Raw genomic sequence first — 57,671 nt, forward strand, 5'->3', positions numbered from 1 at the left:
ATGAGTACCAAATAACGCGAAGGAATAGAAAGATCCGTACTTAAACGCGCGCCTTTAGTTCCCAACATATCTTTCATGACCTGAACTGTCAGAATTTGCCCAGGCTGTAATAATTCAAAAACATTGGGAATCGGCTGATTACGTGGCCAAACCATATCATTGATGTGTAAAAAAGCGGTGCGGGACAGACCAATATCGACAAAAGCGGCCTGCATCCCTGGCAAAACGCGAACGACTTTGCCTTTATAAATATTTCCTACCAAACCCCGTTTTACAGTACGTTCAACATATAACTCGTTGACTGTACCGTTTTGAATTAACGCCACACGACACTCCATCGGTGTGACATTAATCAGTAACTCGTCAGACATAATAAGACTCAAAACATTATAAAAATTTTTGTTTCACCATTAATTTAAAACCTTAATGGCTTTGAATAACTCGACTGTCTCATGTAACGGCAAACCAACTACATTGGTATAACTGCCTTCAATACGGGGAATATAACGCGAAGCCAGCCCTTGTATAGCATAAGCTCCCGCTTTCCCTTCGGGTTCCCCTGTCGCCCAATACGCTTCCATGTCTTTTAGGCTCAGCACTTGAAATTCGACTTGGGTACGCACCACTATACTTGAAATTTGTGCTGATGTGCGTACACATACCCCAGAAAATACATCATGTTTTCTGCCCGATATTTTTGCCCACATTTCAAAGGCATGTGCTTTAGATTCGGGTTTCCCTAAAATTTCACCATCGACACTTAAACTGGTGTCTGCGGCAATAATAACGGCATCTGGAAAATGTTGTTGTACTGCTGCTGCTTTTTCACACGCTAAACGGTGAACATAATCTGCTGCAATTTCACCCTCAAGCACATTTTCATCAATCTCAGGGCTATAAATTGAAAAGTCTAGGCCGAGCTGCTGAAGCAGCTCACGACGTCTCGGAGAACTAGAGGCAAGGACTAAACGCGCCATTTTTTCAGCACAAAATAAACCAATGGCCACACCAGAACACTGGTGAGTAATGGTTGCCAATGTCGGGCAAAAGAGAACTGAATGCCCCCCATAATTTGTGCCACCCACATCATAAACAGGTAAGCTAAAATGGCCAGTGCTGCAATGACCCACAGATTGGCAAAAGTCAGTACACGGCGTTCACGAATCAAAAACCGCGCAACAAAACTGATCACTACAAAACACAATGCATTTAATCCTAGTGGGGCATCCATCAGTAAATCGACAAAAATACCTGTACCAAAGGCAAACCAGACACCACACCACGTAGGCTGACATAGCACCCAAAACAGCATCACCATCATCATAAACAATGGACGCCAGCCAGAAACAGCATAGGCCAATGGATAAACCATTAGCACAGAGGCAATGATTACTGAAAAAATGATTGGGAATAATGGATCTTGACGTTTTTCTTGACGTAACTTAGCGATTGGCATGTGGTTGCTCCATCGCTAATGAGTCGGAAAACAGCACCACAACATGATGACCACTGGCTAACTGTGCCGCAGGAACCACATCAATTTGTGCAAACTCACCCGTTGTATGTCGACTCACTTTAGACACTGTACCGACCAAATATCCTGCTGGAAAATGCGCCCCCAAACCTGAGCTATACACTTTTTCACCCACCTTAATATTGGCACTGGTTGGAACGTATTCCATTTTCAGATGTCCTAAATCACCTGTACCCGAAACGATAGCACGCATCCCCGTATACTCTAAACGTACCGATAAAGAATGATCTTTATCAGAAAGCAACATGACACGACTACTGTGTGGATATACATTGATGATTTGTCCCATAATGCCTTTATCGTCTAATACCGTCTGTCCAACTTTCAAGTTGTTGGTTGAACCTCGGTTAATCACAATAATATGACGTAATGGGTCCGCATCCGTCCCAATGACTTCAGCAATTTCCATACGACCATCAATAATTAAAGGTGTATCAAGCAAACCACGTAAACGTGTATTTTCAGCAGAAAGCTCTGATAGTTTTTGCAAACGTACTTGGGCTTGTAACAACTCCGCCTGCATGGCCGTGTTTTCACGACGCAATTGTGCCTCAGACTTGGTCTGCTGTGTCAACCATTCGCTAGACAATACAGGATAGCTCGCTAAGGCATAAATGGGATTATATGCCGCATACAAGACATCTCTTGCTGGCTGTATCACATGTGGTAAGCGCCAGTTAAAAAATAGCACCACCAAACATGTTACAACCGCAATGATAAAGGAGCGAAATGATGGGGGCTGCCTAGAAAACAAATTTGTTTGCACAGCCAAATCCTTAATTAACCAACGAATAACATGTCGTGATTTGGATTATCAAAGAATTCTAAAACTTTACCACCACCACGAGTGACACAAGTTAAAGGGTCTTCTGCGACTACGACTGGTAAACCAGTTTCCTGAGCCAATAATTTGTCAAGGTTACGTAGCAATGCACCACCACCCGTCAATACAATGCCGCGCTCTGCAATATCTGAAGATAATTCAGGTGGCGTTTGTTCCAACGCAGATTTGACTGCTGAAACAATGCTTTGTAAAGGATCTGAAATCGCTTGGGTAATTTCGTCTGAAGTAACTGTAATGGCACGCGGCACACCTTCTGCCAAGTTACGACCACGAACTTCAATTTCCAAAGTTTTACCATTTTCATCTGGTAAAGCCATGCCCACTTCTTTCTTGATGTTTTCTGCGGTGGTTTCACCAATCACGCAGCCATGTGCTTTACGTACATAGTTAATGATTTGTTCATCAAACACATCACCACCAACACGTAAAGAGTCAGCATAGACACAACCTTGCAATGAAATAATCGCAATTTCAGTTGTACCACCACCCACATCAACCACCATTGAACCGCAAGCTTGTTCCACAGGTAAACCTGCACCAATTGCAGCAGCCATCGGTTCTTCAATTAAACGGACATCACGTGCACCTGCATTGAATACAGCCTCACGAATTGCACGACGTTCAACCAATGTCGATTTACATGGAACACACACCACAACACGTGGTGCAGGTGGGAATAAACGCTTTTCATGCACTTTACCAATAAACTGGTTCAGCATGGTTTCAGTCACTTCAAAATCAGCAATTACACCGTCTTTCATTGGGCGAATTGCAGAGATGTTCGCAGGCGTACGACCAAGCATTTGCTTCGCATCAAGACCAACAGCGGCAACAATTTTTTGTGAACCACTGTGACGAATAGCCACAACTGTCGGTTCATTTAATATAATGCCTCGTCCTGGTGCATAAATAAGTGTATTTGCTGTACCTAAATCAATGGCGAGGTCTGGCGAAAACAAGCCAATTAGTCGTTTTAGAATCACGGGGTCGTTCTCAGTTTAACTTTATGTGGACGCAAGGTCGCAACTTTAACTAAATGTGATGCTTTGAACAAGTCAATCGCTTATTATAACGCACGATATTTTGAAATTTTTTAATACTGATTAGGTGATGTTATGTCTACATCGGATGCTCAGCATTCAGCAGATTTAAATGCTCAAACCGTTTCAGCAATCGCCAATCTTGCTCGTTTGTCGCTAGATGATGCGCAATCTGCTGAATATGCTCAAAGTCTAAACAAAATTTTAGGCATGATGGAAACCTTAAAAGGCATCGACACCGAAGGTGTTGAACCATTGAAAAGCCCTTTCGACAATCCACAGCCGTTACGTGAAGACGTGGTGACTGAACAGAATCATCGTGAAGAATATCAAGCTGTTGCACCTGCAACCGAAGCTGGCTTGTACCTTGTACCACGTGTGATTGAATAATTTTCACTCAGTTGAACCATTTTTTTTAAATTAAACGTAAAGAATTATTTCTCATGACCGATTTACACCGCTTATCGATTCGTGAACTTGCTGAGGGTTTGGCACAAGCTCAATTCTCCTCTCGCGAACTGACTGCACATTATTTAAAACGTATTGAAAAAATTGATACGCAGGTAAATTCTTATATCACTGTGACTGCTGAACAAGCATTGGCTCAAGCAGACGCTGCGGATGCTGCGATTAAAGCAGGCACAGCAAGTACGCTCACAGGTGTTCCGATTGCACATAAAGACATTTTTTGTACTCAGGGCATTAAAACCTCTGCGGGCTCAAAAATGTTGGATAACTTTATCTCACCTTATGATGCAACTGTGGTTGCCAAAGGCAAAGCCGCAGGTTTGGTGACTTTAGGTAAAGTGAACATGGACGAGTTTGCCATGGGTTCAACTTCTGAAAACCCTTTTTATGGCGCAACGAAAAATCCATGGAATTTAGAGCACGTGCCAGGTGGCTCTTCGGGTGGTTCTGCGGCAGTTGTGGCGGCTGATCTTGCACCGTTTTCAACAGGTACAGATACAGGCGGTTCAATTCGCCAACCTGCATCTTTCTGTGGTTTAACGGGTTTAAAACCGACCTATGGCCGTGTTTCGCGTTTCGGCATGATTGCTTATGCATCATCAATGGACCAAGGCGGACCAATGGCACGTTCGGCTGAAGACTGTGCTTACCTCATGAATGTCATGGCTGGTCACGATGCGAAAGACTCAACTTCTGTTGAAAAAGATGTCGATGACTACGTTGCCAACTTAAATGCAACCGCAGTCAAAGGCTTACGCATTGGTATTCCAAAACAATACTTCAACGTGGCAGGTTTAGATGCCGAAGTAAAAGCACGTGTTGAAGAATCGTTGAAAAAACTGGAAGACATGGGCGCAGTTTTGGTTGAGATTGATCTCAACATGACGGAAGCCTATGTACCGACCTATTATTTGATTGCCCCTGCCGAAGCATCATCGAATCTTTCTCGTTTTGATGGCGTACGTTACGGCTACCGCTGTGAAAACCCGACTGACATTTTAGACCTATACAAACGCTCGCGTTCGGAAGGTTTTGGTGCCGAAGTTCAACGTCGTATCCTGATTGGTACGTATGCGTTGTCTGCGGGTTACTATGATGCTTATTACGTGAAAGCACAAAAAGTCCGTCGTTTAATTCAGCAAGACTTCTTAAAAGCTTTTGAACAAGTTGATGTGATTGCTGCACCTTCTGCACCAACAACTGCATATAAAATTGGTGCTAACCTCAGCCCAACAGAAATGTATTTAGGTGACATTTACACGCTTGCGGTGAACTTGGCTGGTCTTCCTGCAATCAATGCCCCTGTTGGCTTTGACCAAGCACAACTCCCTGTTGGCTTGCAGTTGATTGGTAACTACTGGTCAGAATCACAATTATTGTCTGTCGTGCATCAGTATCAACAAGTGACGGATTGGCACACCAAACGCGCGGCAATTGCTGAGGAGAATGCATAATGGCTGAAGCTCAAAAGTTGAAATTGATTGACGGTTGGGAAGTCGTTATCGGGATTGAGATTCACACTCAGCTTGCAACTAAGTCTAAAATTTTCTCAGGTTCTTCGACTGAATTCGGTCAAGACCCAAATACGCAAGCTAGCCTTGTTGACTTGGCAATGCCGGGTGTACTGCCTGTTTTAAACAAGCAAGTGGTAGATTTAGCAATTCGTTTTGGTTTGGGTATTGATGCCTACATCGACCAAGCCTCAGTGTTTGCACGTAAAAACTACTTCTACCCTGACTCACCTAAAGGCTACCAAATTAGCCAGATGGACAACCCAATTGTGGGCTTGGGTCATATCGACATTCAATTTGAAGATGGCTCGACCAAACGTATTGGTATTACCCGTGCCCACCTTGAAGAAGATGCAGGTAAATCGATTCACGACCAGTTTGAAGGCATGTCGGGCATCGACTTGAACCGTGCGGGTACACCTTTACTTGAAATCGTGTCTGAGCCAGACATGCGTTCGGTTGAAGAAGCAGTTGCCTATATTAAAGCGATTCATACATTGGTGCGTTGGTTAGGTATTTCTGACGGTAACATGGCAGAAGGTTCATTCCGTGCCGACTGTAACGTGTCTTTACGTCGTCCGGGTCAGCCTTTTGGTACACGTTGTGAATTGAAAAACCTCAACTCATTCCGTTTCATTGAGCAAGCGATCAATGTTGAAATTGAACGCCAAATGGAAATTTTAGAATGGGATGGCACGGTAGATCAAGAAACGCGTTTGTTCGACCCTGTGAAAATGGAAACGCGTTCAATGCGTTCGAAAGAAGAAGCGAACGATTACCGCTACTTCCCAGACCCAGACTTGTTGCCTGTGATTATTCCAGATGCACAAATCGAAGCAATCAAAGCGACCATGCCTGAGTTACCTGCGGCGCGTCGTGAACGTTTTGTAGCTGACTTTGGTGTGACTGAGTACGATGCGCATGTGTTAACGCTAACACGTGAAATGTCTGAGTTTTATGAAGCCGTGGTTCAGGCGGCTGGTGGTGCTGCTCAAGGTAAAGTGTCTGCAAACTGGGTAATGGGCGAATTCTCGGGTGCTTTAAACAAAGCAGGCTTAGAGTTGGCGGATTCCCCTGTTTCGGCTGAGCAATTGGGCGGCATGATCGCGCGTATTGTGGACAATACCATTAACGGTAAGATTGCGAAGCAAGTATTTGGCTTTATGTGGGAAGAAGGCAAAACTGCCGATGCCATTATTGCTGAAAAAGGCTTGAAGCAAGAAACCGATACTGGCGCGATTGAAGCGATTATTAAAGAAGTGCTTGCAGCCAACGAGAAGATGGTTGAGGAATACAAGTCTGGTAAAGAGAAAGCCTTTAACGGTCTTGTGGGTCAAGTGATGAAAGCAGCAAAAGGCAAAGCTAACCCTGCACAAGTAAATGAATTAATGAAAAAATTGATTGGTTGATTAATTCACTAATCAATTGATTTCATGTTATAAAAAACCTCACTTCATGTGGGGTTTTTTATGGCATATTTTAATTTATTACAATCTTTTGCTGAATATGAAATTGAAGAATTAGAAAATAATCTTATCTCAATAACATATGATACTAGCCGTTTTACAGAATATACGGATGAATCTATTCGTACTCGTTTTAAAGACTTAAAAGAAGAATCTTTTTTAATTTTACGTAATTTTCCGATATTATGTAGCAACCGCACAAAGATATAATAATCAATTGCTTACATTTAGAAAAAGCCGAGATTAACTCGGCATTCTTGTTTGGAAATCAATGGCAAACTCTGATTCAGTGCGTGGTTCTGTATTGTAGAATTTAAAGCCTAAACACTTGACCTCTTTATAACCATGCGATTTGACTTCATTTAAGAACTCAACATAGTTTTTTGAATCATCTTGTTCTGCGTCAAAAACAATTTGGCTTTCATCGTCCAAACTTATCAATACTTCCTCTTTCCAAGCATCCTTTTCAAGTAAATGACCGCCTTTAGGCTCAATTAGGCATTGATAGTACATTTCGCCATTTTCAGCATCATTAATGATCAGCATATAGTCAGGGCTGAACCTTCGACCATCTTTAGGACTAAACAACCAATAGTCCAGTTCATTGCGTATCAAGTAAATTTCTGCACCCTTGTAGCGTGATTTAAGCTCTTCAATCTGAGTTGCAACAAACTTAACAAAGCGTTTTTCTTCGCTTGTGCCATAGTTCTCACTGTAGGCGTACCAATCGGCAGTTTCAACATCAAACTGTAGATCGGGGTTGTCATGGCTTGACTGTGGTTTTGCACGTTCATCAGGTGCATGATCACTTGTTTCACCATCTAAATCTTGGATAGGGAATGAAACCAAGTAGATGTTCTTTTCTTGCTGAAAGATAGACGACAGTGATTTTGGTCTAAAAATATGACTTCCTGTAATTTGTGGCATGTGCCGATCTATGGCTTTACGCACTTCGGGTAGAATCACACCGACCAATAATTGCAGTTTTTCATGGGCTTCAAGTTGATCAATATCCTTACCTTCCGAATACGAATATTTAATCTCATATAAAGGTAGATATTTTTCAATCAACTCATCAATGCTCTCTATCCCAACAATATGATTTTTCAGATGGTTAAATCGAAAGAAATTATTTTCTGATGACATTAATGCCTTACGGATAATAAACGGTGAAAAGTATTCATCCGTTAAATGAATGGTTTTATACTGAATCCCTGCCTGAATACTATTTTGCTCTTTATCCGTTAAGCTTCTTGTATAAAGTCGGTAGGTACTTGCTTTGATTTCCCTCCTAAAAGTAGCATCAATTTCTGTATCCGTTGTTTTACTGCGGTGTAGTTGTTGATTAACCAATACAAAACCTTTTCTATAGGTTTCACTATTGAGGAATTCGGACTTGAGTTTAATCGTCCGTTTTTCCATACTTTTATTGACAATTCCCTCATCGAGTAAGGCATATTGCAAGTTATCTAAGAACGTGCCTGTTTTAACAAAGTGGTAGAAGAAAGTTTCCAAAATACGCCCATGCTCATGAGGTGCATTATCAAATTTACGTTTGAATGGGTCGAACTCATAACTATGTTCTTCATCAAATAACCCTCCAATTTGAGAAATCTTATAAGCTCTTGGCAGTTTGTATGGACACAATCTTGCACCACGACCAATCAACTGAATATCTTGTAGTGATACTTTTTTAGACTCTGAAATATCAAAATGAATGATGTCGTACAGGCTTAATACATCCCATCCCTCATTGAGTGCATTAACAGAAAAAATTGCTCGAATGACATTTCTTTTACTATCTAAATGAGGAAGTAGATATGCTTTCTCCTTCTCCTTACTGTTATACGGCATGCTGTTATCTTCACGAAAACGCATTTTAATTTCAGCAATAAACGCATTTAAGCCATTAGGGTCTTGAGAGGATACCAGCCCTGATTTTCGTGAACCAAGCCAACTAAACATTTGAGAGATAAATCGGTTTCGATCTTCTTCTATGAGTGATTGCTGTGTGCCTGAACTTAAGTTTTTTAAATGATCTAAGTCACTTATTTTGAGTGAACTAATTACTTTATGGAAAAACTCCCGATCTTCCTCACTCTTAGCAATTTTAGTGGATTTAATCAAAATAATCGGATTAATCTCAACATTCATTTCACGATCAGCAAGTAATCTGCGGTATTCACTCATCACAACCGCATTGATGACCAATAAACGCTTTTGATCTTCAATCTGCGTTTCTTCGTTATAAAGGAAGCCGACTTCCTTGCTGTATCCATCCTTATTGAATTGCAGAAAATCGTAACGATGAATCAACTTATCACGATATTTTTTATGGATGAGAGGGTTTTCTAAATCTACGGTAGCGGTAAACTCTAACAGTAAATTATCGGGACGAGCATAGATTGCCGATTGAACAGCCGTTTCCCAATTGCGAATATCTTCTTCATCGGTTTTCTTGAGTTTTTTACGTGTATCTACGTTTAAACGGTGTGCTTCATCGGCAATCACCACAACAGCATTATCCGCAAAATCTTGAGCAGTTAAGCTATTTTCCTTGTCTTCTGTCAGGCGATTATATAACAGTGCTGTGCTGAAAAACATGAAGTTAATCGCATCTTTTTGGGCATCTTGAAAGCGATCAATCGCACGGATATGAATAGTTTTACCATTTAATTTAACCCCTTTAGGATTAAATAAATACTTGTCAAATTTATAATCGGTGAAGTTTTTTACCGCCTGATTCTTAATTTGCAATTGGTGTACCAAGAACACAAAATTGCGGTAGCCTTTTTGATATAGATACAGAATAGCAGCAGCCATCGTGAGCGTTTTACCCGTCCCTGTCGCTAGGTTAAAAAGTAGATGCTTTGCTTTGTCTGGGTCTTGCTCAAATAACCAAATAAAATGCTTGATCGCAACTTCTTGATAATCACGTAATGTCTTTGAGATGTTATCAGTTATATAAGTCGGGAGTTTGTAATCTTGCACCCATTCCTGATATTCAGGGTTAGATTCAATTTGACTAAATAAAAATTGGTCTAGCGTATCTTTAACTTTATTTTTTACACGTTTTGTCATTTTTAGCACCATAGAATAAATCGGTTAAATTCATTTCTTCTTCTGAAACATGGTAACGACTGTCACGCATATCAGCATGGTTAAGAAACAATTGGTTTTCATCCAAAATGCTAATCAACAATTCCTTGCGTTGATCTAAGTCAAGGGAACGGAAGTTTTCGTCCTTTTCAAACTCATTTTTATCAAACCAAAATTTTAGAAAGGCATTTTTAGCCATATCAGCATAGACTTCATCCAATTCGCCTTTGCTATTCGCTGCCATAATTTGATTTAAAAAATCTTGGTTATATTTTTTTAGCTCAAAATAAACAAATGAACCACCACCTTGCCAATCCACCGATTTAGAAATACCACCTTGTTCACCCTCAAGGACTTTCAGTAAGCGAGCTTTGGTTATATCTTCGATGTAGTCCATTTGCTCAATACCAATCCATCTGCGTCCCATCTTGTGAGCGACAGCACATGTTGTTCCTGAACCTAAATGGTAGTCTAGAACGATGTCATTTTCATCAGTTGATAGTTCTATTGCACGTTGAATTAGATTTTCAGGTTTTGGGTTCTCAAATACAACATCACCAAACATGGCTTGTTGGTGCTTTGTTGCGTTTGTGGTGGTATCAGTAGAAGTCCATAAAATTGTATCAGGTGTTACATCAGACCAAAGTGTTGATGCAGCTTTTCCTTTACCTGCTTCAATAGCATCTTCTAAATATACTTTTAATTGTGGTTTAGTTAAGCCCTTTGAACCAAATTGAATGCGATTTCTTTCAAGTAAACTGAGGTATTCTTTTTCTGTTGTACGCCAATGACGACCTTTAGGTGGCGTATAAACATCTCCATTATTAGGATTGGTAATCTTATATTCTAAATTTTCACGGACATTAGGAGCATCAAATGGTTCAATTTTGTATTTACCTAGTTCATCCTCAAGATCAAAACCCTCTATATCCAAGGCTAATTTAAAATGAGCCTTATTGATTGCTGTTTTGTCTTTAGCGTATGTAAGAACGTGTGTGCTTGAAATAGATAATAAACCATCACTAGAAATAGATTTTCTTGATTGCCAAATTACATCCGCAATAAAATTTTCCCGTCCAAAAATATCATCTGCTAATACCTTTAGGTAATGTGCGCCATCATCTGAAATAGTGATGAAAATAATGCCGTTTTCTTTTAAAAACTCTCTAGCAATTTCAAGGCGATTTTTCATAAAAACCAACCAAGAGGATAATTTAAAGTTTGAATTATATGCAAAAGTGTCCGCAGGTTTTGTATCTATAAAATAATAAGGTGGGTCAATGAATATACATTTTACTGCATTAGAAAATCGTTGCTTCAAAGAATGCAAAGCGAGTAGGTTATTACCTTTAATTAAAAGGTTTTGTTGTAATTCACCATTTTGATCAAAAAAATTTATTTTAGTTTCAGATTCGTCTACTGTGTGCTGTGCTGTGCAAGGGTGCGAATAATATTGAAAATTAGTCAATGCTTTTGGCTCAAATAACGTATCAATATCTTTTCCATCAATTTCTTGATGTAAAAAGCGTTCTTCACGCCCTGAATCCTCTTTACTCATACCTGCTTCAAGCACAGTATCTTTAAAAGGGAAGCTTAAAACCACATCGTTATTATTATTTAAAAAACCAATTCGATCATGGCTTGTGGAGTAAAGCCCAATTTTATTGCTATGGCGTGTGTATCTGCCTTTTTTCAGTGAATTATCAGACATTAAGAATATCCTATTTAGGTTTGGTAAGTGGTTATAGTCGAATTTCTTTACAATCAATCGCTTTAAGTATTTGAAGCATAAATATTGCCCCAAACGTACCACGATTGATCTTGTTGCTAATGTTTTGTGGTGTTTCTGATATACCCATTGCTTCAAGCTTTTTGGATAGATCAATCAGGCTTATATTTTTTCGGGCAATTTCTGCCTTAATTAAGCCTTTGGCATAGTCTTTCCATTCATCGTCACTCACGGTTTGACCTCATAAAAGATAAACGACATAGCATGTCGCTATAATATTTTAAATCATTATATTTGATGATTAAAACTATTACAATATATTAAGCATATCTTGTTTGTGATGGGTGATTTTATGAAAAAAGAATCTAAGCAACATTTCCTACTATCAGCAAAGGCTCGTACTTTATCTGTATATGAAATTATGCAAATCACCCATGAACAAGCTTTCTTATTGTTCAAAGAAATGCGGTGGGGAAAAGAACAACCGATATGCCCTCATTGCGATACCCAAGATCATCACTATTTCATACGTGGACGCAAGCAATGGCGTTGCAAGTGCTGTAATCATACGTTCAGCGTAACATCAGGTACGATCTTTGCCTTTCACAAACTACCACTCAAAATCTATTTAGCTGCTATTGCCATTTACTCTAACGCTGTAAAAGGCTTATCTGCTTTGCAGTTAGGTCGGGATTTAGGTGTTCAGTATAAGACTGCTTTTGTATTGGCACATAAAATCCGTGAAAGCCTTATAGATCAGCGTGACGATGAATTACTATCAGGTGATGTTCACATGGATGGTGCGTATGTAAATGGCTATGTACGCCCTAAAAACCACAAGGATGACCGTGTAGATCGGCGCAAGGCTGAATATCAAAATCCAAATAAACGGTGCATTGTGGTACTACGCCAAAAAGCAATGAACAGTAATCTACAAGGTGCTGATAAAACCAAAACTTATGTAGTTTATAGTGAAAACCAAAAAGACATTAATCATCTTGCCAATCAGCATATCAAACACGGCTCAACAATCCATGCAGATGAAAGTACCGCATACGATACACTAAATGCTCGTTTCACGACTAAGCGTGTCAATCATCAATATGAATACCGTTCTAAAGATGGTGTGACCAATAATCTTGCTGAAAGCTATTTTAGTCGGTTCAGACGTATGCAGTTAGGGCAGATGCACAAGTTTGGTGTGATGTACCTTGCCAACTATGCCAATGAAGCTGCTTATCGTGAAGATACTCGTAGATGGTCGAATGGTGAAATCTTTACTGATATTTTAATGAAATGCGCTCAAACTCGAACACATAAAGATTGGTGTGGCTATTGGCAGGGCAATAAGCGTAAATCAGAGCGTTTAGTCTGCTAATCCGCTATGCCCCACAAATGAGGACGATGATTGCTATGGGCTATAATAATACCTTTATCTCTTAATCGGTTCAGCACTTTGATGAAGCTAGGTGAAATATCATTGCCTACAGATGAATCTATGCCTTTAATGTCCAAAACTTTCATCATTAAATCTTTGTAGTTCATTGGCTCTTTTGCTTCACGCAAGCAAGTTAAGACTAATGACTGTAGTTCACCTCTTCCAAAATAAGGGTTTCTTTGATTTGTACGCTTAGATTTAACGCTTCTTAGATCAAATTCAGGTGAAAATAACTTAATAGTGTGATCTACATGCAGTAGCATTTCAGAGATACGTTGAATTTCTTTTTGATGTGCTTCAATTTGACCAAGCAATTCCGCACGTTTTTTAGTTAATCCTGATACGATATGTGATTCAGCCATAATCCCTTTCCTTATGTGTAAAGGAATTATTTTAAATGGCGAATCACTCTATTTATTGTGCTGTTGCTACATAATAGCGTAATTTTCCCTGCATCATTTGTTTTGAAAACTTCAAGGACTTTATTGCAATAGCTGAATTACAAGATGTTAGGTTAAATACCAATAAGAATACTATCACAGCAACTTTAAAATTAATTTCAGAAAAAATACTCGTAACTTCATATAGTAAACTAACGAAATTCGTAGATGTGTGTGATTTACATGAATTAGAAAAAGCACTTAATTTTGATGGATGGGAAAAAACAAGAACCCATTGGGCTATTAAAAATTCTGATTTATTCGTAAATTTAGCCCCTCTCAATATTTTTGAAAATTTAGAAACCATCAAAACGACCTTCCCAAATCAAAATATTGACCTAATCAACCCACCTCAAATTATCGGTCATCTAAATGCCACGATTAATACTGGTTTTAGTGTAGAAGCCCAACTTACTGTTATACCGCCATATATCTCAGATGTACCGGATTTTATAAATAAAGTTATAGAAATTAATGAAATAATTAATAATAAAAATGAAAATAGGGAAGTGTTTTATAGAGGACATGGGAAATTTTCCTATGAGTTGTTACCCTCTTTATTGCGTGAAGATCCAAAAGGCAAAGGAAAAGTCTATTTAGAAGGTGAGCATCTTTTATTTCGAGAATTGTTAACTACAGAACCTCTGTCATTTAGTAATGATATTAGTGGATTTGATATATTAACTCGTATGCAACATTACGGAATGCCCACTAGAATGCTTGATATATCAGGTAATCCTTTAACAGCATTATATTTTGCATGTGAAAATTTAAAGAATGATGAAGATGGAGAAGTTCTTTTAATTTCGGTAAAAAAATCAGATATATGTTTCTATGACTCAGATAAAATATCTTGCTTAACTAACTTAGCAAAACTTACAGCAAGTCAAAAAGATCTATTAGCTCAATATATTGTAAAATGCCAAAAAAATGATCCATCCAAGACTTTGTTAGATCATACTGATCTTAACGAAAAAGTATATGAACAGTATCTACATTGTATATTGAATGAAAAACCATATTTCAAGCCTAGAATAGAAATTAAGGATCTTAAAAACATCTTCTGCGTAAAAGGCAGATTAAATCAAGAAAGGATTATTGCTCAATCTGGTTCTTTTCTGATTTATGGACTTGATGCACAAGAATTACCTGAAAATGGTAATGATGACTTTACGGTACATAGAATTAGAATTAAGAAAGATGATAAAGAGAAAATATTAGAAGAGCTTGATTTACTAAAAATAAATCAAAGAACTGTCTATCCAAGCATTGATAACTCTGCAAAATATATAAAGAATAGGTTAGAAAATTTCAAAATATAGCCATCAAAAAATATATTCAATTACCAACTTCGATAACTTAAGACGTATCCAGCACTCTAAGTCATCCTATATGTGAATTCCTCCACCTTATGTCTAACTTCTCCTATAAGAATAAGGTGCTTTCATTTCAAGTCTAATGCATTCTCAAATTTAGTATTAAAATTCCCTCTCCTGAGCAAGTTTTAAAACACTACTTTAAAGCGAAGCGCAAGTGAGGGTTTGAGAGAAGTAAAACTACCTCACCACACCCAACTTATTCCAAATCTCAGGCGTTAAAAACGTTGTCACCATCTTGTTCAAATCCACATAACGCAACAAACCATTCAACTGCTGCTTTACTTCGGTATTCTTTACAATTTCCTCGCCTGTAATCTGTCCCAACTGCTGAAAACTTTCACCTACGGCTTGAATACCATCCGCCTGAATCACGGCTTTGGTTTGTGCCGAACATTGCTCGACCAAAATACGCTGTAACACCTGCGCCACGTTTTTATCTAGTGCCGTTTTCTGATCTTCCGTGACCTGACTAAACTGTTTTAAATCAGGATGTGTCGATAACGCCACAAATGTCCACTGCAACACCGCAGTTTTATCGGTCGCCGTGGTCGATTTCACTAAACAGTCACTCAGTTGATCCACCGTACTACTCGCCATACTCATTTGCGTTGCACCCAAAACTGTGGCTGCCAACAACACCGCACGCCCAAGACCCGACCATTTCCCCAGAGTTTTCACAAGCTGAACAGACATCTGCTGAATTCCAATAACTGATTGGCTTCTTTGTAGCACAGGACTTTAGCATTGGTTGTTATGACTCTGTATCTCGTGGGGTACTGAGTTAATCCAACTCACCGAGAGGCATCCACAACCTGATCAAACATGATTTAATATTGCGCTAAATCTCGCTCTCGACAAGACAGTTCATAATATTCAGCTTGCGGACGTCTTTTCAGACTGTGGCTATAATAATCAGTCTCATCCTTTGCTCTCGCTGCTAAAGTACATTGATTCTTTTTAGCAAATTGTTGCAGTGCATCTAAATCCGAAGTCTTGCTCAATACAGCACCCCAACCTTCACTGACACAACAGCCCACATATTCAGACATATATTCATCTGACACCGCGACCACGCTTTGCCCCATAAACTTGAGTGGTTTTTTAATGCTAAACACATCGTTATAGTCATAACGGGAAACTTCAGGTTTCTTGGCAATAAAACCACCTGCTTGTAAAGTTTTAAAGGTTGGAAAATCTTGTTTCGCAGTGCCCATTCCTCGATAAGTTGCCATGTCCGCTGCCATCGTCATTGAAGAAAAACCAATAGTCAGCCACAGTAAACTTTTTGAACCCCAATTTTTTACCTTCATCTTTATTCTCCATTGTTATTGCTATAAGACAGCCCAGCATTTTAATGCAGATCTAGTCTAAAACCACTGATAATCTTAATCATTCAGTCTCTTTTATTTCCTGTGTCCCTTACTCATCATTCATTACGACTAAAGACAACAAAGCATGGCTTAAACTGCTCATCGGGCTATGCTATGGTGAAGCAGAATAATTCCAGACATAACAACATAGAGAGAAAAATCATGTCCAAACAAATTCTCATGCTGGTCGGTGACTATGCTGAAGATTACGAAACTATGGTGCCTTTCCAGTTTTTAACAGGACTCGGTTATACCGTACATGCAGTCTGTCCAGACAAAAAATCGGGCGACAGTATTGCCACAGCGATTCATGACTTTGAAGGGGAACAAACCTACAGCGAAAAGCGTGGACACAACTTTGCCATCAACCATGATTTTGATGTCGTGAATACCGCAGACTATATTGGCTTAGTCGTTCCAGGAGGACGCGCACCCGAATATTTACGCATGAATGCCCGTGTAATTGAAATTGTGCAAGAATTTGATACAGCAAAGAAACCGATTGCTGCGGTATGTCACGGTGCACAGATTCTGGCCGCTGCCAATGTGCTGCAAGGTCGTACCTGTTCTGCCTACCCTGCGTGTGCAGCAGAAGTAAAACTGGCGGGCGGAAAGTATGCTGATATTGCAGTCACGGAAGCAGTAACGGATGGACATTTGGTCACAGCACCTGCTTGGCCTGCACACCCTGCTTGGTTGGCACAGTTTGTAAAAGTTTTAGGGGCAAGCATTCAGATTTAAAAAATTATCTAGCGAGTAGTGTTGTGTTCTAGGCGGACTATAGAACACAATGCGAAAGTAGCTATTTCGTCCAAAATAACTGATGATGTATAGTCGTGAACTTATTCCAGCACCAATAAAAATAGCCCTCTTGATTTTATAATAAGGTATGCATTTTTAAGGTGTTGGATGGCCAATCTCCCTAACAGAAAGGGGGAAAATTACGATTATTAAGCCACCTCAAAATAAATTGAATTTTCCTAACTGTTCAGCATTTTTTATGCATTCTAACAACTATTTCTTTACTGTATTCAGTGATGATACTTCAGTCTAATAATCTACTTTAGCTTAACCTTCAACCGCCTATTGCCCTTGTTTCAACATACGTTTTGCACCTGCATGGTTATAATTACTCGCAAGATTTTGCAAAATTTTATTGGCTTGCCCTTTCGGGTTAGAAAAACGGCTGCTATAAGCAGGCACACTGGTCAAACAACGGGCAACCAACATACCTGAATCGATATATACACTAGCATTTGTTCCTGCCAATTTTCCATAGTTATAGGCACGTTGTGCACTGTTACATGCGTTTAGCTTATTCGTACCTTTGCTTAAATCTCGACGAGCAGTGACATAAGCTTTGAGCTGCTGTTGTTGGGGCGTTTCAACCACTGGAGCAGTTACATTTTGTGAAGTTTCCACAGTAGGTTTGCTTTCTTTCTTTTTCTCAGTATCTTTTTTATTATCAGGTTCTTTGGCTATTTCAATTTTACTGTTTTTTGTCGTTACGGCATTTTTTGTTGTTTTCTTCTCAGTCGAATTTCCCCCTATATTTTTATACCATTGATGAGCTTCATCTGCACTCAACATACGGGTTTGTAAGCTCACAGCGCGCGCAGAAAGATTGCTTTCCAACTTTCCTTCTGCTGTCGGTTCAATCGAAACAATCCAACGTTCATCTGGCAATACGCACTCATAAGCACCTATGCCCTGTTTCACATTACCATTTGCCATCAACCGCTTTTTTTGGGCCTGATCTTTGACTAAATGCAAATTACTTTTATACAGCAAACCAAATTTTCCACCTTTAGCATGACAATAACTCCCTAAATACTTACGTGGATAGAGTGCCTGAGGTTCTGTGCTTTTTTGTTGTTGTCCCCAATCATAAACATATTCTTTCGCACCACCATTCGCAGCATTCAATTTTTTCTGGTCAATTAAAGCTTGTGGAGTAGCATATTTATTGATGGAATCGGTACTGAAATTACTGATGTGGTTACATCCCTGTAAAGTCATTCCCATCGCCCCAATGAAAATAAATTGTTTTAAATTCACGTCGTCGTTCTCAATAAATTATTTTATTATTTAAAAATATCGTAAATTACATAAAATAACAAACCATAGGTTACTGATTTTAATATTCATTTTTTGTTTTTATTGAAAACCAGATCAAGCAAACTATATTTAATGTTAAATAATTTATACTTTTAACTTTTTGATTGTATCAATTAACACAATTTTCTTAAGTAGACTCTACGGAAATGGATTTATAAAAAATATTTTTATATCAGTTAGATAAAAATAAACTCACCTGCCCAAGCTTCAATACATGATGATCGACCAACTACTTGACTACTGCTTCAATTTTATCTAATTCCCACACGCCTCCCGCAGCTAAACCTTTACACATGCCTGTCCAACGGTCCACCGTTTGCACAAACTGTTGCCCATTCCACACCCATTCTGCAATTGCCCAACAGTCACCAATGCCTCGCCCTTTTTGCCCACTATAAATATGGCCCTCCGAAAAATCTGACGCAGTTTCAGTAATAAAAGTTGCAGGACCTTTAAGGGAAGCATCTAATACCCACATGCCATAACCTTCATTATAAGCGGCACGCCAGCATAGCGTTGAGGCCAATACCTTTTGTCCACTCAGTTTATACAGTTGAATTGGTTGCGCCTCCTGTCCCTCACCTGTATAGACTCCTTCACAAAACCCTTCACCCATGTCCTCAGTTTTAGGTTGCGATGACATCAACGTTTTATGCAAAGTTTGATAGGGTGCTTGAGTTGGCTCTAAAATCCGATAGGGTTGATTTGCCGTCTTCACTTGTTTCACTACGAATTTGGGGATAGCAGCTAAAACACTTGCTTCACTATTGCTCCCTTTTTTAATCAAAGCATCCTTTGTATTCAGCCGCTTTTGAAAATCATCCATTTTGAGCAACGTTGCGGTCATGCCTTTGTCTGAAATTTGCCAATGTAAATCCTGATGCTTAAACTCAATTTTGACATTTTGAGCCGCAACTTCTAATAAAGCATTCACTTGGGACTTAGATAGCACACCCATTAAAGGAAGTTGATTGCCCTCCACACTCACCATACCTAAATCCCGATTATTCACAAAAAAATGAATATTCCGAACCTTAGACACAGGCAATTCTTCTTCTTCAAAACTGGCTAAAGCAAATTCTGCGGTTACTGCTTGCTTCGCACCTGCGTGACGCGTCAAAAGTATTGATGCGGGTTCAGATTGACTGAAATCATCATTTTGGTAACCTGCCGCACGGCATGTACCTGTATTGCTACAATAAAGTTCCCAGTCCTCATGAGAAAAGGATGTTCCTTTAATATCTTGCGCCAAAATGGCTGTACTGAATACGGCGAGACAGGTGGTGGAAATAAAATAAGGGATAAATTTCATCAGGAAGGCACTGTTATTTATTGTCATCATTATTTTTAGTTTAACGCTTTTCAGGTATTTGAACAAAATGGCATTACTTTCCAAGTGAAAAAAACCTGCAAAAATGCAGGTTTTTCATTCGATAAACCGCTCAATTATTCATCTAAAATCGATTCAAAGGCTTTCAAACGTTTGTAAATGGACAACAGTTCAATAATGGTTTTCCAAGACATAATTAAATATTGGAAAGATTCACGAACTTTATCAAAAACATTCCCAATCTGATTGACCAAACCTAAGGTCATTTTCCCCGCTGCAATAGATGGGAATAGCACCACTAAGCTATATAAAATATCAAGTTGTCGGTACCAAGTTGCTACCAAGTTAAAATAGGCATAATGAAAATACAGACGGAAATAGTTTTTGCGCACACGACTAAAAAGTTCGGCTAAGGTTGCAGGCTGCGCACGATCTGCATGATCTTCTCCATAGACCAATTCTTTACGATATGCTGCTTCCACTTTCTGATTATTAAATTCCAAACCTGGCAGCTTATTCCCTACAACCATCAATAATACGGTACCAAAAATCGCCCAAATAATAGATGCCCAGACCAATGAATGTTGCACTTCTCCCACTATCGGTAATACAGGCACATGTTTGGACAGATCAAATAAAATAGGCAAGAAAGCGACCAAAATCATAATGGCTTTAATCAGCTCTACCCCCAAATCTTCCATAATGGTGGCAAAACGCATGGTGTCTTCTTGCACACGCTGCGAAGCACCTTCAACTTGGCGCAGTTTTTCCCAACGTTCCGTATAGTATTCGTTCATCGCTGTACGCCAACGGAATACATAGTGACTGGTAAAGAAAGCATTAATCACAGCAAACGTTACTGCGACCATCGCAATGTAGAGAAAGGTTAAGGTGCCCATATATAAGTCTTTAATATCGCCACCTTTGCCCAACATATTTTGGATTAAGTCCCAAAATGGGCCATACCAAGCGTTGATTGCAACACTGACCTGTACGCCAAACCAGATGTTAAACAAAATAAAAGCAGAGCCCCAAATCGACCAACGTTGCCACTTATTGTCGGAAAAAAACTTCCAGAACAAAGCAAAGAATGCCGTTGAGATAAAGAACCAGACATAAAACCATAAAAATGAAGGTGACCAAAAACGACTCACGCCTACAGGTAACTCTGCATTTGTATATCCCTGTGGCCATCCAATGGCACTTCCCCATGTATTTCCACCTGTGTACCATAAAGTCATATTAAGCACAGACCAGAGCAACACCGAAATAAAAAACCATTTGGGATTTGGAAAAAATGATTTAAACATTGAACCCGAAAATCCTTGAGTTGTTTGAATGAATATCCTTGGAATACTAATCCTAATTTTGTAATTTATGGTACGAACTTTTACAGATATTTGTACCTTTTTCGATGATAAACACTTGTTTATGAAAACAATTCTCATTTACTGTGTTGATCTATTAAATCTATCTCATAATTTTTCACGTTTATTGTGTTCGCACTGAAATATAAGAATTCCGACTATGCGCCCAAATTCTTTTACATAAATATTCTATTCTCAGTGGATAAGCCACCCTATATTGCTTTTATGTTGGTTTTACAGAAAAATCAGACAGACATAGAATAGACTTTTGATTTTTATCAAGATCAATAACATTTTCTTATTGTTATTCCATCGAATATTTTGTATTTCTGATACAGAGCAATCTATGTCAAAAAGGAATAATGCTACTCTGGTGCCATAAAATTAACTAAATTCAAAAGGAGAATAATATGGAATCATTTGTAATCGAACTCATTAAACCGATTACCCTAGAAAAAGAAAACCACACGGCAAAATTCTTTGAAGAAGGCACTGTTCTTAAAGTCTTATTAAAAACACCCAACTCTTTATTGGTCAGTGATGATGCCAAATTTAGTTTTACTGTAGATTTAAATGATGAAGATATCATTTGGCGTAAACTCTAAAATTTTTTCAGGATTCATGAGTTTTGCTTATATAACGCTCCATATCAGGTATATGGAGTAATGATTTCCGCAAGCTTTAATCAAGCAAATTAAAGCATGGATAAAGATCCCTAAATCGATAACAATAATTTTCAGCAAAACACAAATGCTATATTTACATTCGGTCAATTCAACTTATTATGTATTTGTTTCTTTACTCCACACACAGATGGAATTGTGTGAATGTCCCACAAGGTTTTTGAAAGATGAAAAAAATAATTCTTGCTAGCTTAATCGCGATGTCCGCACAATTCGCATTTGCCGAAAGCAAACCTGCGACAGTCGATCCAGCTTTTGCTGAAGTTGAAGCCATGGTCAAAGCCAACAATATGACAGGTGCCTATCAAGCATTAGAAAAACTCGGCAAAGCAGGCAATCCCCAAGCCCTCTACAATTTAGGCTATTTAACCCAAGTTGGACAAGGGACAACCAAAGATGAAAAGAAAGCCATTCAGCTTTATGAACAATCGGCCAGTAAAGGTTATCCTGTTGCAGACTATGTGCTGGGTAAAAATTATTTAGCAGGTTCTTTGGGTTTAAAACAAGATACATCGAAAGCCAAACAATATTTTGAAAAAGCCTCTGCTAAGGGTTTTAGCGATGCAACAGTCGACCTAGCCGTTTTACTTTTTGCAGAAAACAATCCTGCCTCAGACAAACTGGCATTACAAAAGCTTGATCCTTTAGTTAAAAAAGGAAATTTCCAAGCAATTCATGCGAAAGCCTTGTATGACATTAGCACTGGTTTCAAGAACAAAGATGAAGCTCCAATCAAGCAAGGTCTAGCCAGTATTCAAACCTTGGCGCAAAAAGGCTATATTCCTGCATTGATGGCGGTAGGCAACATGTTTACCAATGGTAATATCGTGCCGCAAAACTTGCCTGAAGCGAAAAAAATCTTCACGGCGCTTGCGAAAGAAAATGTACCACAAGCTCAAGAATCATTAGCTGTGGTTGAGAAAATGATGGCTGAACAGGCGAAAGCATCAACTGCATCTTCAACTAAAGCCGCGAAAAAAAGCTAATTTATCCCGATCACTTGTTGGTATAGAAAATGCCCATCTAAAAAGATGGGCATTCTTTTGGGTCGAAAGATTGAAACTTATCCCCACCAAAATGCAATCAAACTACTCACAACTCCAAACCCTAAAATTGTACTGAGCATTAAAGGCGTAAGTGCTTTTTCATTTAGTCCATAAGTCTGTCCAAATATGCCAAATGCGATGGGCATCGGTAATGCAGCCAATAAAGTTCCTGCATACAACATTTCCTGACTGACATTCGGCAGTACAGAAAATAGGAGAAAAATGGTCAATGGCATGAGGATGATTTTTAAAAAAACCAAAACAAGGCTCTGTATATCAATGGCTTTTAGACCTATCCCCACCAAACTCCCACCAATCACAAATAGCGCCAGTGGTGATGCCGTCTTCCCTAGCATCGCTAAAATCTGATCGATAGCAGCGGGTAATTTTAGATTCAACAGCACACAGCCCATGCCCAAAATAATGGCTAAAATGACTGGGTTTTTCAGCAGATTAATTAAAGTGGGTATCGCAACCTGTTTAAAACTCCCCTGCTGCTGTAATCCCACCTCAGCAATCATTAATACCAAAGCGACAATCAGTAGATTTTCAATAATCAAAGTCAGAGAAATATAGATTGCAGCATGTTGACCAATCAACATGGTCAAAATTGCGGTACCGATAAAACCAGTATTCGACATCGATGCTCCCATCGCCATGACTGCCGAAGCAGTTAAGCGATGTTGGAAATAATGCCGATATAAAACAAAAGCACAAACGAACAGCAGTAATGAACCACCGCCATAAGCGATAAAATAGCTAGGATGCCAGATTTCAGATAGGTTACGACTGGCTAAGGCATGCAATAAAAATGCAGGCAATGCGATCTTAATGACGAAAGCACTCAGCGCTTTAATCTGTTCAGACAGAATTAAACCACCTTTCACACAGATGAACCCAAGCAATACCAACAAGATAATCGGTAAAATAATACTTAAAACCACAAGTGCGCTCCATGGCAATGCTTTTTCAAAATAGCTCCTCGTTGTGCTTACTCACGTAATGATCATGGTCTGATCACTAACCGTGTTTTCTTCAATATCCCATCAAAGTGCAATTTACTCGGAAAATGGCTTAAATAATTGCTTCACACCATGTGGCTGACAACGCAGATATTGCGGTGCAATTTCCAGAGTTTCTCCCAATTCTGCTGCGGCATGCCAAGGCCAACGCGGGTCGTACAACATTGCACGTGCTAAGCCGATAGCATCGGCTTGCTCATGTTGCAACACCTGTTCTGCTTGTTGGGCCTCGGTAATAAGCCCTACGGCGATCACAGGAATATCGACCGCTTGTTTTACCGCATGTGCAAACGGCACTTGATAATTTGCCCCTATCTGAATTGCCTGCTCCACGTGTAAACCACCACTGGAAACATGAATATATGCAACACCCAATTGCTGTAGACGTTTAGACAATTCAACCGACTCTTCAACCGTCCAGCCCCCATCAAACCAGTCTTGAGCCGAAAGACGCACACCAATTGGATAACCTTCAGGAACAGCAGCGAACACGGCTTGGAATGTTTCCAAAGTCATACGAATACGGTTCTCAAATTCACCCCCATATTCATCCTGACGTTGGTTCGCCAGTGGTGACATAAATTGATGCAACAGATAACCATGCGCAGCATGTAACTCGATTAAATCAAATCCTGCATCCACGGCACGAATTGCAGCTTGGGCAAAATCTTGTTGCACTTGTTTAAGTTCAGCAACTGATAAGGCATGGGGTGGAATATCTTTAGGATTAAATGCGACCTCACTGGCAGAAACGGTTTGCCAACCATGTTTTTCTTCTGGTGTAATTTGTCCTCTACCCAGCCAAGGCTTATCCGTAGATGCCTTACGACCCGCATGTGCCAATTGAATCGCGAAGGGCATGGGAGAGATTGAACGCACTTTTTTCAATAGCTGCTGCATTTGATCGCGCTGAGCATCATTCCACAAGCCTAAATCTGCAAAACTGATTCGCCCTTCAGGCTGCACTGCTGTTGCTTCAATAATACATAAGCCCGCACCAGATAAGGCATAGTTGCCCCATTGTTGCTCATGCCAATAACTCAGTACACCTTGATCATTGGCTGAATATTGACACATTGGTGCAATCACAATGCGATTTTTTACAGAGAGTGAACCATATTGGATCGACTGAAATAAGCGGGACATACAAGGCCTCATCATTCTAATTTCCGTGACTTATCACGTTATACAGATTATGACGTGGCTGCAAATACTCTTTTTATCTATTGTTTGACGTCCAGCCCCAAAAAGAAAGCGATCTGATTTTGAAAAGACTTGCATTCCCTTCTATTCAGCCCGATATTAGCCTTGTTGTCTAAGAACTGTCATTTTGAAGCCTATGCCTGAATTACCTGAAGTAGAAACCACCAAAACCAGCTTGCTCCCGTTGATTGGACAAAGTGTTCAATCTGTCACAGTCTTTGAGCCACGTTTACGCTGGCCAATACCTGATGATTTGCACCGCTTACAAGGACAGAAACTACTCAAACTCACGCGTCGCTCTAAATATATTTTGGCAGAATTTGAACAAGATCGTATGCTTTGGCATTTAGGTATGTCTGGCAGTTTTCGCCTATGCGAAGCTCATGAAGAAAAACGCAAACACGATCATTTAATTCTTCAATTTGATGACATTCAATTACGCTATCATGACCCGCGCCGCTTTGGTTGTATTCTTTGGTGGGATGCAGAAACTGAAGCAAAACTGCTCGCACCTTTAGGGCCTGAACCTCTCAGCGAAGCATTTAATGCAGCATATTTAAGCCAAAAACTGAAAAATAAACAGGTCGGCATAAAAATTGCACTGATGGATAATCATGTGGTGGTTGGTGTAGGCAATATCTATGCAACTGAAAGCTTATTCAATTTAGGTATACATCCTGCACAAATGGCCTCAAGTTTATCGATGAGTCAGATTGAAAAATTGGTAGAGGAAACCAAAAGAATTTTACAACAAGCCATTCTACTGGGTGGATCAACGCTAAGAGATTATAGTAACGCGATGGGGGAAAATGGATACTTTCAACAAACCTTACTCGCTTATGGGCGTGCGGGTGAAATGTGTGTGAACTGTGAAACAACATTGGAAAATTTAAAATTGGGACAACGTGCTAGTGTCTTTTGCCCTCAATGCCAACCCTTGAAACAGGTATCTAAAACAACAGCAATCAAGCGAGGTAAGATCAAATGAAAACAGCCATTGTTCGACATATTCTGGTCAAAGATAAAGAGTTAGCTGAGCAGTTAAAAAAGAAGATTTTAGATGGTGCCGATTTTGCCAAAATTGCCAAACAATACTCGACCTGTAATTCAGGTAAGCGTGGCGGCGAGCTCGGTGAAGTGAAAAAAGGTCAATTGGTACCTGTGATTGATAAACTGGTATTTACTGCAGCCGAACATGTCTTGCATGGTCCAGTGAAAAGCCAATTTGGCTTTCATTTGGTTGAAATCAAATTCCGCATGGCATTCTAAAATGATCCTGTAAAGCAGCGCCTTATATGATTTTAGGCACTGCCCTTTTGATAGCGGTTTAAGCCGCTTTCATTTCATATATCCAAGCATCCGTTCGTTCGCCCGACTCTAATTCAACTTGAACCTTGACCCGTTGATACTGCATCCCTTCAAATTCATCTAAAGAAGACCAATGCTCAGTCAATTTTTCGGTACTAAAAAAATAACCTTCCACTTTGGGAGCCGCTTGGTCCAGTACAATGGCAGGTAAACCTTTATCAGGTCCCCAATCCAAAATGTGTACTACGCCATTTACATAGCCTTTCTGCCATGTTCCACCAATGCCTTCTAAAATATGCGCATTTTCCTGATTTGGACGTAAAGTCCCATAGACAAACAAGCGATTCATCGGATCTTCATCTTTCAATTTAAAAAATCAGCGCGCATCTTAATCGGAAAAATGTACAAAAACTAGCCCTATCATACGCAACTCATGGCATAAAAAACGGCACTTTAAAGTGCCGTTTAGGAAGTCTAAATCTATTAAGATTTATTTTTTAACTCATCACGTATTTCACGTAACAATTGGATATCTTCTGGAGTTGCCGCTGGTTCTGGTGCAACTTCTTCTTGTTTACGACGCATACGGTTAATCATTTTCACCATTAAAAATACTACCCACGCCAAAATGATGAAGTTAATTAAAATAGTGAGGAAGTTACCATAAGTTAAAACATTCACGCCTGCTTTGGTTAATTCATCTAAGGACTGTAGGTTATTCGGATTATCACCCAACACAAAGAATTTTTGCGTGAAATCTACACCGCCACCTGTGATTACAGTAATCAAGGGCATAATGATGTCTTTTACTAATGAATCAACAATCTTGCCAAATGCCCCACCGATGATTACACCGACAGCCAAATCAATCATGTTACCTTTCACCGCAAATTCGCGGAATTCTTGAATAATACTCATTGGAATCTCCAGTTCTTTTTTGACTTTAATTTATGTGATGCAGTATACATTATTGAAATCTATATATTTCTATCTAATTTACTTGGTTTTGTAAATTATCTACAACGCTTTGTAGAATAACTTATACAAAAAAACCGCTAATCGGAATTAGCGGTTTTTAAGAAGCATTACATGAAAATCAATTATTTATCACGGTTACGCTTACGTTCGTTTTCAGTCAAGTAACGCTTACGGATACGAATTGACTTAGGTGTTACTTCAACTAATTCATCATCTTCAATGAATTCAAGCGCTTGTTCAAGCGTATATTCAATTGCAGGGGTTAAAGTCAACGCATCATCAGTACCAGAAGCACGTACGTTAGTTAACTGTTTCGCCTTAGTTGGGTTAACTACCATGTCGTCTGAACGAGAGTTAATACCTACGATCATACCTTCGTAAACTTCTAACTGTGGTTTAGCGAATAGACGACCACGGTCTTGTAAACTGAACAATGCATAGCCCAAGCAAGTACCTTGAACCATAGAGATCAATACACCGTTTTGACGTTTCGCAACAGTACCTTGTTTAACAGGGCCATAATGCGAGAAGCTTGAAGTCATGATCCCTGTACCAGAAGTCATGGTCAAGAATTCAGAACGGAAACCGATTAGACCACGTGAAGGTACAGTTGCTTCAATACGGATACGGCCTTTACCGTCAACTTCCATATTGGTCATTTCGCCTTTACGGTGACCCATTTGTTCCATTACAGCACCTTGATGCTGCTCTTCAACGTCAAACGTTACGTTTTCGTAAGGCTCTTGTCTTTCACCATCAATTTCTTTGATGATTACTTGTGGACGAGATACGCCCATTTCGAAGCCTTCACGACGCATGTTTTCAATTAAAACTGAAAGGTGAAGTTCACCACGGCCAGATACTTTGAAACGGTCTGGACTGTCAGTGTCTTCAACACGAAGTGCTACGTTATGAATTAATTCGCGGTCTAAACGTTCACGGATATTACGTGAAGTTACGAATTTACCTTCTTTACCAGCAAACGGTGAGTTGTTTACTTGGAAGGTCATCGATACTGTAGGTTCATCTACAGACAATGCAGGTAATGCTTCTACATTTTTCGGATCACAAATTGTGTCAGAAATGTTCAATGCATCAATACCTGTAATACATACGATGTCGCCCGCAGATGCTGATTCAACATCTACACGCTCTAAACCATGGTAACCCATAATTTTTAAGATACGACCGTTACGTGTATTGCCTTCTTTGTCAATTACAGTCACAGGTGTATTCAATTTTACAGAACCACGTTGAATACGACCAACACCGATAACACCTACGAAGCTGTTATAGTCAAGTGATGAAATCTGCATTTGGAATGGACCATCAACATCTACTGCTGGTGGTTCAACAATGTCAACTACAGTTTCAAACAACGGAGTCATGTCTTCAGCCAATTCTTCTGGAGAAGGACCAGCAACACCACGTAAGCCTGAAGCATAAACGATCGGGAAGTCTAACTGTTCGTCTGTTGCACCCAAGTTGTCGAACAAGTCAAATACTTGGTCGATTACCCAGTCACAACGTGCGCTTGGTTTGTCAACTTTGTTGATAATTACGATTGGTTTCAAACCACGAGCAAACGCTTTTTGAGTTACAAAGCGAGTTTGTGGCATTGGACCTTCTTGAGAGTCAACCAATAACAATACACAGTCAACCATCGACATTACACGTTCAACTTCACCACCGAAGTCTGCGTGTCCTGGGGTGTCGACGATGTTGATGCGGTAAGTTGTATCAGTACGCTTGTCTAACCAAGTGATGGCAGTGTTTTTTGCCAAAATGGTAATACCACGTTCACTTTCTAGTGCATTCGAGTCCATGACACGCTCAATCTCACCTGCGCGATCACCGAGGGCACCTGATTGTTGAAGTAATTTATCGACAAGTGTGGTTTTACCGTGGTCGACGTGGGCAATAATTGCAATATTGCGGAGATTTTTGATATCTGACATAGAATTCGATAAGCCTAAAACTTGAGGGCAAATTATACAGAAAAATAATAGATTTTAGTAGTGACAGTTTATTGACAAGCTCATTTTTTTTAACGACTGATCGGCATTTTGTTTTGTAAAGCTGTGTATCTCGATTAGAATAGCGCCATCTTGCTAACGCCTTTTGACATATGTCTGATCAAAATCTCTCTCCCAATCAACCAGATCAGCTTGATTTGGTGTACGGTTTAAATGACCGTCCTAAACCTCTGATTGCCTTCCTTGCTGCCTTTCAGCACTTACTTGCCATTATTGTTCCGATTGTTACACCAGGCTTACTCATTTGCTTAGCTTTAGGTGTATCCCAACAAGATACCAACATGATTTTATCCATGTCTTTGGTGATTTCTGGGATTGCGACCTTCTTACAATGTAAAAAAGTCGGTCCTTTTGGGGCAGGTTTACTGATTGTTCAGGGTACAAGTTTTAACTTTATTGGTCCAATCATCGGGATTGGCTCTGCCATGGTGGCAGCGGGCACCCCTGTAGAGTCTGTTATGGCGGCCATTTTTGGCGTGGTGATTGCAGGTTCATTCATTGAGATGGGTGTGTCACGCATTTTACCTTGGGTAAAAATGTTAATTACCCCGTTGGTCACAGGCATTGTGGTGCTGTTAATTGGTTTGACCTTAATTAAGGAAGGCTTAATTAGCATGGGGGGCGGCTATCAAGCCATGTCGAACAATACTTTTGCCAACGCTGACAATTTAATTATGTCGTGTACAGTATTGGGTTTAATTATCTTATTGAACCGTATTCGTATTACATGGGTGAAAAGTTCAGCGATCTTGATTGCATTGGTTGTGGGATATGTCCTTGCAGGCTTTATGGGACATCTTGATTTTTCAGGTTTGAAAGATGCTCCTTTAATTCAAGTGCCAACGCCAATGCATTTTGGAATTGACTTCTCTTGGAGTCTATTTATTCCAATGGCGTTTATTTATCTGGTCACCTCTTTAGAAGCGATTGGTGACATTACCGCGACCTCTAAACTTTCCAACCAACCTGTCGATGGTGCAACATGGATGGAACGTATCAAAGGTGGCGTATTGGTGAATGGTGCAAACTCATTCCTCGCTGGGATTTTCAACACATTCCCTAGCTCGGTGTTTGCACAAAATAATGGTGTGATTCAACTCACTGGGGTGGCTAGTCGTTACGTGGGTATCTGGATTGCAGCGCTGTTGGTCATTTTGGGTTTACTTCCTGCGGTTGCAGGTGTGATTCAAGCTGTTCCGCAAGCGGTATTAGGTGGTGCTGTCATGGTCATGTTTGGTGCTGTTGCCGCATCAGGAATTAACATTCTGTCAGGCGTGCATCTTGACCGCCGTGCCCTGCTGATTATTGCGATTTCTCTCGCATTGGGTTTAGGTGTTGCACAAGTGCCTCAAATTCTGGAACATCTGCCAGAATTATTCCGTAACATTTTTAGTTCGGGTGTTGCGACAGGTGGTATTGCCGCACTGATTTTAAATATTGTGCTTCCTGAAACGAAGAAATAAGTTTTCATTTCTGTATGCACCTTGCCCAGCATTGTCTGGGCATCGTTTTTACTATGGAGTAAATAAGATGGATCCACGAAGTGAAGTTGTTCTTCGCCAGCAAGCGTTTCTTTCTGGTTCAATTCTGTTGGTCAATGCGCCTTGTGATGAATTAAATTCAGAACTCACAGGAACTGTTAAACCGCATTTTTGGACGTGGAATTTTAACGAATTACAATATTTTGAGGCTCAACAAAGCCCTGTACATTTTGGCACAGATTTGCCAGAGGTCAGCTTTGAACAAGCGATTGTTTTTGTTCCAAAATCAAAAGAACTACTTAACTATGTGCTACACCAACTGGTCAGTCGTATGGCGGTAGGCTCTTCTATCTTTTTAGTGGGTGAAAAAAAAGGCGGAGTGGAACGTGCCGCGAAACAGCTACAACCTTTTGGTAAAAGCCTAAAATTAGACAGCGCCCGACATTGCCAAATGTGGCAACTGGTCACTGAAAAGACTGTAACCGCAAAACCTTTAGCTGACTGGGCACAACACTACACTGTGCAAACACCGAAAGGTGAGTTACAGATTAGCGCGTTACCAGGCGTATTCAGCCAGAACCGTTTAGATGTCGGTACAGCCGTTTTACTCCCATATCTATCAGAAGTAACGTCGGGTAAAATTGCAGATTTTGGTTGTGGTGCGGGCGTTATCAGTGCTTATTTAGCCAAGTTAAATCCGAAAAATCGCATTTTTGCTTTAGACGTCGATGCCTTTGCACTTGCATCCACAAAAATGACTTTTGAAAAAAATAATCTTTTACCAGAACAACTTGAGATTAAAGCAGTACGAGGCATTGAAGATGCCCCTCTGTTTTTACACGCAATCGTCAGTAATCCCCCATTCCATCAAGGCATTCATACAGATTACAATGCCAGCGAAAATTTATGCAAAACATCTCGCCGTCATCTGAAATCAGATGGTGAATTGTGGATTGTTGCCAATCGCTTTTTAAATTATCCATTACTTATTGAGCAAAGTTTTGGTCAATGTACAACCAAAGCCGATCAACAAGGCTTTAAAGTGCTGTTTGCAAGCACGCAAAAGAAATCTTAAGGAACAACGATGAGCGAAACGACTCAACCAGCTCAACTCAAGCGTAAGCTTGGAGCTCGTCATCTGAATATGATCGCCATTGGTGGTTCTATTGGTACAGGTTTATTCCTTGCCTCAGGTGCGACCATTGCAAATGCAGGTCCTGGCGGTGCATTGCTCGCCTATTGCTTAATTGGTGTGATGATTTACTTTCTTATGACCAGCCTAGGCGAACTTGCAACTCATAACCCAACTTCAGGTGCTTTTTTTACCTATGGCACTAAATATGTTGAAGGCGGTTTTGGTTTCGCCCTTGGTTGGAACTATTGGTACAACTGGGCAATTACGGTTGCATTTGAATTGGTTGCCGTCCAATTCATCATGAAATTCTGGTTTCCAGATATTCCTGGATTTTACTGGAGTGCGCTGTTCCTAGCCGTTGTGTTTGGGATTAATGCGCTTACGGTAAAAGGCTTCGGTGAAAGTGAGTTTTTCTTCTCATTGGTTAAAGTCCTTGCGATTATTGTATTCATCATTATTGGTATCTTCACAATTGCAAAAATCATGATGACTTCAGGTGCATCAACATTTGCAAACTGGACCAAGGGTGAAGCACCTTTTGTTGGTGGCCTATCTGCACTCATTGGGGTCGCCATGATTGCGGGATTCTCTTTTCAGGGAACGGAAATGGTCGGAGTTGCTGCAGGAGAATCCAAAGACCCTCAAAAGACTATTCCTATTGCCATTAAACAAATTTTCTGGCGTATCTTGTTATTTTATATCGTGTGTATTTTCATCATCGGCACCCTAATTTCATACGATGATCCTTTGCTTTTACAGGCGGCTTCGTCTCAAAATATTGCGTTATCCCCTTTCACCTTACTCTACGAAAAAGCAGGTTTTGCCTTTGCTGCGAGTGCAATGAATGCCGTGATTTTGACTGCAATTCTTTCAGCAGGGAACTCAGGCATGTATACATCAACCCGTATGCTGTTTAACATGGCACAGAACGGCAGCGCACCCAAGCTGTTTGGTAAACTTGATCCGCGTGGCGTACCAATGAATGCACTTTATGCAACAACAGTAATTGCTGCACTGTGCTTCTTAACCACTTTTATTGGTGAAGAACAAGTATTCAACTGGTTACTCAACATGTCAGGGATGTGCGGTTTTATCGTTTGGCTGGGCATTGCTGTTTCACACTATCGTTTCCGTAAAGGGTATATCGCACAAGGACATAAAATTGAAGATTTAGCTTATCGTGCAAAATTCTTCCCTTTTGCACCATGGTTTGCCTTTATCCTATGTTCAATTGTTGTCCTCGGTCAGAATTACCAAGCGGTACTGGCGGGTGAGTGGTTATCTGTTTTATCCACCTATATCGGGATTTTCTTATTCTTGGTAATTTGGCTTGGTTATAAATGGAAATACAAAACCAAGTTGATCTCCTACAAAGAAATGGATGTGAACCCAATGAATCCAGACCGAGAATAATTTTTATATTAAAAAAACAGCCTTCGGGCTGTTTTTTTATTCTTTGAATATTCGACATTCAATTAACTCAAACTAAAATACAAAGAACGCTCCAACCCGCATATCAACAAAGAAAATTGATGAATTTCTTAACGTTTCAATCTGACCATCCCATTATATGAAATGGAATCGTACAGACTAAAAAAGCCCCGACATCCTGTCGGGGCTTTTTTTGATCTTGCTGTGGTACAACTCCTGTCATACCCTTTGCATCCGTTCTACACTGTTATTATTATTCTAATGAAACATCCTGTTCCTGATGAGTCCATGATATAAATAATCCAAGCAGTCACCTAGAAGACAAAAGGATCAAATACTGTCAGCCAAACCTACAAAGCAGATGTTTTTTACTTTATTTTGAGTAATCTCTCGCACCAAACAATGCTGTTCCAATCCGTACCATCGTAGAACCTGCTGCAATCGCTTCCTCTAAATCCCCTGACATCCCCATGCTTAAAGTATCCCAATCTTCAGGATGTGCATGTAATGCTTTAACTACCTTAAACAACTTTTGAGCATCCAATAACGCAGCTACATTATTTGGTGCAGGAATCACCATAATGCCACGTAGTCTTAAATGTGGAAGCTGGCTAATTCGTTGAACTAACTCAGCGGCTTCTTCTGGCTGACAACCATCTTTACTGTCCTGTCCATCAATATTGACTTGTAAGCAAATATTCAAGGGGCGCTGTGAATCTAAACGTTGGGTCGATAGGCGCTCTGCAATAATTAAGCGATCAACCCCATGTACCCAAGAAAATTTTTCAGCCAAAAGTTTGGTCTTATTCCGTTGCACATGTCCAATAAAATGCCACTCAATTTCTAGATCCGCCAAAGCTTCAATCTTTTCAAGTGCTTCTTGTAAGTAGTTTTCACCAAATTTATGCTGCCCTGTAGCATACATCTCACGCAATGCTTCACTTGGATGAGTTTTTGATACCGCAAGCAATTGCACAGTTTTAGACTCACGTCCTGCACGTTGACACGCAGCCTCAATTTGCTCTAAAACCTGATTTCGCGACTCTTTCAAACTATTCATTGACGATATTCTCATTTCATTCATCTTTTTTTACGTTCAAGCAACTCTAACTGTTGGTTAAGTGGCAGGAAAGCCTTATTATTCTATCAAAATAATTAAGACTTATATGATCTCGGGGAATTCATGGACATTACAGAATTATTGGCTTTTTCTGCAAAAAACGGGGCGTCTGACTTACACTTATCTGCGGGTATGCCACCAATGATTCGCGTTGATGGCGAAGTACGTCGTATTAACTTACCAGCTTTAGAACATAAAGAAGTGCACAAGTTAGTGTACGACATTATGAATGATAAGCAACGTCGTGATTATGAAGAACAATTGGAAACTGACTTCTCTTTTGAAGTACCTGGCGTTGCCCGTTTCCGTGTAAACGCATTTAATCAAAACCGCGGTGCTGGTGCCGTATTCCGTACCATTCCATCCAAAGTTCTCACCATGGATGACCTTGGTCTAGGCAATATTTTTAAAGAAATTTGTGACTACCCACGTGGCATCGTATTAGTTACAGGACCAACTGGTTCTGGTAAATCCACCACCTTAGCCGCGATGCTAGATTATATTAACGATCGACGTTATGACCATATTTTAACCGTCGAAGATCCAATCGAATTTGTACACCAATCGAAAAAATGTCTAATTAACCAACGTGAAGTACATCGTGACACGCATGGTTTTAATGAAGCATTACGTTCTGCACTGCGTGAAGACCCTGACATTATTTTGGTTGGTGAGATGCGTGACCTTGAAACTATTCGCCTTGCCTTAACTGCGGCGGAAACGGGTCACTTGGTTTTCGGTACACTACATACGACCTCTGCGGCAAAAACCATTGACCGTGTGATTGACGTATTCCCTGCTGAAGAAAAAGATATGGTTCGTGCCATGCTGTCTGAATCTTTACAGGCCGTTATTTCACAAACACTCTTAAAGAAAAATGGCGGTGGTCGTGTCGCTGCGCATGAAATCATGATTGGTATCCCAGCAATTCGTAACTTAATTCGTGAGAACAAAGTTGCACAAATGTACTCTGCCATTCAAACTGGTGCTAACTATGGTATGTCTACCTTAGACCAAAGCCTTAAAACGCTCGTATCTAAAGGCATCATTAGTCCACAAACAGCACGTACTGTTGCTAAACAACCAGAATCATTCTTATAAGAATATCAAAACGGAATTAGGATAAGGTTATGGACTTTAACGACTTACTCAATCTTATGATTCAACAAAAAGCATCTGACCTTTTTGTCACGGCTGAAGTTGAACCATCTATGAAAATTAATGGTCAAATTGTTCCTGTTGCGAAAACTAAGTTAACAGGTGAAATTGTTGGTCAACTCTTAAATTCAATTATGAGTGATAAACAACGTAAAGAATTTGCAGATACACGTGAATGTAACTTTGCGATTATGAATCGTGAAAAAACAGCACGTTTCCGTGTCAGTGCATTTCAACAACGTGACCAACCTGGCATGGTTCTACGTCGCATTGAAACTAAAATTCCAACCATGGATGAGCTTAAACTCCCTCCTGTGTTAAAAGACTTAGCCATGACCAAACGCGGCATCATCATCTTTGTTGGTGCGACAGGTACTGGTAAATCTACCTCTTTGGCCTCAATTATTGGATATCGTAATCAAAATTCGAAAGGTCATATCATTACCATTGAAGATCCGATCGAATTTATTCACGAACATGCAGGCTGTATTATCACTCAACGTGAAGTAGGTATCGATACCGACTCCTTTGAAATTGCGTTGAAAAATACCTTACGTCAAGCACCCGATGTTATTCTAATTGGAGAGATTCGTTCACGCGAGACCATGGATTATGCAATTGCTTTTGCAGAAACTGGCCATTTGGTTTTTGCAACGCTACATGCTAATAATGCCAACCAAGCGATTGATCGTATCATTCACTTCTTTGAAGCAGACCGTCATGGACAATTATTTATGGACTTGTCCTTAAATTTGAAAGCCATGGTCGCTCAGCAACTTATTCCAACGATTGATGGTAATTCACGCCGTGCTGCAATTGAGATTTTGATTAATTCACCATTAATTTCTGACTTAATCCGGAAAGGCGATATTCACGAAATTAAAGATTTAATGAAGCGTTCGCGTGAACTCGGTATGCAAACCTTTGACCAAGCACTTTACGATTTGTATAAAGCCAAGCAGATCACTTATAAAGATGCGCTGAAACACGCAGACTCACCAAATGATTTACGCCTACAAATCAAACTCTCTGAGGAAGGTGCTGACCGCTTAATGAATGCAAGCTCACATATTACTTTTGATGGTCAGTAAATAGACGTAAAAACTAGATTTAAGGAAACGGGCCAATAGGCTCGTTTTTTATATAAGCTAAATATCTCATCATTTTTTATATTTTAACAGCAAAGAAAAAGCAGCCTTGCGGCTGCTTTTTCAAATCAAAATCAATAATTAATTATTGAGCTTGACCAGGTTGTACAGTAACAGTACGGCTACCAGTGATTGTCGCGAATACACGACGGTTCATAGCACGACCTTCTTTAGTTTTGTTGTCAGCAATCGGTTGATCCCAAGCGAAACCTTGAGTAGACAAACGAGATGCATCTACATTATATTCATTTACAAGAGCAGATTTAACAGAGTTAGCACGAGCTAAAGATAAACGTTCGTTCAATGCACGTGGACCAGTGTTATCTGTATGGCCTTCGATGCGAGCAGTAGCATTTGGATATTCAACTAACTTCTCAGCAACTTTAGCAATTTCTGGCTTGTATTGATCTTTGATGTTTGATTTGTTCGTATCAAAGAACACACGAAGTTCCATGTTAAGGTCTTCAGTCAATTGCTCAGGAACTGGCTCAACTGGAGTAACTGGCTCAACTTCTACTACTGGTGCAGCAGGTTTCAAGTGACCACCAAGAACAACGTTAAGACCAGCTAAAGCTGTGTAGTTCCAGAACTTTTCATCAAAGTCATAAGTACCACGAGCTTCAGTACGAAGAGACAATGCATCGTTTAAGCGCCAGAAAGCACCTAGACCAGCATTACCAATTGTGTCTTCTTTATCTTCGTAAATGCCATCAAAATCAGTTTTAGTCTGACCAGCACCTAAAAGTACATATGGCTTGATTTTGCTGTCATAGTTTTTAGTGAACAAATCAGAAGTAGCATAGAAGTTACCAGCTACAGTGCGTTGTTTGTATTCAGCACCCTGTACACCAGTACCGTCAAGGTCACCCTTAACTTGGTTATATTCAGCTTCAAAGCCTAACCATGGAGTTAATTCAACACCCAATGCAGCACCAACGAACATATCGTCTTGTAATTCTGCATGGCTAGTTAGTTTGTCATTATTGTGCTCAGAATCCTGCCAAGTATAACCAAGCATTAATGGAGTAATAGTTACACCTGCATTAGCAGCAGCCAAAGGTGCAGCTACGAGCATCGCTAAAGCAATACGACTCATTTTCATGGATTTATCCTCCAGAGATAAACAATTGTTGTTCAAGCTAAGCCTAAAATTTTAGCTATCCTGAGATAGGCTTTTTTAAATACCCCAGTTTTATTTTTAAGCTACTCACCTTGAATAATACAAACACTTAATTCGTTTGTCCAAGTGTTTGATAATTTTAATCAAGTAAATTATTGACAAAATTACTTACAATTTCAGTTGTAGTTCAGTAAATTTATGATCTCTTTCTTTTTAAGAATAGCTTTGTTGCCACTTGCGCTTCACTATAGCATTTTCTTATTCGCTGAGAAATACATTTTTCATTATAAAATGAATAAAAAACAAGACATTAATATTCATTATTAACTTAAAAAATACAGATACTTAGGTTATTTTATATGCACATCAATAAACATATGGCTTATACATTAACAGAACTTGCAATTACAATATTAGTTTTGTCAATACTTGTTACGCTTGCCCTACCTTATTACCACGAAATGAAAGCAAATCAAGAACGCAGAACAATTTTTAGGCAACTAATAGCTAATATACAACTCGCAAAACAGCATGCTGCTATACATCACACCAATGTTGTTATGTGCTCATCAGAAAATATGCAGAGCTGTAAAGAAGAGATGTGGGAACAAGGCTTCATCTTATTCCTCGATTCGAATCAAAATAGACAATTAGATTTAAATGAGATTTTAGTTTCACAAGAACGTACTGACTTATCCTACGGCACATTAAACTGGCGTGGCACCTTGCACTTTCCTAGTCTGAATTTTATGGCTGAACACGGTCTCCCGATTGGCTCAAATGGTAGTTTCTATTACTGCTCATCAACGGTAAAACATATGAAAATTATCCTGAATAAAATGGGCAATTCACGTAGCATTGACCTCAGCAATTGTTGAAAACCGATGAGTCAACTGCAAAAACAACATCTAATTTGCTGTTTTCAATATACTGCATAGGATTGAACAATAACCAATTATACTCGTTCGGAGATATATCAATGACTGATATCGTGATTGTAAATGGCGCACGTACTGCAATGGGCGGTTTTCAAGGAAGTTTATCTGCTCTAACAGCGCCAGAGCTTGGTGCAACAACCATCAAGGAAGCAATTGCTCGTGCTGGCTTACAACCGACCGATGTAGAAGAAGTCATTATGGGCTGTGTTTTACCTGCTGGTTTGAAACAAGGTCCTGCACGCCAAGCGATGCGTCAAGCAGGTTTACCAGATTCAACTGGTGCCGTTACGATCAATAAATTATGTGGTTCAGGCATGAAAGCGGTCATGCAAGCTGCCGATATGATTAAAGCAGGTTCTGCTGAAATCGTGGTTGCAGGTGGTATGGAATCAATGACCAATGCACCCTATATCTTAACCAAAGCACGTGCAGGTTACCGCATGGGTCATGGCGAAGTTAAAGATCATATGTTTCTTGATGGCTTAGAAGATGCTGAAACTGGTCGTTTAATGGGTTCATTTGCACAAGATATGGCCAATAGCCGTGGCTATACCCGTGAGCAAATGGATGAATTTGCTATTCGTTCATTACAACGTGCACAAACTGCGGTCAACGAAGGTTACTTTGCTGATGAAATTGTTCCTGTCACAGTTTCAACGCGTAAAGGTGATGTGGTGATCGATAAAGATGAGCAACCATTTAATGCCAATATCGATAAAATTCCTACATTACGTCCAGCATTTGCAAAAGACGGTACGATTACTGCTGCAAATGCCAGCTCAATTTCTGATGGTGCGTCAGCACTGGTTTTAACTTCAGCCGACAATGCAGCAAACAAGGGCTTAACACCATTAGCGAAAATTGTTGCTTATGCATCAAACTCTCAACACCCTTCTGAGTTCACAATCGCCCCTGTTGGCGCTATCGAGAAAGTGTTAAAGAAAACTGGTTGGGATGCGCAAGACGTTGACCTTTGGGAAATCAATGAAGCATTTGCAATGGTGACCATGTGTCCAATGGACGACTTTAAACTTGATCCTGCAAAAGTGAATATTAATGGTGGGGCTTGTGCACTTGGACATCCAGTAGGCTCAACTGGCTCACGGATTATTTTAACGCTCATCCATGCCTTAAAACGTACTGGCGGTAAGAAAGGGATTGCAGCTTTATGTATCGGTGGCGGTGAAGCAACGGCTGTCGCGATTGAACTTTTATAAGTTTCAACATTCTACTATTCGCTATGCTTAAGTAAAAAATCCTCCTTAACGGGGGATTTTTTATGCTTACATTTTTTCCTTATTCTTTTTGATCAAGACTGTTAAATTAAGACACTCAAAATAAAAAATGGAACCTACAATAATGCAATTCAACCATTATCTCAATTTCCAAGGTGAAGCCGAAGCTGCTTTTAATTTTTATAAATCTGTGTTCGGTGGTGAGTTTGCCATGCTAAAACGTTATGGTGAAATGCCCTCTGATGGAAAATCTCAGCTCAGCGATGCAGAAAAAAATTATATTCTGCATGTTTCCTTACCAATTAATGAATTTACAATTCTGATGGCCTCCGATACTACGGAACAGTTTTGTGCAGCGAATAGTCCTTTTATCAAAGGCACCAATCACTATATTTCAATTAATTTGGAGAAGCACGAACAAGCTGAAGCACAACGCTTGTATGAAGCGCTCTCACAAAATGGGCAAATTGAAATGCCCTTAGAAAAGACCTTTTGGGGTGCACTCTATGCGGCATTTACCGATCAGTTTGGCGTGAAATGGATGGTCAATTGTCAGTTAGTAGATGAGTAATTTTCTTTAATTATTTTACTAGAATGCAATATAGCCTATTGATAAGTAATCATTTAGGTTATAGTGCATCGCATATTTTTCAACAAACTTTATAACAAGATAATGACAGGTCTTACACATACTATTCTTATTATTTTCATCACGATTTTGACTTCTATTGCAGCTTGGCAGCATCGGAATATCATGAATCGTTTGATTTTTAATATTTCAGCAATTAAGCACGGTCAATATGATCGATTCCTAACCCATGGCTTTATCCATAATGATGGTGTGCATCTTTTCTTTAATATGTTCACACTTTATTTCTTTGGGAGAAGTATTGAATGGTTTTTTCGTGACTATTTAAATGGTCTGGGTTTTGTCTTGTTCTATTGTAGTGCGGTTATTGTGGCAGCCATCCCAAGCTATCTTCACAATCGAAGTTTAAATTCTTACCGTAGTTTGGGTGCATCAGGTGCAGTTAATGCGGTACTTTTCAGTGCAATTCTATTTGATCCTTGGGGAATGATTTATATCTATTTTATCCCAATTCCTGCCATTATCTTCGGAACAATTTATCTGTGCTACAGCATGCATGCAATTCATTCAGGGCATTCTCCATTGATTGACCACCGAGCTCATATTGCAGGTGCTGTCTATGGCTTCCTATTTCCACTCCTGCTTGCACCATCCCTCGGCGCAGCTTTCTTTTATAAGTTTATTGATACGCCATTATTTTAAATATAATCAACAATCCAAATATAAAAAGCTGGACCAAAGTCCAGCTTTTTATTATCTGCTTAAAAAATTAAGCCCCAGTTTGATAACTTGCTTGAGCAACTGCTGTAGAAGCTTGGTATGGATGGGTGAAGTCAGCTAAACCTGCAGCAGCTTCTTGAATATCTTTACCTTCTTTAATCACAAAAGTGTCGAAACCAGAACGCTTCATATAGTTTAAGACATCCTTAAACACATCACCTGTCGCACGTAATTCACCTTGGAAACCTTGGCGACGCAACAGTGCAGCAAATGAATAACCACGACCATCGTTGAAACCCGCAAAATCAATAAAGATTGCATCTAATTGGTCTAAAGGAAATTCATTCACTTCAGGAGAAGCATCCACTGTAATGAATAATGCTTTTTTACCTGTGATGTTAGCAAGCTGATCCAATTGATCAACAGTCAACACTACATCACCTTGTGGTAATACAGCATCTTCACCAATCAATTGGTAACTATTGTCTGCAATTGTGCCATCTTTAGAGAGCACTTTTAGTGCGGTATTAAGCATAAGCACGCTCCTTAAATGGTTGAATGCCAACACGGCGGTAAGTTTCAATAAACTCTTCACCTTCTTGACGTAAATCAAGATAAGTATTCAAAATTTCTTCAATAATGTCAGGTACAACTTCTGCAGCAAATGATGGCCCTAAGATGTCACCAATTGAAGCATCATGGTCTGCATTACCGCCTAAGGTAATTTGATAGAATTCAGCGCCTTTTTTATCGACACCTAAAATACCAATATTACCCACGTGGTGATGACCACAAGCATTCATACAACCTGAAATGTTCAAGTCGATATGACCTAAGTTGTAAACGGTATCTAGGTCATCAAAACGACGTGAAATTGCTTCAGAAATTGGAATTGATTTCGCATTTGCCAATGAACAGAAGTCTCCGCCTGGGCAGCAAATAATATCGGTAATAAAGCCGATATGCGCACGCGCCAAGTCGTGTTGTTCAAGGGTTTGCCACAATTCAAACAAATCTTTTTGCGGTACATCGACCAACGAAATGTTTTGTTCATGCGTGGTACGTAATTCACCAAAGGTGTATTTGTCTGCAAGGTCTGCAATCAAATTCATTTCTTCAGTGGTCACATCGCCTGGTGCAATACCTGCGCGCTTCAGCGAAATGGTCACCACTCGGTAACCTGTCACTTTATGTGCATTGGTATTAATGTTGAACCATTGTTTAAACTTAGGATGTTCAGCAAATAATGCTGTGAAGTCTTCATCCGCCAATTGTTGGTAGGCAAATGGAGTAAATTCTTCATCTAATTTTGCTAAAGTTTCAGCATCTACTTTTAATGTTTGAATTGTGTGAGCAAATTCCGCTTCCACTTTCTCAGCAAACACTGCAGGCGTTAATGCTTTGACTAAAATTTTGATACGAGCTTTATACTTGTTGTCACGGCGACCATGTAAGTTATACACACGAAGTACCGCTTCAAGATAAGCAATCAAATCTTCACGTGGCAACCATTCTTTAATGATTGAACCAATGATTGGTGTACGACCTAAACCGCCACCGACTTTGATTTTATAACCAATCTCACCTGCCTCATTTTTCACGATATATACACCGATATCGTGGAATGAAGTTGCAGCACGATCGACTTCTTCTAAAGCAGACACCGCAATTTTGAACTTACGTGGTAAGAATGCAAATTCTGGGTGGAAGGTTGACCATTGACGAATCAACTCACAAGTTGGGCGTGGATCTGCAACCTCACCCGCAACTACACCTGCATATTGGTCAGTTGTGGTGTTACGAATACAGTTACCTGAAGTTTGAATCGCATGCATCTGCACAGTTGCCAATTCGGCAAGCATGTCAGGCACATTTTCAAGTGCAGGCCAGTTAAACTGAATGTTTTGACGTGTTGACACGTGTGCATAACCACGGTCATATTCTTTCGCCAATTCCGCAACCTTGCGTAACTGCGTAGAGCTCATCAAACCATAAGGAACAGCAATACGTAACATCGGCGCATAGCGTTGTACGTATAAACCATTTTGGAGACGTAGCGGACGGTATTCATCTTCAGTGAGTTTACCCGCTAAATAACGTTCCGTTTGGTCACGGAACTGTGCAACACGTTCATTGATCAGTTGCTGATCAAAATCAGTATATAAATACATGGCGTACAGCTAGTAGTTTCATTATAACGGCTCACAGCATAACGATATTTAAACTATCAACAAAACGCGTTTTTTACATATTTAATAGCGGTTTTATTGATAAGCCTTTTTTGTTTTTCTAAAAGATCGAATCTATAAGGCTTAAGCACGTTTTTAGCTGTTTTGGACTTTGTTCTTCTATCTATATCTTATTTATTGCTAACGCTATAAATAGAACCGTCATCTTCCAATTCAGTCAGCAAAAAGCCTGACGAATCAGGCTTTTTTTATAGAAGATGTAGTGAATTATTGCAAAGCATAGGCGACTAAATAATCTCCCATCTTGGTGCCAAAGGAACCATGCCCACCAGCCATGATCACTACATATTGCTTACCATTGCTTTCATAAGTCATAGGAGTTGCCTGACCACCTGCGGGTAAACGCCCTTCCCACAACTGCTCGCCATTGCTGACGTTAAATGCACGAAGATAATTATCCTGCGTGCCTGCGACAAACATCACATTCCCTGCGGTTGAAATTGGACCACCCAAACCTGGCACTCCTATTTTTAACGGTGGCAGTTGGAACAATTTCGGCAAACTGTCACGGATAGTCCCGATCCGCTTTTTCCAAACCACTTGATGGGTTTTTAAATCTACACCCGCCACATAACCCCAAGCTGGTTGCTTACACGGCAAACCGAGTGGAGATAAGAACGCACTGATTTCCACACCATAAGGCACACCATACATTGGCTGTACCCCTTGTTCAGTCCCTGCACCTTTGGCAGTTTCTTTACGATTCGGATCTGCGGGAATTAAACGGCTGACAAAAGGCAATCCGATTGGATTCATAACAGCAACTTGACGATCTGCATTCACCGACATGCCACCCCATTCAAATACCCCTAAATTTCCGGGGAAGACTAAAGTGCCATTTTCAGAAGGTGGGGTGTAAATACCGTCATAATTCAAACGATGGAAATAAACCCGACAAATTAACTGATCAAACATGGTCGCCCCCCACATGTCTTTATCTTTTAACTTGTCTTGAGGTGCCAGATTTAAATCAGAAAATGGTTGGGTTGCCGAATAGTGTTCGCCTTGGGTTTGTGGCCCGTGTTTCACTGTTTGAGGAACTGCGCGCTCGTTTATAGGCACGATCGCTTTGCCTGTACGTCGGTCTAGTACAAAGACATTGCCTGTTTTTGTTAACACATAAATCGCTGGAACAGTTTTTCCAGTGGTATCTTGAATATCTGCCAAAGAAGGTTGCGCTGGCACATCCATATCCCATAAATCATGATGCGTGGTTTGAAAATGCCAAACCAACTTGCCTGTACTGGCATTAATGGCCAACATCGAATTGGCATAACGCTCTTTTAACTCAGTACGATCTCCACCCCAAATATCGGGGGTTCCCACTCCTGTTGGTACATATACGATATCTAATTTAGAGTCATAAGCTAAAGGCGCCCAAGCATTCGGCGAGTTATGCACAAAAGTGGTACTTTCATTCGGCATGGCATTTGGATTTTGTGCCCCTGTATCAAAAACCCAAAGTAATTCACCTGTATTCACATCATAGCCACGAATGACGCCAGAAGGTTCTTTGGAAGAGTAGTTATCGGTCACTGAACCTGCAATAACCACCGTTGTACCCGAAATAACCCCTGGTGATGTTGGGTTATAGCCCCCTGGATAGGCATAAGGCATAAATTTTTGTAAATTTACTTCGCCTTGCTCACCAAAATCTGAGCAGACTTTGCCTGTATCGGCATTCACAGCCACCAAGCGTCCATCATTGACTGGAACAATCACCTTACGTGGGCATTCAGCAGAAACCGATTTTCGATTTTGCAAGCTGGTCGCAAACTCGGTTGTATTATTGGCATCGTAATACATTACCCCACGACAAGTGAGATGCTGAAAGGTATGGTCGGCTTTCAGTTTTGGGTCAAAACGCCATTTTTCCTTGCCCGTTGCTGGGTCTAAGGCAATTAACCATTGGTGGGTAGTACACATATATAAGTTATTACCCACTTTAATCGGTGTCACCTGATTGGTGGTTTCTCCCGAATCTTTATCTGTTTTGACATCACCTGTGCGGAATGTCCAAGCCACTTTCAGATTTTTAACATTTTGATCATTAATCTGTGTCAAAGGTGAATAGCGTACCCCGCCCTGAGTACGTCCATAAGCAGGCCAATCTTGTTCTGCCACCCCATCAATGGCTTGAGCCGATGCAGGTTGTGGTTGTTGAATGACGCCATTAATTTCTTGGGGATCATTAAAAATGGCATAGACCATAACTGCAATAGCAATCAACAACGTACCCGAAAGTGCAATTTTGCTGCCTTGGACTTGACTCATATTGCGAGTGATTGCAGGAATGAGTAACCATAAACCCAATACCCCCAAAATATCCAGACGGGGTGCGAGAGCCCAAAAATCAGTTCCGACCTCCCATACACTCCACACTATGGTCGCCAGCATCAAGAAACTGTACAGCCATAAAGAGGAACCTTGACTCTTTTTAAGTAAAAAAGCTGATGCCAAAATTAGCAGACCAGCAATCACATAATAGATTGAACCACCGAGTAGAATGAGCCATACACCCCCAATCAATAGATAGGCAGCAATCAAAAGCATCACAATAACGGTAAAGGTTCGCATCGTATTTGATGGGTTACTCATTCCATTCACCTCATTCACTTTATTATTTATCGTTAACTCAGCCACACACTGGATTATTTTGTCGTTTGTTTCGCTATTCTTATTCGTATTTAAATCATTGATCTAGGAAAGATGGTTTCTATGACACCGTTAAAATGCGGTTTGAAACTTAATCCCGCCGACCCAAACATTTTCGCCATTTTTATCCGCACCCACATGTCGAATATATTGAAGATTCGGACGAATCGTTAACCAATTGGTGGCATGTAAACCGTAATACAGCTCGGTGTTATATTCTTCATCCTGCCCCGTATTTAAATCATCATTGAGATGGATTCGGGCAAATCCCAAGGCAATTTCATCTTTCGGGCGCATATCTAACACACCTGTATAGATCACACCAATATTTTGCATATTGTCGACAGTGTTGGTTTTGTCATCGTGCACAGTCAGGTTTATAAACCCTGTAAGTCCGCGATGCGGATCTTGAGCGTGTTGCAGCAATTGTTGTTTTGCGACAACCCACATACCTTGCTTATGAGAGGTCGTGTTAGGATTTTGAATTTCGACTGCATCCTCACTACTGTAATAATAGCCCAGTCGATATTCACCTGTTTTGCCTTGCATACCAACTTTCGGCTGCCAAACCAGCTCTATGGGGACAATGACACCATCGGAACCCGAGGTACTTAAATTAAAACCCTGACTACGCTTTAAATTCTCAGGATTATATTCATATACTCCAATTTGGCTAAAGAGCTCAGGGGAAACTTGATATTTCAGTCTGGCAGCCCATTGACTCACAGGCCAATTAAACCATTGATCGCCCACCCAATTGCCAACTTGAGAACCACATAAGGCTAAATTCTGAAAGTCACAATCGAAACTATTAAAATCTTCCCCTTCGCCAAAGCGCCCGACTTTTATATCTAGTTTTTGATTTATAAATTGCTTTTTAATCCAGAGATTGGTCAAGCGCCACGTTTGTCCACGCCCCCAGACCTCTTGGGTTGAACTTAAATGCCCATCCAAGGCATCCGACGTTTGTGATAAAGAATGTCCATTCCGTTCAGTAATAATGATTTGTGCTTCGGTGTCTTGCCAGCCCAGTATTTTATCTAAATCAAAATGACTGCCCAATACGAACTGATCGGCATATTCAGTCCCGTGGCTCGAATGCGTTTTGGCATCCAGTAAAGTGGCCATTTCTCCTGTATAACCCAAGTTAAAGCTATACCCTTGAGTTTGTAATGCAGTTCGAGTGCCCTGCCAATCTCCCAACATCCAAGGGCTGTCTACGGCAAAGGCTGATTGCGCATGAGTTCCAGAATTGATGCTCAAGCCCATTAAACACAATGTGAACCATTTCCTTGAGATTCGGAGTTTTTGCATACATGCAACCTTTTATAATTATGTAATGCATATTTAGGTTACGCCTGTTTTTTGTGGTTAAAATATAATCTTTTTGTCGTTTTTTGTTAAGCTATTAAAATAGCTTGATTTTATAAAAAGTACAGGCTACCAAGTGCCTGTACCTAATGCCTGTCCTATAAAATCATAGCGCATTGCTGAACGAGAAAATTTGATTGGACATGTCAACTGCGCTTGAGTCTCTGTGGAATGTTCATGCAGTGGAACATGGGCTACCCAATGCCGTTGTTGCGCCAAATCTGAATGCAAAGCTTCATCTAACGTTAAAACAGGTTCTACACAGACATCTTGAGCCGAAAACAGTTGCTGCCACTCTAACAATGAGCGGGTTTTAATTTTTTCCTGTAGAGCGTGCTTAAGCTCAACACGATCTTCCGCAAGGAGCGAAGTTCCTTTCTCTAATAAAAGTGGCAACTCTAACAACTGAGCCAAACCCGACATAAATTGTGGCTCTAAACTGCCAATTGACAGATAACGTCCATCTTGCGTTTCATAGTAATCATAAAAGCTAGCGCCATTCAGTATTCCAGATTCTGGCTCTTGTGTGATATTTCCTGCCAATGCGGCGGCAGCGGCCATACTATTTAACGCTACCGCACAATCGGTCATGGAAATATCAATATATTGTCCTTTTCCACTCTGATGACGCTCAATCACAGCCGTTAAAATGCCGATCACGGCATGTAAAGAACCCCCTGCAATATCTGCAACTTGAATACCTAATGGCGGTGGTCCACTCTGAGTACGACCACTATGCCCCGCAATTCCCGATAAAGCTAAATAGTTAATGTCATGCCCCGCCTTATCTTTATAACTCCCTGTTTGGCCATAGCCAGTAATGGAACAATAAATCAGTCGCGGATTAATTTCTGCTAAAGTGGCATAGTCCAATCCCAGTCGTTGCATGACACCCGGGCGAAATTGCTCTACGACTATATCGTATTGGCTAATCTTTTCCTTAATCGTTGCAATGTTCTGTGGATCTTTTAAATCCAGAGCCACGGATTGTTTATTGCGATTCAAATAAAGATGTGCGGTCGCCTGTCCATGTGCATAAGGTGGAAAAAGACGAATCAAGTCGGGTCGTGTTGGAGATTCCACATGAGTCACTTCCGCACCCATATCTGCTAAATATAAAGTGGCAAATGGACCGGGTAACAATGTTGAAAAATCCAGTACTTTCAATCCCTGTAAAGCATGTTGCATGTTATTTTTACTCTTGAACTCTTGTATTTTCATGTATCTTAGAAATATAAAATCAACAAAACAATGTCATGTTCAGCCATTTACCTTGATCATTTCGGCAATTTACCATGTAGAAAGGCAAATTTCCCTATTGTAAATTGCCTATAAAAACTTTTTTAGCGTCATTTAGGTCATACGCAAGTGAATACAAAAGAGACTGAAGGATTTAACATGAGCCGCGATACAATTAGTATCCACTTTGTCAATGCGGCTTTGACTGGCGTAAAACGCCTCGGCATGGATGTCGAAACCTTACTTTCGCACGTCGGAATTGAAGCCGAACTGCTACGTCAGCCTAAAGCTCGAATTTCTCCAGAACAATACACACGTTTTGTGAAAATGTTATGGATGGTGACTCAGGATGAACATATAGGTTTTGATACTCAGCCGCGTCGTTTGGGTACGTTTGCCATTATGTGCCAACTGATCATCCATGCGAAAACCTTAGGTGATGCGCTCGAACTATCAACTCAGTTTTATAAATTGTTTGGTGATGAATGGTGTGTTTCGCTCGAACGTGATAAGCATGAAGCTCGCTTAGTCCCACTCATTCCAACTGAGATGGATCCAAATCATTTCATTACCGAAAGTATGTTGATGATTTGGCATGGCTTGGCATCTTGGCTTATTGAACGTCGCCTCCCTTTAGAGCGCGTACATTTTGGTTACCCGCGCCCTGCCCATGCAGATGAATATGATGCCCTGTTTTTCGCACCCGTGATGCAATTTGACATGCCACGTACTGAAATCACCTTTGCGGCGGATTATTTAGATTTACCAATTCGTCAAAATGAAGAAACCTTAGAAGAATTCTTAAAAGCAGCGCCTGCACAGCTATTGGTTAAATTTAAAAACACCAATTCTCTCACCTCTCGTATTCGTGAAGTGTTGAAGAGTCAAATTGGTGAAGAAATGCCAACGCTGAATGATGTAGCATCAATGTTATATCTTTCACCGCAAACTTTACGTCGTCGTTTGGCTGCGGAAGGTAAAAGCTATCAAGGTGTGAAGGATGCGCTACGTCGTGATGCTGCAATTCACTTACTCCTCAATCCAAACCTCACATTGGAAGATGTTGCACAACAGGTTGGTTTCAGTGAAACCAGCACATTCCATCGTGCATTTAAGAAATGGACAGGCGTAACCCCAGGGTTATACCGTCAATTACATGGTTACCTTTAAACCATAATTATTGAATAGACAGTTTTAATATGAAGCTGTCTATTCTTTACCTAACCACTGTGCTATGCCCTTGGGATAGACAGGATACTGACCTGAGACCAATAAGTGTGTATTAACCCACTCAGCGATATAAGTTGAACCATTTGTCTCGCACCCCTTTATTTCTACTTGGCTATACAAAGTTTTATCAAAAAATTCAGCCTCATAAACAAAAACGATTTCATGCCCTGCTTGAGCATCAAAAGTAAATAAATTTTCAAGAACACCTAACAGTTTTGTATGAATAATCTGCTGATTTATTTCCTCTAAAACTTCTCGTTTAACTGCTTCTAAGGAAGTTTCTCCAAATTCAATAGTGCCTCCTATCGGCCTAAAATAATTTTCATTTTTGCTGGGGTCATGTCCATGAGAAAGCAGAACTTTATCTTGATATCGAAAAATACAAAGTGCCTTTGCTGGAATATGCATCGTTAAACGCTCTTAATTTTCTGTAAAAATTCTGCGGCTTGTTTCGGTGAAGTTAGACGAATAAATTGAATATGTTGATAAGCGGGATTCTGCATCATCATTTGATATTTTCTTTTATTTCTAGGATATTGCTGAATCAGCCAAATAAAAATCGATTGTTTAGAAAACAATAGCTTTAAACTCTCTCGATTATTAGAGTTTTTCCATAATTTTCTTTGGCTCATAAGATTGAATAAACTCCGTTTCGTTAAGTGAAAAAAATTTCTAGAAAAGGAGTAATCCAACCAAACTATGGTATCTATTTTCACCAATTTCAACGACATAGTACGAGTATAATTACCATCTAATACCCAACCACTCGCAGTACTATCCATTTTGTTTTTTAATTTTTCGAAAAACACCTCATCCGTTGGCTCTTGCCAATTATCGAGCCAAAATAAATCATCCATTTCAATATAAGCTAAATCTAATTTCTGTGCTAACTGTCGGGCAAACTTCGATTTTCCTGAGCCAGTCGTACCAATAATATTAATAAATTTCATTTAAATAGATTATTTTTTATGGTTGCATAGTTTACTGATCAAGCTCCACCTTGATCAAGTTCATATTTCCACACATCAATTGACCAAAATGATCATGCTGCCTATGCCAGTCTAGTCATTGCACTCGCTATTAAAACCAGTACACTCAAAACACAAATAAATTTTAAGCAATAAAAAAGGAACTGTTATGAGCGAGGCTTATATTATTGATGCCATTCGCACCCCACGCGGAAAAGGAAAAAAAGACGGCTCTCTTTATGAAGTAAAACCAATTACCTTACTCACCACTTTATTAAATGAATTACAGCAGCGCCATCAACTCGATACATCGAAAGTCGACGACATTGTTTTGGGCTGCGTAACGCCTATTGGTGATCAAGGCGGTGACATTGCCAAAACCGCAGCGATTGCAGCTGGCTGGAATGATGATGTTGCTGGAGTTCAAATCAATCGTTTTTGTGCTTCAGGCTTAGAAGCAGTCAACATGGCAGCAATGAAAGTTCGTTCTGGTTGGGAAGATTTAGTGGTTGCTGGTGGCGTTGAATCAATGTCACGCATTCCAATGGGTTCTGATGGCGGGCCGTGGGCTTTAGACCCAGAAACAAACCTTAAGTCATCATTTGTCCCACAAGGTATTGGGGCCGACCTCATTGCAACCTTAGATGGCTATAGCCGTGAAGATGTTGATAATTTCGCTGTAAAATCACAGCAAAAAGCGGCGACGGCTCAATCAAATGGTTATTTCGACCAATCAGTCGTACCAGTCAAAGATCACGCAGGTGTGGTGATTTTAGAGAAAGATGAATTTATTAAAGGCAATACCACACTCGAAGGCCTAGCAAAGCTCAACCCAAGTTTTGAAATGATGGGCCAAATGGGCTTTGATGCAGTCGCTTTACAAAAATATCCAGAAGCACAAAAAATCACTCATGTTCACCATGCGGGTAACTCATCAGGCATTGTCGATGGAGCAGCTCTCGTTTTACTGGCTTCGGAAAAAGCAGTGAAAGAACAAAATTTAAAACCACGCGCTAAAGTTTTGGCGACTGCATTAGTCGGTACTGACCCAACCATTATGCTGACTGGCCCTGCGCCTGCCGCACGTAAAGCCTTGGAAAAAGCTGGCCTCACGATTGATGATATTGACCTATTTGAAGTCAATGAAGCATTCGCGGCTGTCGTGATGCGTTTTATTAATGAGCTCAACGTCCCTGCTGAAAAAGTCAACGTAAATGGCGGTGCGATTGCTTTAGGCCATCCGCTAGGAGCAACAGGTGCCATGATTTTGGGCACACTACTTGATGAGCTTGAACGACAAGATAAAAAGCGTGGTTTAGCGACGCTCTGTGTTGGCGGTGGGATGGGTATTGCCACCATTATTGAACGCGTATAAAAATTAGGGATATAAAAGATGAGTGCAATTCAATACGAAAAAAATGCCGACAATATTGTCATTTTAACGCTTGATTCAACTGGTCAATCTGCGAACACCATGAATGCCGAGTTCCGTGACTCGCTCGATGAGGCAACTCAGAAACTTAAAGCAGAAACAGAACTTTCAGGTGTTATTTTCCGCTCAGCTAAAAAAACTTTTTTTGCAGGCGGTGACCTAGATGAGCTGATTCAAGTTCAGCCTGAACATGCAACTGAGTTTTTCAATATGGTTGAAAAGCTAAAAGGTCATTTACGCACAATTGAAACGCTAGGCATTCCAGTCGTTGCAGCATTAAATGGCACTGCACTTGGCGGCGGTTGGGAAATCGCATTAAGTTGCCATCACCGTATTGCAATTAATGACTCGAAAAGCAAATTTGGCCTACCAGAAGTCACTTTAGGTTTGTTACCAGGCGGCGGCGGTATTGTACGTATGGTACGCCTACTTGGGCTTCAAAATGCGTTTCCATTTTTAATGGAAGGCAAACAGTTCGGTGTCGATAAAGCAAAATCTTTAGGCTTAATTCATGACACAGCTGAAAATGAACAAGAGCTTTTAGATAAAGCAATTGCTTGGGTAAAAGCGAATCCAAAATCTCAACAGCCTTTTGATGTGAAAGGTTATAAAATTCCAGGTGGTGACCCAAAAACTCCAGCAGTTGCACAAGTTCTTGCGATTGCACCAGCCATGTTAAGAGATAAAACCAAAGGTTGTTACCCTGCCCCTGAAGCGATTATGGCTGCCGCAGTTGAAGGTGCTCAAGTCGATGTCGATACTGCACTGCGTATTGAGTCCCGCTACTTTACTCAGCTTACAACAGGTCAAATTTCTAAAAATATGATCGGCACTTTCTGGCATGGTCTAAATGCAATTAAGTTTGGTGCGAGCCGCCCTGCCGACGTTGCAAAATGGCAAGCCACTAAAGTTGGTGTGTTGGGTGCGGGCATGATGGGTGCGGGCATTGCTTATTCAACAGCCATTAAAGGTATTCCAGTTGTCCTTAAAGATGTCTCAGTTGAAAATGCGGAGAAAGGCAAAGCATATTCACAAAAGCTTCTTGATAAACGTGTTTCACAAGGCCGCATGACCGCAGAAAAACGTGATCAGGTTTTATCTCTGATTACGGCTACAACGTCAGCTCAAGATCTTCAAGGCTGTGATTTAATTATTGAAGCGGTATTTGAAAATCAAGAACTCAAAGCGAAAGTCACTCAAGAAGCCGAACAATACTTAGCGCCTAATGGCGTAATGGCATCAAATACATCAACCCTGCCAATTACAGGTTTAGCTCAAGCAAGTAAGGATGATAAAGCTTTTATCGGTCTGCATTTCTTTAGCCCTGTCGACAAAATGCAGTTGGTCGAGATTATTAAAGGTAAAAACACCTCTGCAGAGACACTTGCTAAAGCCTACGATTTTGTACAACAAATTGGCAAAACTCCGATTGTTGTGAATGACAGCCGTGGTTTCTTTACCAGTCGTGTATTTGGTACGTTCATTCAAGAAGGTATGCGCTTGCTTGCCGAAGGTGTCCACCCAACGCGTATTGAAATGGCTGCACTGAAAGCTGGTATGCCAGTTGGCCCCCTCGCTATTCAAGATGAAGTATCTTTAACATTAAGCGAACATGTTGCTAGTGAAGCACGCAAAGCTCTACAAGCCGAAGGAAAAGATTTACCCAAAACTTCTGTAGATGAAGTGGTTCACACCATGATTCATGAGTTAAACCGTAAAGGTAAAGCTGCTGGAGCTGGTTTTTATGAATATCCAGAAAATGGCAAAAAGCATCTATGGGAAGGCTTAAACCGTTGGAAAAAAGATCATGATATTTCTGAACAAGATATGATTGATCGCATTCTGTTTGTACAGGCCTTAGATACTTTACGTTGTTATGAAGAAGGCGTATTGGAGTCTGTAATTGATGCCAATGTCGGTTCTATCTTTGGGATTGGTTATGCACCTTGGACTGGGGGAGCGATCCAATTCCTAAATCAGTATGGTATTGATAAAGCAGAAAAACGCGCAGAAGAATTAGCTGCCAAATATGGTGAACGTTTTAATCCACCACAAAGTTTAAGAGATAAAGCTCAACGCAACGAACTTATTCAATAATTCTTCTATCGATAAACGCTGGTTTGGGAACCCTCTTCCAAATCAGCTACATCTCATAAGCTAAAATAAGAACAATTAAGCTTTTTATAAAATTTGGTCTGTATCCACTCTATTTTATGTTATAAAGTTACATAATTTTAAAAGTTTCTTTTTATCCATTGGGTTATTTGTTATGTCAGACAATACTTCTCCTGAAAAATCCCCATGGGGTTGGAAGGCCCTGATTATTGCCACAATTTTAAGTATTATTTTTCTGGTTGTTTTTTATTTAGCGATGCAGCATGAACCTGACTATATGCCAGGTAAGCAACGCGAAGCTCGTGCGGCCCAAGCCAGCAGTGCACCAGTAGAACACCAGATGGACATGAGTGCCGAAGAACACAATATGACGGCTGAAGAACATGCTGCCATGACGGAGTCCTCAGCATCTACAGCTCATCACGGACATTGAGCAATAAAAAGCCATCTCTCAGAAGATGGCTTTTTTATGCCTGAAATTTAGGATTTTTAGCCCTGTGCAAGCAAAGACATCTGCATATCAATATGTGGAATGCCACAATCCATATACGCTTCTCCACAGACTTGAAAGCCTAAAGCTTGGTAAAAAGACATTGCATGCACTTGAGAAGAAAGTTGCAGTAAAGGACGTTGTTGGATCTGTGCTTGCTGGATAATCTCTTGCATCAAAAGCTTGCCAATCCCTTGTCCACGATACGATGCCAATACTGCTACACGACCGATACTGTGATTTGGCAATAAACGTGCCGTCGCAATCGCTTGTTCCCCATCAAATACTACAAAATGCTGTGAAACCTCATCCTGTGTATCCCACTCGTCGGCCGCAGCAATCTGCTGTTCCTGAATAAACACCTGTTCACGGATCGGTTTTGCATCTGACTGCAATTCAGCCCAAGTCCCTGTCCGAATCTGTAGTGTCATATCTCTGTCCTATTTATTTAGCTCAATATACTTAGCATTTCGAACCAATATCTTGTTGATCCCATTGATTATTTAACAGCAACTCCAAGGAGTGTTTTTGAATGCCATACATATTTTTTAAAGCCTCAATTTGCGCCAATACCGCAGTATCAGGTGCAATAAAATCGGCACGTTTGGTGGCTAAGATCATTTTATTTTTGCTGGTATGTTCTAAAGCAACAAATTCAAAGACTTTAGCTTCATAACCATAGGCTTTTAACAGCAATGCACGAATAGTATCTGTCAGCATTTCTGCCTGTTGTCCCGCGTGAATACCAAAGTGCAACATCGGCTTCAATACTTCTGGACTTTTTAGTTGAGGACGTAATTCCTTATGGCAGCACGGCGCGCACATAATCATCTGCGCATTTAAGCGAATCCCTGTATGAATGGCAAAATCGGTTGCCACATCACAAGCATGCAGTGCAATCATCACATCTAAACGCTCAGGCTGATAAGTTCGGACGTCACCTTGGAAAAAATCCAGTTGGTTAAAGCCTGAAGCCTCTGCCACATGTTGACAGAACTGCACCATCTTTTCATTCAACTCAACGCCTGTTACAAATGGAACCTGCTGTTGCTTCGCCAAATAATCATATAAGGCAAAGGTCAAATAACCTTTCCCCGAACCAAAATCAACCACATGCAACGCTTGATCTTGATTGGGAAGTTGCATCAAAGCCCCTGAAAAAATTTCCACGAATTTATTAATCTGTTTCCATTTACGCGCCATGCTTGGAATAATCTGGCTTTGAGCATCGGTAATGCCTAAATGCTGCAAAAATACACTTTCTTGCTCCACAAAACGATGTTTGCTTCGATCATGTGCTTGGGTTGCCCGAGCTTCATTTTTTGCCGTTGCTGTTTTCTGAGTAATGGTTAGTAAATCTTTTTTCTTGTTGCGCTTGAGTTGTACATCTTGAGTCGATGCAAACAAATTGCCCTGCTTACAACAGGCCAAATGTTCCGCAATGATTTGCATAGCATCTGAGATTGGGTAATTTTTAGTGACATCTTGAGTTTTATGCCGGTATAAAACATTCAAGACAGGTTGCTGTTGTAGTTCAATCAGGCGGAAAGTCATTTTTTCTAACTGTTGCATTTCCCCCTTGTATTGGCTCAAGATTAAACGCTCAAAACTTTGTGTTTCAAGTGCTTGCTGCACAGCATCGAGAAACTGTTGTTCCTGAGCAGAAGGAGAAGTCGAGTCAGACATACAATAAACCTAATCAAATTTGCGACTAAATTTTAAAGCGTCTTACACGAAAAGCAAAATTGAATTACTATACATTTGTATTTTTAATAAAAAGCAGCCGCTATGACCGCTCCCCATACGCAAGATTATCATCCAACCGAAGAGCAGTTTAATGTGTGGAGCCATGCGCTCGGTGCAATCCTTGCCTGTATCGGCACTATACTGTTGGTAATTAAGGGGGCATCATTAAGTACGGGACAATGGATTGGTCTTTGGGTCTATGGTTTCAGTATGATTCTGCTGTTTACGGGTTCCACGCTGTATCACATGGCGCAGACCTACGAAAAACGTTTTTGGCTAAAAAAACTCGATCACACCGCCATTTATTATTTGATTGCTGGGACTTATACCCCTTTTCTCTCGATTGCAATTCCAACCGAAAAAGCCCACAACTTACTGATTGCACTTTGGGTGATTGCATTGCTTGGAACACTTTTCAAGTTAATCTTCATTCATCGTTTCCAGAAAGTTTCGTTAATTGCCTACTTGGTTATGGGCTGGCTTGCTGTGTTATTAGTCAATGATATGCAACGTTATTTATCTTCAGACGCGCTCTTTTGGCTGGTTTTTGGGGGGCTGGCTTATACAGTCGGAGCATTGTTTTATGCATTAAAACGGGTAAGATATACCCATGCGATCTGGCATGTATTTGTACTGATAGGCGCTGGATCACACTTCCTCGCGATCTATCTGTACGTGATTTAATCGGCTTC

55 protein-coding genes (1 of these 55 only partly in view) are annotated in these 57,671 nt (G+C 40.2%); 25 read left to right on the top strand and 30 right to left on the bottom strand.

The features are described 5' to 3' along the window. The 5 genes in view from rng to I593_RS18230 are tightly spaced (at most 39 nt apart) and all read right to left on the bottom strand, a layout consistent with a single transcriptional unit that may run on beyond the window. Window positions 1-371, bottom strand: partial view of a ribonuclease G gene (gene rng, locus I593_RS18210; RefSeq protein ID WP_016165344.1) — the start only. It extends 1,084 nt beyond the left edge of the window; only the first 371 of its 1,455 coding nucleotides appear in the window; the start codon lies at window positions 369-371; its stop codon lies off the left edge, out of view. 39 nt (window positions 372-410) lie between these two features. Beyond that, window positions 411-977 (bottom strand): Maf family nucleotide pyrophosphatase, encoded by a 567-nt coding sequence (locus I593_RS18215; RefSeq protein WP_016165345.1) that lies wholly within the window; start codon window positions 975-977, stop codon window positions 411-413. Then, window positions 965-1,456, bottom strand: a complete 492-nt coding sequence (gene mreD, locus I593_RS18220; protein WP_016165346.1) for a rod shape-determining protein MreD — start codon at window positions 1,454-1,456, stop codon at window positions 965-967. Before mreD ends, I593_RS18215 begins: the two co-directional genes overlap by 13 nt. Then, window positions 1,443-2,300 (bottom strand): rod shape-determining protein MreC, encoded by an 858-nt coding sequence (mreC, locus tag I593_RS18225; RefSeq protein ID WP_016165347.1) that lies wholly within the window; start codon window positions 2,298-2,300, stop codon window positions 1,443-1,445. Before mreC ends, mreD begins: the two co-directional genes overlap by 14 nt. A 14-nt stretch (window positions 2,301-2,314) precedes the next feature. After that, window positions 2,315-3,361, bottom strand: coding sequence for a rod shape-determining protein (locus tag I593_RS18230; RefSeq protein WP_016165348.1), 1,047 nt, complete (start codon window positions 3,359-3,361; stop codon window positions 2,315-2,317). Between the two features lie 132 nt (window positions 3,362-3,493). Between I593_RS18230 and gatC the strand changes: the two genes are divergently transcribed. The 4 genes from gatC to I593_RS18250 are packed head-to-tail and all read left to right on the top strand — an operon-like array spanning window position 3,494 to window position 7,073. Beyond that, complete coding sequence (gene gatC / locus I593_RS18235; protein WP_016165349.1) at window positions 3,494-3,808, top strand: Asp-tRNA(Asn)/Glu-tRNA(Gln) amidotransferase subunit GatC; 315 nt, start codon at window positions 3,494-3,496, stop codon at window positions 3,806-3,808. Window positions 3,809-3,861: 53 nt separating this feature from the next. After that, a complete protein-coding gene (gene gatA, locus I593_RS18240) occupies window positions 3,862-5,340 on the top strand; it encodes an Asp-tRNA(Asn)/Glu-tRNA(Gln) amidotransferase subunit GatA (protein WP_016165350.1) in 1,479 nt (492 codons plus the stop codon). After that, window positions 5,340-6,806: an Asp-tRNA(Asn)/Glu-tRNA(Gln) amidotransferase subunit GatB gene (gene gatB / locus I593_RS18245; RefSeq protein WP_016165351.1), complete on the top strand. Its 1,467-nt coding sequence runs from the start codon at window positions 5,340-5,342 to the stop codon at window positions 6,804-6,806. Before gatA ends, gatB begins: the two co-directional genes overlap by 1 nt. Window positions 6,807-6,866: 60 nt before the next feature. Beyond that, the gene (locus I593_RS18250) at window positions 6,867-7,073 is read left to right on the top strand and encodes a hypothetical protein (protein ID WP_016165352.1); all 207 of its coding nucleotides are present in this window, start codon (window positions 6,867-6,869) and stop codon (window positions 7,071-7,073) included. 33 nt (window positions 7,074-7,106) lie between these two features. Here the strand turns inward: I593_RS18250 and I593_RS18255 are convergent, their stop codons facing one another. From I593_RS18255 to I593_RS18265, 3 genes are read right to left on the bottom strand one after another with little or no spacing between them, the layout of a single operon-like run. After that, window positions 7,107-9,944 carry a DEAD/DEAH box helicase family protein gene (locus tag I593_RS18255; RefSeq protein WP_002121599.1) on the bottom strand — a complete coding sequence of 946 codons (2,838 nt, stop codon included), beginning with the start codon at window positions 9,942-9,944 and terminating at the stop codon, window positions 7,107-7,109. Beyond that, the gene (locus tag I593_RS18260) at window positions 9,922-11,673 is read right to left on the bottom strand and encodes a site-specific DNA-methyltransferase (RefSeq protein ID WP_016165353.1); all 1,752 of its coding nucleotides are present in this window, start codon (window positions 11,671-11,673) and stop codon (window positions 9,922-9,924) included. Before I593_RS18260 ends, I593_RS18255 begins: the two co-directional genes overlap by 23 nt. A gap of 31 nt (window positions 11,674-11,704) precedes the next feature. Beyond that, window positions 11,705-11,923 (bottom strand): DUF6471 domain-containing protein, encoded by a 219-nt coding sequence (locus I593_RS18265; RefSeq protein WP_002121548.1) that lies wholly within the window; start codon window positions 11,921-11,923, stop codon window positions 11,705-11,707. Between the two features lie 120 nt (window positions 11,924-12,043). Here I593_RS18265 and I593_RS18270 point away from each other — a divergent pair, with 120 nt between their 5' ends. Beyond that, window positions 12,044-13,069: an IS1595 family transposase gene (locus tag I593_RS18270; RefSeq protein ID WP_002121625.1), complete on the top strand. Its 1,026-nt coding sequence runs from the start codon at window positions 12,044-12,046 to the stop codon at window positions 13,067-13,069. Here the strand turns inward: I593_RS18270 and I593_RS18275 are convergent. After that, entirely contained in the window at window positions 13,066-13,491 is a 426-nt protein-coding gene (locus I593_RS18275; RefSeq protein ID WP_002121608.1) for a hypothetical protein, read from the bottom strand. The genes I593_RS18270 and I593_RS18275 overlap by 4 nt on opposite strands. A 248-nt stretch (window positions 13,492-13,739) precedes the next feature. Here I593_RS18275 and I593_RS18280 point away from each other — a divergent pair, with 248 nt between their 5' ends. Next, on the top strand, window positions 13,740-14,891 hold the full coding sequence (locus I593_RS18280; RefSeq protein WP_016165354.1) for an FRG domain-containing protein: 1,152 nt from the start codon (window positions 13,740-13,742) through the stop codon (window positions 14,889-14,891). Window positions 14,892-15,125: 234 nt separating this feature from the next. Here the strand turns inward: I593_RS18280 and I593_RS18285 are convergent, their stop codons facing one another. Together I593_RS18285 and I593_RS18290 are read right to left on the bottom strand one after the other, a co-directional pair. Beyond that, window positions 15,126-15,641: a hypothetical protein gene (locus I593_RS18285; protein WP_016165355.1), complete on the bottom strand. Its 516-nt coding sequence runs from the start codon at window positions 15,639-15,641 to the stop codon at window positions 15,126-15,128. A gap of 134 nt (window positions 15,642-15,775) precedes the next feature. Further along, window positions 15,776-16,258, bottom strand: a complete 483-nt coding sequence (locus I593_RS18290) for a hypothetical protein (protein WP_016165356.1) — start codon at window positions 16,256-16,258, stop codon at window positions 15,776-15,778. 222 nt (window positions 16,259-16,480) lie between these two features. On the opposite strand from I593_RS18290, the gene I593_RS18295 reads away from it, so the two are divergent. After that, window positions 16,481-17,059 (top strand): DJ-1/PfpI family protein, encoded by a 579-nt coding sequence (locus tag I593_RS18295; RefSeq protein WP_016165357.1) that lies wholly within the window; start codon window positions 16,481-16,483, stop codon window positions 17,057-17,059. 342 nt (window positions 17,060-17,401) lie between these two features. On the opposite strand, the gene I593_RS18300 is transcribed toward I593_RS18295, so the two are convergent. From I593_RS18300 to sbmA, 3 genes are all read right to left on the bottom strand, one after another. Next, complete coding sequence (locus I593_RS18300; protein ID WP_016165358.1) at window positions 17,402-18,376, bottom strand: hypothetical protein; 975 nt, start codon at window positions 18,374-18,376, stop codon at window positions 17,402-17,404. Between the two features lie 289 nt (window positions 18,377-18,665). Further along, on the bottom strand, window positions 18,666-19,748 hold the full coding sequence (locus tag I593_RS18305) for a DUF1176 domain-containing protein (RefSeq protein WP_016165359.1): 1,083 nt from the start codon (window positions 19,746-19,748) through the stop codon (window positions 18,666-18,668). Window positions 19,749-19,882: 134 nt separating this feature from the next. Beyond that, window positions 19,883-21,076: a peptide antibiotic transporter SbmA gene (gene sbmA, locus I593_RS18310; protein ID WP_016165360.1), complete on the bottom strand. Its 1,194-nt coding sequence runs from the start codon at window positions 21,074-21,076 to the stop codon at window positions 19,883-19,885. A gap of 467 nt (window positions 21,077-21,543) precedes the next feature. Here sbmA and I593_RS18315 point away from each other — a divergent pair, with 467 nt between their 5' ends. Together I593_RS18315 and I593_RS18320 are read left to right on the top strand one after the other, a co-directional pair. Then, window positions 21,544-21,738 carry a hypothetical protein gene (locus I593_RS18315; RefSeq protein WP_016165361.1) on the top strand — a complete coding sequence of 65 codons (195 nt, stop codon included), beginning with the start codon at window positions 21,544-21,546 and terminating at the stop codon, window positions 21,736-21,738. A gap of 245 nt (window positions 21,739-21,983) precedes the next feature. Next, on the top strand, window positions 21,984-22,802 hold the full coding sequence (locus I593_RS18320; protein WP_016165362.1) for a tetratricopeptide repeat protein: 819 nt from the start codon (window positions 21,984-21,986) through the stop codon (window positions 22,800-22,802). Between the two features lie 77 nt (window positions 22,803-22,879). On the opposite strand, the gene I593_RS18325 is transcribed toward I593_RS18320, so the two are convergent. After that, a complete protein-coding gene (locus I593_RS18325) occupies window positions 22,880-23,806 on the bottom strand; it encodes an AEC family transporter (protein WP_016165363.1) in 927 nt (308 codons plus the stop codon). Between the two features lie 114 nt (window positions 23,807-23,920). Continuing rightward, window positions 23,921-25,030, bottom strand: a complete 1,110-nt coding sequence (locus I593_RS18330) for an NADH:flavin oxidoreductase/NADH oxidase (protein ID WP_016165364.1) — start codon at window positions 25,028-25,030, stop codon at window positions 23,921-23,923. Between the two features lie 193 nt (window positions 25,031-25,223). On the opposite strand from I593_RS18330, the gene mutM reads away from it, so the two are divergent. Further along, window positions 25,224-26,075: a bifunctional DNA-formamidopyrimidine glycosylase/DNA-(apurinic or apyrimidinic site) lyase gene (gene mutM, locus I593_RS18335; RefSeq protein ID WP_016165365.1), complete on the top strand. Its 852-nt coding sequence runs from the start codon at window positions 25,224-25,226 to the stop codon at window positions 26,073-26,075. Further along, on the top strand, window positions 26,072-26,356 hold the full coding sequence (locus I593_RS18340; protein WP_016165366.1) for a peptidylprolyl isomerase: 285 nt from the start codon (window positions 26,072-26,074) through the stop codon (window positions 26,354-26,356). The genes mutM and I593_RS18340 overlap by 4 nt, the downstream gene beginning before the upstream one ends. Window positions 26,357-26,414: 58 nt before the next feature. Here I593_RS18340 and I593_RS18345 read toward each other — a convergent pair whose 3' ends face one another. The 3 genes from I593_RS18345 to typA all read right to left on the bottom strand — a co-directional run bounded on the left by I593_RS18345 (window position 26,415) and on the right by typA (window position 29,331). Further along, on the bottom strand, window positions 26,415-26,744 hold the full coding sequence (locus tag I593_RS18345) for a gamma-glutamylcyclotransferase family protein (RefSeq protein WP_016165367.1): 330 nt from the start codon (window positions 26,742-26,744) through the stop codon (window positions 26,415-26,417). A gap of 134 nt (window positions 26,745-26,878) precedes the next feature. Further along, window positions 26,879-27,313: a large conductance mechanosensitive channel protein MscL gene (mscL, locus tag I593_RS18350; RefSeq protein WP_016165368.1), complete on the bottom strand. Its 435-nt coding sequence runs from the start codon at window positions 27,311-27,313 to the stop codon at window positions 26,879-26,881. A gap of 182 nt (window positions 27,314-27,495) precedes the next feature. Beyond that, window positions 27,496-29,331: a translational GTPase TypA gene (gene typA, locus I593_RS18355; RefSeq protein WP_016165369.1), complete on the bottom strand. Its 1,836-nt coding sequence runs from the start codon at window positions 29,329-29,331 to the stop codon at window positions 27,496-27,498. Window positions 29,332-29,501: 170 nt separating this feature from the next. On the opposite strand from typA, the gene I593_RS18360 reads away from it, so the two are divergent. From I593_RS18360 to I593_RS18370, 3 genes are all read left to right on the top strand, one after another. Then, the gene (locus I593_RS18360) at window positions 29,502-30,872 is read left to right on the top strand and encodes a uracil-xanthine permease family protein (RefSeq protein ID WP_016165370.1); all 1,371 of its coding nucleotides are present in this window, start codon (window positions 29,502-29,504) and stop codon (window positions 30,870-30,872) included. A gap of 67 nt (window positions 30,873-30,939) precedes the next feature. Beyond that, window positions 30,940-31,965, top strand: a complete 1,026-nt coding sequence (locus tag I593_RS18365; protein ID WP_016165371.1) for a class I SAM-dependent methyltransferase — start codon at window positions 30,940-30,942, stop codon at window positions 31,963-31,965. A 9-nt stretch (window positions 31,966-31,974) separates the two neighbouring features. Continuing rightward, on the top strand, window positions 31,975-33,438 hold the full coding sequence (locus I593_RS18370; RefSeq protein WP_016165372.1) for an amino acid permease: 1,464 nt from the start codon (window positions 31,975-31,977) through the stop codon (window positions 33,436-33,438). Between the two features lie 391 nt (window positions 33,439-33,829). On the opposite strand, the gene I593_RS18375 is transcribed toward I593_RS18370, so the two are convergent. Further along, a complete protein-coding gene (locus tag I593_RS18375) occupies window positions 33,830-34,516 on the bottom strand; it encodes a YggS family pyridoxal phosphate-dependent enzyme (RefSeq protein WP_016165373.1) in 687 nt (228 codons plus the stop codon). A gap of 123 nt (window positions 34,517-34,639) precedes the next feature. On the opposite strand from I593_RS18375, the gene I593_RS18380 reads away from it, so the two are divergent. Together I593_RS18380 and I593_RS18385 are read left to right on the top strand one after the other, a co-directional pair. After that, entirely contained in the window at window positions 34,640-35,677 is a 1,038-nt protein-coding gene (locus I593_RS18380; RefSeq protein WP_016165374.1) for a type IV pilus twitching motility protein PilT, read from the top strand. A gap of 29 nt (window positions 35,678-35,706) precedes the next feature. Next, the gene (locus I593_RS18385) at window positions 35,707-36,825 is read left to right on the top strand and encodes a PilT/PilU family type 4a pilus ATPase (RefSeq protein ID WP_016165375.1); all 1,119 of its coding nucleotides are present in this window, start codon (window positions 35,707-35,709) and stop codon (window positions 36,823-36,825) included. A gap of 142 nt (window positions 36,826-36,967) precedes the next feature. Here I593_RS18385 and omp38 read toward each other — a convergent pair whose 3' ends face one another. After that, window positions 36,968-37,984: an outer membrane protein Omp38 gene (gene omp38, locus I593_RS18390; protein ID WP_016165376.1), complete on the bottom strand. Its 1,017-nt coding sequence runs from the start codon at window positions 37,982-37,984 to the stop codon at window positions 36,968-36,970. A 377-nt stretch (window positions 37,985-38,361) separates the two neighbouring features. Between omp38 and I593_RS18395 the strand changes: the two genes are divergently transcribed. From I593_RS18395 to I593_RS18410, 4 genes are all read left to right on the top strand, one after another. Further along, on the top strand, window positions 38,362-38,880 hold the full coding sequence (locus I593_RS18395; protein WP_016165377.1) for a GspH/FimT family pseudopilin: 519 nt from the start codon (window positions 38,362-38,364) through the stop codon (window positions 38,878-38,880). Between the two features lie 101 nt (window positions 38,881-38,981). Further along, on the top strand, window positions 38,982-40,157 hold the full coding sequence (locus I593_RS18400) for a thiolase family protein (protein ID WP_016165378.1): 1,176 nt from the start codon (window positions 38,982-38,984) through the stop codon (window positions 40,155-40,157). A 142-nt stretch (window positions 40,158-40,299) separates the two neighbouring features. After that, complete coding sequence (locus I593_RS18405; RefSeq protein WP_016165379.1) at window positions 40,300-40,746, top strand: VOC family protein; 447 nt, start codon at window positions 40,300-40,302, stop codon at window positions 40,744-40,746. 102 nt (window positions 40,747-40,848) lie between these two features. Beyond that, the gene (locus I593_RS18410; RefSeq protein ID WP_016165380.1) at window positions 40,849-41,466 is read left to right on the top strand and encodes a rhomboid family intramembrane serine protease; all 618 of its coding nucleotides are present in this window, start codon (window positions 40,849-40,851) and stop codon (window positions 41,464-41,466) included. 67 nt (window positions 41,467-41,533) lie between these two features. Here the strand turns inward: I593_RS18410 and I593_RS18415 are convergent, their stop codons facing one another. The 5 genes from I593_RS18415 to I593_RS18435 form a co-directional block, all read right to left on the bottom strand. Beyond that, window positions 41,534-42,019, bottom strand: a complete 486-nt coding sequence (locus I593_RS18415) for a DUF934 domain-containing protein (RefSeq protein WP_016165381.1) — start codon at window positions 42,017-42,019, stop codon at window positions 41,534-41,536. Continuing rightward, window positions 42,012-43,655, bottom strand: coding sequence for a nitrite/sulfite reductase (locus I593_RS18420; RefSeq protein WP_016165382.1), 1,644 nt, complete (start codon window positions 43,653-43,655; stop codon window positions 42,012-42,014). Before I593_RS18420 ends, I593_RS18415 begins: the two co-directional genes overlap by 8 nt. A gap of 285 nt (window positions 43,656-43,940) precedes the next feature. Continuing rightward, the gene (locus I593_RS18425) at window positions 43,941-46,331 is read right to left on the bottom strand and encodes a glucose/quinate/shikimate family membrane-bound PQQ-dependent dehydrogenase (RefSeq protein ID WP_016165383.1); all 2,391 of its coding nucleotides are present in this window, start codon (window positions 46,329-46,331) and stop codon (window positions 43,941-43,943) included. A 129-nt stretch (window positions 46,332-46,460) separates the two neighbouring features. Beyond that, window positions 46,461-47,702 carry a carbohydrate porin gene (locus tag I593_RS18430; protein WP_016165384.1) on the bottom strand — a complete coding sequence of 414 codons (1,242 nt, stop codon included), beginning with the start codon at window positions 47,700-47,702 and terminating at the stop codon, window positions 46,461-46,463. A 126-nt stretch (window positions 47,703-47,828) separates the two neighbouring features. Continuing rightward, window positions 47,829-48,947, bottom strand: coding sequence for a CaiB/BaiF CoA transferase family protein (locus tag I593_RS18435; RefSeq protein ID WP_016165385.1), 1,119 nt, complete (start codon window positions 48,945-48,947; stop codon window positions 47,829-47,831). A gap of 210 nt (window positions 48,948-49,157) precedes the next feature. Here I593_RS18435 and I593_RS18440 point away from each other — a divergent pair, with 210 nt between their 5' ends. Next, window positions 49,158-50,168 (top strand): AraC family transcriptional regulator, encoded by a 1,011-nt coding sequence (locus I593_RS18440; protein WP_016165386.1) that lies wholly within the window; start codon window positions 49,158-49,160, stop codon window positions 50,166-50,168. Window positions 50,169-50,207: 39 nt separating this feature from the next. Here the strand turns inward: I593_RS18440 and I593_RS18445 are convergent, their stop codons facing one another. Together I593_RS18445 and I593_RS18450 are read right to left on the bottom strand one after the other, a co-directional pair. Beyond that, window positions 50,208-50,636, bottom strand: coding sequence for an NUDIX hydrolase (locus I593_RS18445; protein ID WP_016165387.1), 429 nt, complete (start codon window positions 50,634-50,636; stop codon window positions 50,208-50,210). Between the two features lie 2 nt (window positions 50,637-50,638). After that, on the bottom strand, window positions 50,639-51,178 hold the full coding sequence (locus I593_RS18450; RefSeq protein WP_016165388.1) for a P-loop NTPase family protein: 540 nt from the start codon (window positions 51,176-51,178) through the stop codon (window positions 50,639-50,641). Window positions 51,179-51,365: 187 nt separating this feature from the next. Here I593_RS18450 and I593_RS18455 point away from each other — a divergent pair, with 187 nt between their 5' ends. The 3 genes from I593_RS18455 (at window position 51,366) to I593_RS18465 (ending at window position 55,176) form a co-directional block, all read left to right on the top strand. Continuing rightward, the gene (locus I593_RS18455) at window positions 51,366-52,571 is read left to right on the top strand and encodes an acetyl-CoA C-acetyltransferase (RefSeq protein ID WP_016165389.1); all 1,206 of its coding nucleotides are present in this window, start codon (window positions 51,366-51,368) and stop codon (window positions 52,569-52,571) included. 18 nt (window positions 52,572-52,589) lie between these two features. Then, a complete protein-coding gene (locus tag I593_RS18460) occupies window positions 52,590-54,725 on the top strand; it encodes a 3-hydroxyacyl-CoA dehydrogenase NAD-binding domain-containing protein (protein ID WP_016165390.1) in 2,136 nt (711 codons plus the stop codon). Between the two features lie 172 nt (window positions 54,726-54,897). Then, complete coding sequence (locus I593_RS18465) at window positions 54,898-55,176, top strand: hypothetical protein (RefSeq protein ID WP_016165391.1); 279 nt, start codon at window positions 54,898-54,900, stop codon at window positions 55,174-55,176. A gap of 56 nt (window positions 55,177-55,232) precedes the next feature. On the opposite strand, the gene I593_RS18470 is transcribed toward I593_RS18465, so the two are convergent. Next, window positions 55,233-55,664, bottom strand: coding sequence for a GNAT family N-acetyltransferase (locus I593_RS18470; protein ID WP_016165392.1), 432 nt, complete (start codon window positions 55,662-55,664; stop codon window positions 55,233-55,235). A gap of 31 nt (window positions 55,665-55,695) precedes the next feature. Next, complete coding sequence (locus tag I593_RS18475; RefSeq protein ID WP_016165393.1) at window positions 55,696-56,919, bottom strand: class I SAM-dependent methyltransferase; 1,224 nt, start codon at window positions 56,917-56,919, stop codon at window positions 55,696-55,698. A 102-nt stretch (window positions 56,920-57,021) separates the two neighbouring features. On the opposite strand from I593_RS18475, the gene trhA reads away from it, so the two are divergent. After that, window positions 57,022-57,663: a PAQR family membrane homeostasis protein TrhA gene (gene trhA, locus I593_RS18480; RefSeq protein ID WP_016165394.1), complete on the top strand. Its 642-nt coding sequence runs from the start codon at window positions 57,022-57,024 to the stop codon at window positions 57,661-57,663. Window positions 57,664-57,671 lie beyond the last annotated feature (8 nt).

Source organism: Acinetobacter tandoii DSM 14970 = CIP 107469 (assembly GCF_000400735.1).
GTDB classification, from domain to species: Bacteria; Pseudomonadota; Gammaproteobacteria; order Pseudomonadales; family Moraxellaceae; genus Acinetobacter; species Acinetobacter tandoii.

What these genes read in the sequence shown, in the direction of transcription:
- I593_RS18215 (WP_016165345.1), bottom strand. Translation starts at nt 977, where the DNA reads ATGGCGCGTTTAGTCCTTGCCTCTAGTTCTCCGAGACGTCGTGAGCTG.
- mreD (WP_016165346.1), bottom strand. Translation starts at nt 1,456, where the DNA reads ATGCCAATCGCTAAGTTACGTCAAGAAAAACGTCAAGATCCATTATTC.
- gatC (WP_016165349.1), top strand. Translation starts at nt 3,494, where the DNA reads ATGTCTACATCGGATGCTCAGCATTCAGCAGATTTAAATGCTCAAACC.
- gatA (WP_016165350.1), top strand. Translation starts at nt 3,862, where the DNA reads ATGACCGATTTACACCGCTTATCGATTCGTGAACTTGCTGAGGGTTTG.
- gatB (WP_016165351.1), top strand. Translation starts at nt 5,340, where the DNA reads ATGGCTGAAGCTCAAAAGTTGAAATTGATTGACGGTTGGGAAGTCGTT.
- I593_RS18250 (WP_016165352.1), top strand. Translation starts at nt 6,867, where the DNA reads ATGGCATATTTTAATTTATTACAATCTTTTGCTGAATATGAAATTGAA.
- I593_RS18255 (WP_002121599.1), bottom strand. Translation starts at nt 9,944, where the DNA reads ATGACAAAACGTGTAAAAAATAAAGTTAAAGATACGCTAGACCAATTT.
- I593_RS18260 (WP_016165353.1), bottom strand. Translation starts at nt 11,673, where the DNA reads ATGTCTGATAATTCACTGAAAAAAGGCAGATACACACGCCATAGCAAT.
- I593_RS18270 (WP_002121625.1), top strand. Translation starts at nt 12,044, where the DNA reads ATGAAAAAAGAATCTAAGCAACATTTCCTACTATCAGCAAAGGCTCGT.
- I593_RS18275 (WP_002121608.1), bottom strand. Translation starts at nt 13,491, where the DNA reads ATGGCTGAATCACATATCGTATCAGGATTAACTAAAAAACGTGCGGAA.
- I593_RS18285 (WP_016165355.1), bottom strand. Translation starts at nt 15,641, where the DNA reads ATGTCTGTTCAGCTTGTGAAAACTCTGGGGAAATGGTCGGGTCTTGGG.
- I593_RS18290 (WP_016165356.1), bottom strand. Translation starts at nt 16,258, where the DNA reads ATGAAGGTAAAAAATTGGGGTTCAAAAAGTTTACTGTGGCTGACTATT.
- I593_RS18295 (WP_016165357.1), top strand. Translation starts at nt 16,481, where the DNA reads ATGTCCAAACAAATTCTCATGCTGGTCGGTGACTATGCTGAAGATTAC.
- I593_RS18305 (WP_016165359.1), bottom strand. Translation starts at nt 19,748, where the DNA reads ATGAAATTTATCCCTTATTTTATTTCCACCACCTGTCTCGCCGTATTC.
- sbmA (WP_016165360.1), bottom strand. Translation starts at nt 21,076, where the DNA reads ATGTTTAAATCATTTTTTCCAAATCCCAAATGGTTTTTTATTTCGGTG.
- I593_RS18315 (WP_016165361.1), top strand. Translation starts at nt 21,544, where the DNA reads ATGGAATCATTTGTAATCGAACTCATTAAACCGATTACCCTAGAAAAA.
- I593_RS18320 (WP_016165362.1), top strand. Translation starts at nt 21,984, where the DNA reads ATGAAAAAAATAATTCTTGCTAGCTTAATCGCGATGTCCGCACAATTC.
- I593_RS18330 (WP_016165364.1), bottom strand. Translation starts at nt 25,030, where the DNA reads ATGTCCCGCTTATTTCAGTCGATCCAATATGGTTCACTCTCTGTAAAA.
- mutM (WP_016165365.1), top strand. Translation starts at nt 25,224, where the DNA reads ATGCCTGAATTACCTGAAGTAGAAACCACCAAAACCAGCTTGCTCCCG.
- I593_RS18340 (WP_016165366.1), top strand. Translation starts at nt 26,072, where the DNA reads ATGAAAACAGCCATTGTTCGACATATTCTGGTCAAAGATAAAGAGTTA.
- I593_RS18345 (WP_016165367.1), bottom strand. Translation starts at nt 26,744, where the DNA reads ATGAATCGCTTGTTTGTCTATGGGACTTTACGTCCAAATCAGGAAAAT.
- mscL (WP_016165368.1), bottom strand. Translation starts at nt 27,313, where the DNA reads ATGAGTATTATTCAAGAATTCCGCGAATTTGCGGTGAAAGGTAACATG.
- typA (WP_016165369.1), bottom strand. Translation starts at nt 29,331, where the DNA reads ATGTCAGATATCAAAAATCTCCGCAATATTGCAATTATTGCCCACGTC.
- I593_RS18360 (WP_016165370.1), top strand. Translation starts at nt 29,502, where the DNA reads ATGTCTGATCAAAATCTCTCTCCCAATCAACCAGATCAGCTTGATTTG.
- I593_RS18365 (WP_016165371.1), top strand. Translation starts at nt 30,940, where the DNA reads ATGGATCCACGAAGTGAAGTTGTTCTTCGCCAGCAAGCGTTTCTTTCT.
- I593_RS18370 (WP_016165372.1), top strand. Translation starts at nt 31,975, where the DNA reads ATGAGCGAAACGACTCAACCAGCTCAACTCAAGCGTAAGCTTGGAGCT.
- I593_RS18375 (WP_016165373.1), bottom strand. Translation starts at nt 34,516, where the DNA reads ATGAATAGTTTGAAAGAGTCGCGAAATCAGGTTTTAGAGCAAATTGAG.
- I593_RS18380 (WP_016165374.1), top strand. Translation starts at nt 34,640, where the DNA reads ATGGACATTACAGAATTATTGGCTTTTTCTGCAAAAAACGGGGCGTCT.
- I593_RS18385 (WP_016165375.1), top strand. Translation starts at nt 35,707, where the DNA reads ATGGACTTTAACGACTTACTCAATCTTATGATTCAACAAAAAGCATCT.
- omp38 (WP_016165376.1), bottom strand. Translation starts at nt 37,984, where the DNA reads ATGAAAATGAGTCGTATTGCTTTAGCGATGCTCGTAGCTGCACCTTTG.
- I593_RS18395 (WP_016165377.1), top strand. Translation starts at nt 38,362, where the DNA reads ATGCACATCAATAAACATATGGCTTATACATTAACAGAACTTGCAATT.
- I593_RS18400 (WP_016165378.1), top strand. Translation starts at nt 38,982, where the DNA reads ATGACTGATATCGTGATTGTAAATGGCGCACGTACTGCAATGGGCGGT.
- I593_RS18405 (WP_016165379.1), top strand. Translation starts at nt 40,300, where the DNA reads ATGCAATTCAACCATTATCTCAATTTCCAAGGTGAAGCCGAAGCTGCT.
- I593_RS18410 (WP_016165380.1), top strand. Translation starts at nt 40,849, where the DNA reads ATGACAGGTCTTACACATACTATTCTTATTATTTTCATCACGATTTTG.
- I593_RS18415 (WP_016165381.1), bottom strand. Translation starts at nt 42,019, where the DNA reads ATGCTTAATACCGCACTAAAAGTGCTCTCTAAAGATGGCACAATTGCA.
- I593_RS18420 (WP_016165382.1), bottom strand. Translation starts at nt 43,655, where the DNA reads ATGTATTTATATACTGATTTTGATCAGCAACTGATCAATGAACGTGTT.
- I593_RS18425 (WP_016165383.1), bottom strand. Translation starts at nt 46,331, where the DNA reads ATGAGTAACCCATCAAATACGATGCGAACCTTTACCGTTATTGTGATG.
- I593_RS18430 (WP_016165384.1), bottom strand. Translation starts at nt 47,702, where the DNA reads ATGCAAAAACTCCGAATCTCAAGGAAATGGTTCACATTGTGTTTAATG.
- I593_RS18435 (WP_016165385.1), bottom strand. Translation starts at nt 48,947, where the DNA reads ATGCAACATGCTTTACAGGGATTGAAAGTACTGGATTTTTCAACATTG.
- I593_RS18440 (WP_016165386.1), top strand. Translation starts at nt 49,158, where the DNA reads ATGAGCCGCGATACAATTAGTATCCACTTTGTCAATGCGGCTTTGACT.
- I593_RS18445 (WP_016165387.1), bottom strand. Translation starts at nt 50,636, where the DNA reads ATGCATATTCCAGCAAAGGCACTTTGTATTTTTCGATATCAAGATAAA.
- I593_RS18450 (WP_016165388.1), bottom strand. Translation starts at nt 51,178, where the DNA reads ATGAAATTTATTAATATTATTGGTACGACTGGCTCAGGAAAATCGAAG.
- I593_RS18455 (WP_016165389.1), top strand. Translation starts at nt 51,366, where the DNA reads ATGAGCGAGGCTTATATTATTGATGCCATTCGCACCCCACGCGGAAAA.
- I593_RS18460 (WP_016165390.1), top strand. Translation starts at nt 52,590, where the DNA reads ATGAGTGCAATTCAATACGAAAAAAATGCCGACAATATTGTCATTTTA.
- I593_RS18465 (WP_016165391.1), top strand. Translation starts at nt 54,898, where the DNA reads ATGTCAGACAATACTTCTCCTGAAAAATCCCCATGGGGTTGGAAGGCC.
- I593_RS18470 (WP_016165392.1), bottom strand. Translation starts at nt 55,664, where the DNA reads ATGACACTACAGATTCGGACAGGGACTTGGGCTGAATTGCAGTCAGAT.
- I593_RS18475 (WP_016165393.1), bottom strand. Translation starts at nt 56,919, where the DNA reads ATGTCTGACTCGACTTCTCCTTCTGCTCAGGAACAACAGTTTCTCGAT.
- trhA (WP_016165394.1), top strand. Translation starts at nt 57,022, where the DNA reads ATGACCGCTCCCCATACGCAAGATTATCATCCAACCGAAGAGCAGTTT.